The organism is Acetobacter fabarum (genome assembly GCF_029069195.1).
GTDB classification, from domain to species: domain Bacteria; phylum Pseudomonadota; class Alphaproteobacteria; order Acetobacterales; family Acetobacteraceae; genus Acetobacter; species Acetobacter fabarum_A.
Window position 1 is genome coordinate 57,672 of sequence record NZ_JARDYK010000010.1, and the last position, 48,066, is coordinate 105,737.

Sequence of the window (48,066 nt, forward strand, 5' to 3'; positions counted from 1 at the left end):
GTCGCATGGGGGGGGGCACATCTGGTTAATGGAGATGGTGTCAACCAGTATACAAACGATGCCTATGTTACAGCCGATTTTACAACCGTAGCCCCCAAGGTTGCTGGTCGTATAGACCGCGTGATCGCTCAGGATAACGAACGCGTGCGAGCCGGTGAGGAACTTGCGCATATAGAAGATGATGATTACCGAGCAGCTCTGGACATTGCCAAAGGCAATGTGCTGGCGGCAGAAGGAGATATTGCAAACCTGAGTGCGGAACTGAACCGGCAGGATGCGCTGATAGCACAGGCCCGCGCGGCGGTTCTGGCGGATCAGGCTGATCTGGTGTTCGCCCGCCAGAACACCACGCGCTACCGCAATCTTTCATCTGGTGGGGCAGGCACCATTGAGCAAAAGCAGTCTTCCGAAGCACATGAAAAAGAAGCACAGGCAGCCATAACCCGCGATCAGGCGGGGGTAGATGCCGCGATCCGGCAGGTCGCGGTGCTTCAGGCGCAGCTCGAACATGCCAAAGGCGTTCTGCTGCATGCGCAAGGGGCGGTCAGGCAGGCCGGGCTCAACCTGTCCTACTGTTCCGTTCCTGCACCGGTGGACGGTGTGGTTGGGGAGCGTGGTGTGCGTGTTGGGGCTTACGTGCATCCGGGCACGGGTCTTCTGGCTGTAGTACCCACGCAGGCGGCTTATGTGCTTGCCAATTTCCAGGAAACGCAACTTACCGATGTTCAGGCAGGCCAGCAGGCAACTGTCTGGGTGGATACATTCCCTGGCCAACCGCTCAAGGCCCACGTGGATTCACTGGCTCCCGCTACCGGGGTGGCTTTTGCCCCCATTCAGCCAGATAACGCCACCGGTAACTTCACCAAGGTTGTCCAGCGTATTCCAGTCAAGCTGACGTTTGACCCCGGACAGCCCATGGCGGCCAAGGTCAGGGTTGGCATGTCGGTGGAAGTGAATATTGACACAGCCTCCAAACCTGAAGGGTCGCATGCCCATGATGCACGCTATATCTGGCAGTAACGGCATGAAGCACCTGCTTCTGGCTGGCCTTTCATTCCTTGCCCTTGCAGGCTGTACTGTAGGGCCGGATTACCATAAACCTCAAGCCAGAGCGCCATCTGCGTGGCGGATGACGCAACCTCCCGCGCAAAGCCGGATCAGCACGGCCTCGACCGATCCGGCCTGGTGGACTCTCTTCCATGACCCGGTGCTGTCACGGCTGGAGCGGGAGGTTGCAGCATCCAATCTGGACCTGCAGGCTGCCAGTCTGCGGTTGATGCAAAGCCGGGCAGAACGGCGCATTGCCAGCGCTGCCCAGCTCCCCCACATGGAAGCCAATGCTTCCTACGCACGGGAGCGGGCGAGCAGCAATGGTATTCTGGGGCTGATGGGAAGCATGGAGCAGGCTGGAGCAGGCAGCATTGCCAGTGGTGCTCAGGGTTTTGGCCCGGCTGCATTACCGGGAAGTGTTGGCAATCCTTCTTTTAATCTTCCACAATACGGAATGAACGCTTCATGGGAGGTGGATCTGTGGGGGCATGTACGCAGGCAGGTAGAGGCGGCAACTGCTGCCGTGCACGCCACGGAAGAGTTCCGGCGTGACATACTGGTCTCGCTTATGGCCGAAACAGCCCAGACCTACATAGACCTGCGTGCCACACAGGCGCAGATTGGTATTCTGGATCATAATATCGCCATTGCCCGCCACAGTGTGCAGTTAACCACCATGCGGCTGGAGCAGGGCGCTGCAACCCGGCTGGATGTGGCGCAGGCTACGGGACAGTTGCACATGTTTGAATCCCGTGCAGCGCCCCTGCAAGCGCAGGCTACACATTTGCTGAATAGCCTGAGTTTTTTGGTCGCGCGCGAACCTGGCGCTCTTGATACCGTATTGGGGCGGCCTGCGGCCGTGCCGCCTGTGCCCGATTTTGTGCCTGTAGGCCTGCCATCGGAGTTAGCACAGCGGCGGCCTGATATTCGGATGGCGGCAGACCGGCTGCATGCGGCCACAGCCAGTATTGGCGTAGCTGTGGCCGATTTTTTCCCGCGGATTACGCTGTCTGGCAGTCTGGACGTGCAGGCTCTCCAGTTTAGCGGGCTTGGGTCATGGGCGTCCCGCCAGTATGGGTTTGGCCCTACCGCCACATTGCCAATTTTTGAAGGCGGACGGCTGACGGGACAACTCCACCTGCGTAAGGCACAGCAACAGGAAGCTTCCGTTTTATTCCAGCGCACAGTATTGAAAGCATGGCAGGAAATTGATGATGCCATGGCTGATTTTACCGCTGCCCAGAAAAGGCGGGATGAGCTGGCACTGGCCGTGCAGCAGAATGAGGTCGCCCTTGGTGTTGCCAAGGCGCAGTATGTGCAGGGTTCATCCGATTTTTTGAATGTGCTGACCGCACAGAACGCCCTGCTGGCTTCGCAAAGTGCACTGGTCGAGGCTACCGCGCATGTGGCCGGCTCTGTTACAAATCTTTACCGTGCCATCGGAGGCGGCTGGGAAACACTATACCCTGACGCCGGAGAAACCCCCAGACATGCATGACAATACACCATGATCACTATTCGTCGGGCGGATAGTCTGGGCCTGGCCCATTCCGGTACACTCATCCTGCGGTGCCATTTTGCTTTTGCGGATTATCAGGCGCCGCAGAATGAGCATGAAGGGCGGTTAAAGGCGATCAATCTTGGTACCATCCCGCCGCAAAGCCGCTATCAACTGGGGCCAGAATCCAGTGTGGATATTATAACATGGCTGTGTTCGGGGGCATTGCAGACACATGTGGAGGGTTTTCCTGTAGAATCCATACACTCTGGCGGTCTGCACCTGCTCAGCACCGGAATTGGTGTTCGCAGCATGGCGTGGCAGACCGGCGCGGAGGAGGCATCATTTATCCAGTTCTGGATTCTGGCTGATACGGAAGGAGACTGGCCCGCGCAGGAAGTAAGAGCTGCGTTTCCAAAGCTGGAAGATGGCGGCTTTCGGATTATTGCCTCCGGTTTTCCCGAAGATGACCCGGATATGGCGGAGGTCATAGAGGACGGTTCTCCCGTAACACTTAGGGCGCGCAGCAGGCTCTTGCATGCCGATATTCCCGCAGGAGAAGGGGCCGCCTACCAGACCATGCCGGGCCGGGACCTGCATGTACTGGTGGTCCGTGGAACAATTACCTTGTGTGGCATGTCTCTGGCCGAGGGAGACGGTGCAATGCTGACCCGGACTGAGCGTGTGGTTGTCATGGCCATACAGGAAGCCGTTGTTATTTTGACCGACATTGCATCCTGAACATAACGCATCAAGCCGTATTCAACCCGTATAAATAAGCGGGTTGCACATTTTTGGGCCGTCCGTGTAGTGCAGATGTCTTGGCAGGGCGCGGGCGCTGCCCGAAAGTGCAGTTTCTTCCAGATCAAGGTCATGGGTTAAAAGGCGTTCTATTTCATCACTTACCTGTCCTTCCTGCCGCATTCGCGCCAGAGCTTTACGCTCCGTTCGGAGCAGATGGAGGCGTAGGGCGGCTTCAAACCGTCGTCTTGCCAAGGCCGTATCCCGGTGCAGACTGTCAGTGTTCTGGCATTCCTCGGTTTTGAGTCTGTCTTCGGGTGCGTCTTCTAAAAGCCGTAACCTGAAGCGGTATTCAGCGATCAAAGCGGCGGTTACTTCTGCGCGTTGCTGCGCCGTATTTTCATCCAGTTGTTTGGTGACAAGGGCGGACTGGCGTTCCATTTCTGCAATGGCATCCAGTGCGAGCAGGCGCCGGGCTTCGTCTGCTTCCCTGTTAACCGGGTCTCCACCATCATGGCGAAGACGGCGGCTTAGAGAAGGCAATACAAGTGCGGCGATCAGGAGAGATGTCATAATGACGCCAGCGGCAAAAGTTACCAACAGATCCCGCATGGGAAATGCAGGCAAACCGTTTTCCGCAATGGGAAGGGAGAGGATACCTGCCAATGTGACCGCGCCACGAACACCACCTATGGTCATGGCCGCTGTTTCCGTAACAGAAACCCTGCCAGCTTTATGTCCACGCGTTTTTGCAATCAGGTAACGTGTGCTGCTTATGAAAAATATCCAGACCAGACGGAGCAGAAGCAACATGCCGGTCAGCAGGACAATTGTGCCCACCAAAGACCATGTGCTATCCCCCGCCCGGTTGGCAAGGCTAATACCTTGTGTCGCAATATCTGGCAGTTGCAATCCAAGCAGCAGAAAAACCAGACCATTAAAAACAAAGGTAATCATTTCCCATACCGCACTTCCGCGCAGGCGGGTGGCGGTTTGGGCTGAGCCAAATACCCTGCTCTGGTTAAGGCTTAATCCCGCGCTGACTGCTGCGAGTATGCCCGATGCCTCCAGATGCTCAGCCAGCAGATAAGCGGCAAAAGGCAGCAGGGTCATGAGTGTGATCTGTGTTGTGGGTTCGTCAAAGCCATGGCGGGACAGAATGCGGTTGATAAAATTAAAGCCAAACGTCAACGCCATACCAATTAAAATACCCCCCACGGCCACAAGCATAAATCCGAAAGACGCATCCACGACAGAAAAAGTGCCGGTCAGGCTGGCGGCCACGGCAAACTTGAAACAGACAAGGCCGGATGCATCATTCAGCAGGGCTTCTCCTTGCAGGATATGCAAAAATCGTCTGGGAACGCGTTCTTCATCAATCATGCCACCCACGGCTACTGCATCGGTGGGAGAGAGAATGGCTGCCAGGGCAAATGCTGCGGCCAAGGGTACCACAGGAAGCAGCCAGTGAATAAAATATCCGCCCATGATGGTGCTAAAAATAACCAGTCCTACGGCCAGTAACAGAATAGGCCAGCGCAACTCTCGAAAATTGTGCAGTGGCATGAGATATGCGTCTGAAAAAAGCAGGGGAGGAATAAAGAGGAGTAAAAATGTGTCGGGTTCAAAATTAATATGCAACCCGATAAGTGACGCTACAATACCGCAGGTTATCAGTAAAAGTGGTAGCGGAAGGCGCAGAAGTCGGGCGGCAGGTCCGGCTACCGCCGTGATCAGCAAAAGTAGAAGCACAACAGATGTCATGTGCATTATGGGAACCCGAACCGCCTGAATAGTATTGTAGGATTGATGTTCATGGTGGAACTCTTACCTGTTCATAAAGCCTGACCAGTCATAGGGTTGCGTGGCAAATATCCAGAAAACTGTTAAATAACAGGTTCTGAGGCTGGCATTGGTGCATCAGCTATTGTCAAATTTCCGTCAATCCTATTCTGCCTGTTATGCGCTATTCTAATATTGTTGCGGGAACCCGCTGGGGAAGAGTGCGTTTTTGTAAGGATTTCCACACAATCACGTCGGGCGGTAGCATGTCCGATACAGACAGGAATGTTTTACCTCTCCGATCGGGCGTGGTGGATTGCCGCACGATGTTCTAAGGTTTTCTGGCAAACACGGACCAAACTCCCGTGATCAGTATTTTATGATACGCCAAGGGGAGCGAATCTCCTTGATTTTTGACTGAAAGGGCATGCGCCATGGTTATGACTCATTCAAAGCACTTGGTTCTTCTGGCCTGCACAATGGCTCTGCTGCCATCTCTGGCCCGTGCGGCCGATACGGCTTCTGGCACTCTGGTGGGTGCAGATGGCGCGGGGCACGGCACTGTCGCCATTACCGACGTTCCCAGAGGCGTTATAGTACGGGTGGAAGCAAAAGGGCTGACACCAGGTTGGCATGGAATGCACTTTCACGACAAGGGCGTGTGTGAAGCGCCTAAATTTACAACGGCCGGGCCACATGTGCATGCAGCTTCTCCGGTGGTGCATGGTCTGCTGAACCCTAATGCGAATGATGCAGGCGATCTGCCAAACGTGTTTGTCGGAGCCGATGGCACCGCTACGGTAGAACTTTTCTCTCCTCTGGTGGCGCTTAAAGCGGGCAAGGGTCGACCTGCTCTACTGGATGCAGATGGCTCTTCACTGGTTATTCATGCTCACCCCGATGATTACCAGAGTCAGCCAATTGGTGGTGCAGGGGACCGTGTAGCCTGCGCGGTTATCAAATCACAGTAATTCTCGGGCGTACGCGAGTTTACGCCCCGTGCGCCATCCCACAGGTCAGAGGGATGGCGCATAATGGGGTTTAGGAGCAAAACCGGCTTTCATACCCGGGCATAAGCCGGGAAAAACCGGATTATGTTCATATATCCTGCTGAAGCCAGTTGTCTGACACCAGAGCGTGCGGCATGAGGAGACTTATGAAAATTTATCCTCAGTTTGCAGCAGGTCATCATCATGTCTGAACATACTCCCATTGGTCTCGGTCATGAGGCAACCATCACAACAGCACTGACCCATTCGGGCAATTTCCATGTTGATGAAACACTCGGGTATGTCGTGCTTCATTATGCGCTGGCCCCAATGGGGGATCTGCGCGCCCGTATTCTGGGCGAAGGCCCCGATGACTGCCTGAAGTTCTTTCGCTCGCGTGACCCCGAACGCATTCAGGCCGCAGATATCGTGTTCGATGTCGGGGGGATTTATGACCCTGCCAAAGGCCGTTATGACCACCACATGAAGGACAAGCCCCTGCGTGAAGATGGCACTCCATACAGTGCTGCCGGACTGCTGTGGAAAGACTACGGCAAAGCTGCGGTAAGCAATCTCGTGCGTACCAATGTAGATGACGCCACGATTACGGCAATCTGGCAAAGTATTGACAAATCACTGGTCGTGCCGATTGATCAGGATGATAACGGCGTAGCCAAAATGGGCAAACTGTCGTTGGCTGATATTGTTTCTGCCTGCAGCCCACCGTGGGATACTGCTGAACTTCACGGCCCTGAAGAAGCCAGAAGGCGCGAAACCCTTGGCTTTGCCAATGCGGCAACGGCAGTTGCGTCCCATCTGGTCAACACGGTCGATCGTGTTCGTGCCAGCCTGAAAGCAACGGAGCGTGTTTTGTCTGCATATAAAAATGCGCAGGACAAGCGTATTCTGCTCATGGAAACAGGCATGCCAACTGAAAAAGTTATTTTTGAGCATGATCTACCTGTTATTTACGTGGTTTCTCCCACGGGTGGCGGGCAATGGAATGTTAAGGCCGTTCCGCCAGAACGCGGCGCTTTTGGCCAGCGGATATCCCTGCCAGAAGCATGGGGTGGCCTGAATGGACCGGAGCTGGCTGCTGTTTGTGGTGTTGCCGATGCTGTATTTGCTCACCCTGCCCGTTTTATTTGTGGTGCAGCAAGTCGGGAAGGGGCTTTGGCCATGGCTCAGCAGGCATTGAAAACTGATGCATATCTGAAACAGCAGCAAAGCTAGGCACCAAGCCGCATGAACACCTCCAGCATTACGCATGGTGCGTTTGAATTATTGGGCGCACCATGTTTTGCATTGTTGGAGGGAAAGGGGACAATGCATGGTGTTTCTTACGCGCAATAAATACTATGCAGGTCCCAGAACAGACCATTTTGATGGAACCCGGTTTTTCAATCCTGGGCAACCATCCACAGACCGCTCATTGCGCGATATGTGGCGCTGGAGGCGCACATCACATCGTACGCCATGGCCAGATTCTGTTCCCATAACAACAACAGTACCAGAAAAAAATGTGGATGCCCTGCGTATTACCATAGTTGGCCATGCCACCGTGCTTATTCAGGGAGCGGGGCTGAATATCCTGACCGATCCGGTGTGGTCCGAGCGGGCAAGCCCGTTACGCTGGGTGGGTCCAAAACGGGTCAGTGCTCCGGGTATAGCATTTGAAAATCTGCCACCGATTGATGTGCTGCTTATCAGCCATAATCATTATGATCATCTTGATCTGGCTACGCTTAAACGGTTGCAGGTCGCGCATAATCCTTTGATGGTCATGCCATTAGGGAATGATCACATTATTCAAAAAGCCATTCCACAAGCCCGTATTTTTGCAGGAGACTGGTACGACCAGCAGATTATTGCTCCAGCACTCAATATAATGCTGACTCCAGCACACCACTGGTCCGCACGGGGTATTTTGGACCGGCGGATGGCATTGTGGGCGGGGTTCTGGCTGAACATACGCGGTCAAAAGCTCTGGTTTGCTGGAGATACAGCCTATGGCGATGGAGTCTTGTTCCGCGCTCTGCATGCCCGATATGGTGCACCGGATGTGGCACTCATTCCAATTGGTGCATACGAACCACGATGGTTTATGACGGGACAGCATGTTAATCCACATGAAGCCGTGCGTATTTACAAGGACATACAGGCAAAACAGGCCATAGGAATTCATTGGGGCACTTTCCAGCTTACGGACGAAGGTTTTATGGCCCCGGAAGAAGCTCTGCATGTTGCTCTTCTGGCAGAAAATTGCAGCATAGAACGGTTTAAGGCCGCTAGTCCCGGACAGGTTTATCAGTTCTGTGAAACCGGAGAGAAATGGCTCGTAAAATAACGTATATTTTAGTGATATAAAAAAACTACTAATTTTAAAATTATATAATTGACTCTATCTCAGGTATGGGTAGAAATAAAATCATATGCTGATTACGCAGCATATAGAGGAGTGCTTACAAGGTGCAAAACCCGAGAGGTCGAATGTGTCGGCGTGGCCGATGTTGCGACGTTAAAATATCCAACGCCTGACCTGTAGGTTTTATTGCCTTCCGGGTCAGTTTTTACCTGGAAGGGAAAAATCATGTTTGAATCACGTATTATTGAAATCAATGGTACCTTTGTCGGTGCCATTATTATTGAGGAAGGCAACCAGCCCCGCCGCTTTTATGCAGTACATGAAAGTGTACAGAGTTTGCATAACAAGCGCTACCCGAACGGGCAGGATTTGCAGATATCTGTTCTTCGCAAATTCAAAACTCTTTTTTTACAGCATAACATAGGCATGGCTTAACCAATCCGGCAGGATAGCTGCAAAAATTGGTATGATGTTAGTGAATATCTTGAATATTCCCGCAACTCATATTGGTTATGCAGGAACTTAACCTGAAAAATGTGAATGTGTTGTGTTTGTTATGTTTTGAAATAAAAACATAATAGTATCAACCTTTTATATTATGCCTAACATCATGTTCAAATGAGAATTTTAAATTGGAGGGCTTATGGCTGTGTCTATTCGGGCAAATATTCTGTTATCAACAACAATTTCAGGTCTTTTATTTCCATATGTAACGATGGCAGCAACCTCGGATGCAGAAAATGCAGCATTACGGCGTGAGATTGCTGCAATGCACCAGGAAATGATTAGAGAAATACATCGCCTTCAAACACGGGTGGACAAGTATGAGCATGTCGCTAATTTACATAATCGCAAAATAGAGCATACCTCCCGCACGTTAACGGCAGCAGGTCCAGATGATGCACAGCCCCGGTTCCGGGAAGACCCGGCTCCGGTCGAGCGTGGCCCGCGTAGCCCCGGTGATAGCCGTATTGCTCTGCCAGGAGGACCAGCGCAATCATGGAGTTCATTCAAGGCGGCATCTGCCAAGGATGAAAGCGTTGATATTGGCGGCATTAAAATCGGTTTTCCCAAAGGTAGGCCAACCATTGCGTCGGATGATAAGGCTTATGCATTTTCTATAGGTCTTCTGGCGCAGGAAGATTTTGGGGGCTTTATGGGGGTTGGTCAGAGGGGAAAGGAAAGTGCTGGTAATTTCAATAAATTTACAGAAAATGCGCGGCGTATGCGTATTTATATGTCCTGGCGGTACAAAGATTGGGTAGTTAATGTCACGCCAGACTTTGGTAGCAATAACAGCGATGGCACTGTCGGGCTATTTGAAGCCAACCTGAATTATACCGGTCTGCACAACACAACGCTGACCATTGGGTATTTTCAGCCCCGTATAGAAGAAGAAAATGCAGAGCGTTCGGGAGCATTCGAATTTCTGGAGCGCCCGACCATTGTTGATCTGGTTCGTAATATTGCTGGCGGTGTGGCGCGCTTTAGCATTGGTGGAGAGCATTACGAAAAACGTTGGCTTGTTTCCGGATATTTTACAGGGCAGAAGTTTGGTGATCGTACATCTGACAAAACCATAACAGACAGCCAGACCGGTGCTGTCTTCCGTGCGGCTGGTCGCCCTTATGTTTCCAAAAATATTGATGTGCATATCGGAATTGGGGCAACAGTTGCATTTAAAGTTAATCAGTCAGGCAATGGAAGAACTACAGCCTTCAAGGATAATGTTGAGGTTTCTTTGGGTGAAACTCAGTTGCTCACATCTGCTGCGCTAACAAATATTTCCCAGATGTGGGCGGCTGGACCACAGTTTGGTTTTCGTTACAAAAAATTTCTGCTCAAGGGCGAATATTATCATATTGGTGTACAGCACGATAACCTAGCCGCCAGTATAAACCCGCCATCTATTGGTTTTGACGGCTGGTACGTTGCGGCAAACTATACGCTGTTTGGACATGGACGTGGCTATAACGAAAAAATTGCTGCGTTCACGGCCCCCGGAGTTGAATATGATTTTGACCCGGCAAAAGGGCATTGGGGAGCACTGGAAATCAGCGGGCGGTGGAGTGTAACTGACCTGCGGACGTCAGGTACAACTAAAATGGCAGGCACTGTTATTAATACCAATGGAGAAACAGGCAATCAACAGACTGTATGGCACGGTGGGCTGAACTGGTACCCCAATCAGCACATCAAGGTCATGCTGGATTACACACACTTTAGTGTTTCCCGCTACAATGGCGCAAAATCAACGGATGCCAATTTCTCGGGCCGCAGTGGCAACGCTGTTGTTGGCCGTGTGCAGGCAGCATTTTGATCTGATATGATGATGAAGGAACAGGTTTATGAAGCAGAAAAACTTTTTTAACGTTCGTCGTGCCGTTCTCAGGGTAACGGCGGTATTGAGCGTTTCTTTTCTAGCTGGCTTGCAGGCAACGGCAAGCTACGCGGAATCATATCACCTGCTGAATGTTTCCTACGATCCAACACGTGAGCTTTATGCCGATGTGAATAAAGCATTTTCTGTACAGTGGCACAAAAGCCATCCCGAAGACACGGTGAATGTCAAATCGGCGCATGGCGGTTCCGGGGCTCAGGCGCGCTCAGTGCTGGAAGGGGCTCCGGCAGATGTGGTGACGCTCGGCCTGGCTTATGACATTGATCTCCTGGCTCAGCACGGCTTGATTGCTGCTGACTGGCAAAGCAGGCTGCCCCATAATGCGACCCCGTATACCAGCACGATTGTATTTCTGGTTCGTAAAGGGAATCCCAAAAATATTCATGACTGGCCGGACCTGATTCGTGATGGCGTACAGGTTGTTACCCCCAACCCCAAAACATCTGGCGGTGCGCGCTGGAACTATCTGGCAGCATGGGGTTGGGCTCTGCATCAAAAAGGTGGCACGCCGGACACAGCTAAAGCTTACCTGAAAAACCTGTTCAAACATGTGCCGGTGCTTGATACGGGCGCACGTGGAGCCACAAACAGTTTTGTGCAGCGTAATCTGGGCGATGTCCTGCTTGCGTGGGAAGATGAAGCACTTCTGGCTACGCGTGATATTGGGCCTGATCAGTTTGAAATTGTTGTGCCGTCACAGACGATCCTAGCCGAACCTCCAGCATCCCTTGTTGATAAAAACGTCAAGGCACATGGGACCGAAGCCGTAGCCAAAGCGTATCTGGATTTTCTGTTTACACCTGAAGGTCAGAAAATCGGTGTCAAACACTATTTCCGTCCTGTTGACCCTGCAATTCTGGAAGAAAGCAAAGGACTTTTCCCTAAAGTAGACACCTTTGATGTACAAAGCCTTGGTGGCTGGACCAAGTTGCAGAAAGAACATTTCTCTGACGGTGGCGTTTTTGATAGTCTTTATAAATAAAGATATGAGACGCGTTGCATTTTAAAATGCAACGCGTCTTTATTGTAGTCAAACGGAATCAATAACAGTAAATGCAAAAGATGTCGGTGTTCCAATAGGTACAAAGTGCCAGGTAAAATCGAGAGCACCTGTTTCTGTATTGACACGCAGGGATGTAATACAATCACTTCGTTGATTGGCAACGAACACAAATTTTCCAGACGGGTCAAAACTTAAAGCTCGCCCGTAATCAGCATGTACCCAGACTTCATCAAACAGGGTGATTGAACCATCATCATGCACTCTAAAGCAGGCAATGGCGTTACCTAGCCTATTGGTAACGTAGAGAAATTTTCCCGTCGGATGTAAAATAATTTCGGCGGCAAGCGTACTCCCCCTAAACTGAGCAGTTACAGTCGAAGCTGTTTGTTTGACCTGCATGCTCCCTGTTCTGGTATCATAATCAGCCACAACCACACGGGAATCCTGCTCTCCCAGAATATAAATAATTTTCCCGTCGTGGCTAAAGCAGAAATGGCGAGGCGCAGAGCCCGGCTCCATGCTCAACCATGGTTTTTCGGCTGGTTTTAAAGTGCCGCTTTCCACATCAAACAGCCACACATAAACCCTGTCCAGTCCAGCATCACAGGCCAGAACAAACTTGCCGTTCACATCGGCCTGAATCATATGCACATGAGAACCGGAGTGATCACTGACTGCATAATTGCCTGGAGGGTTATCCGCAGCCCGTTCTGGCATTTTAGGTCCGCTATTGTGTACAAGATCGGTTAATAATCCCAGACTGCCATCGGGTTGAATGCGCATAACAGCGGCACTGCCGCCAGTATAATTGGCAATAAACAGATATTGACCTGATGGGTGTACACTTAAATGCGCAGGATCTGCCCCACCGCTACTCATAACATTTAACTTGGTGAGCACTCCAGTGTGACGATCTACCTGAAAAGCCGTGACCGACCCTGTGTGTCCGCCCTCAAAATCACTGACTTCATTAACGGTGTACAAGTTTTTCTGGCTGGGAGAGAACGCCAGAAAAGATGGATTATCCGCAGGGATGACGTGGCCCAGTTGAGTTAATATCCCGCTCTCCGGGTTCATTTCAAACAAGGTTATACCAGTTGCGTTACTCTCGGCTGGCCCTGATCGTGTATAGCCGCCAACATAACATAAAATCCGTGGCCCAGTTTTTTTTGCCGCTTTTTCCGGGCTGGCTTTTGGTAACGCGGCTTTAGGAATAGGGGCGGGAGGAGGAGCATTCTCCCCGAAAGCTTTTCCAAAATGAGAGGTAAGCCCTAACCCCATGATGGAAAAACCAAAGGCTCTGCGGCCCATGATATGATATTTGTGGCTCATACCTGATGTTATCATGAGCTATGCAGGAAAGAGAAAATAAATTTTAAATTCTGGCGTAGTGTAAGCTGCGTAGTTTATTTTTGTCTCTTGTCTTCGTGCCATTTTTTCAAGGCATCAAGGGTCTCCGTAACGTGCTGTTCTGGGTTGTTGCTAGTAAAGCTCAGTAAAATATTTCCATCTGGCGCAATAACGTAAGATGTGCGTTGTGAGAGTAAAGTCTGGTGAGCCGTGCTGACGGAGTGGTACAGAATAGCGGTTAAGGCTCCCGGGTCTGCCAGAACCGCAAATTTATCCCGGCATTCCACTTTCGAAAACTCAGCAACCCTATCCGTATTTCCCGCAGTTATGCCAACAAGTATGGCCCCGACGGCATGGAACTGTTCTGCGGCCTCGGCAAAATCATGCGCTTCCTGCGTGCAGCCTGTAGTAAAAGCTGCGGGAAAAAAATAGATGACAACCGGCCCCTGTGCGAGGGCCGATCTGAGTGAAAATGTAAAAGGCTTACCTGCCAGAGCACCCTGGAGTGTAAAATCTGGTGCACTCGTTCCCTGAGATAAGGCGGCATGTGCCGTTCCAGAGCCTAGACACACACCAGTTACAACAGAGAGCGTGAGCAAAAAGCCTGATACGGCGTTGAAAAATGCTGGCTTCCTGATCACTCTAAATATCCCATATGCTTTTCACTCCAGCAGGAGAGTGTTGAAGACTATGCTTATGAATTTACACTTAATTCTGCTCTTGTTCAGCCATTTTTATTGACGTAGCTTCCTGTGATGTAATTACAGGCCAGAATGTTACGGCTATGGCGTTTTGTAAATCCCGCAGCTGTGTCTGGACCCAGTTCATATAGTCATGCAAACCACGGATAATCATTTCCTCTGCTGTCTGGTCTTGCAGGCTGGCCCGCAGTTCGGCCACACATTCCAGCAGAGGTGAGCAGAGCTGACGCAGATTGTCATGACTTGCCAAAAGCGTGAGTGTTTCATCCATCTGGCGTAGGTTCGTGCTCAAAGAGCGTGGGAAACCATCATTTTTAAGCAGGAATCCAACAATATTGGCAGGTGTCAGGGTTACGGGTCGCAGACGCCGGAAGGCATGGTACGCGGCAGCCGAGCGTAATACAGATGTCCATTGCGTCAGGTCAATATCAGACCCCGGTGCTTCGGACCGAGGAAGCAGCATATGGTAGCGGATGTCAATCAGACGGGTAATCTGGTCGCTCCGCTCCAGAGCTTTGCCAAGCCGGTAGAACAGCCATGCCGGATCACGGTATAATGTGCCTTCAGCAATTCCAAAATGGGTTTGGCAGTCCTGCCTTACGCGGGTGCAGAGTTCGGCCAGATTATGGTCCGCCATATCTCCGTTTTTGAGATTAAGCAGGTTCCGGGAAAACACATTAAGCTGTGTCCATAACTCAATAGAGACAAGAGGCCGGACTGCGCGTGCATTTTCGCGCACTTCCTGCGCAAGTGAGACCAGTGAGGAAGGATTACGGGTTTCTGTCACATAAAATGGCACGATTTCCGTATGTCGTGTGGTGTTGTATATCTGCTGGAACAGAGCTTCGTCCGAATTAATGGCCAGAATGGAATCCCAGGCCGTTTGTCCCTCGGCATTACGGACAAAGGTCTCCGTAACTTCCAGAAGGCGGGAGAGATTTTCCATACGCTCCATGTAGCGTGCAAGCCACATCATGCACTCCGCATAGCGCGACAGAAGAGGTGTGGGGGAAACAATTATCATGATGCCATGACCCATGTATCTTTTGAACCGCCGCCTTGGGATGAGTTGACAACCAGTGAGCCTTTGCGCAGGGCAACACGGGATAATCCTCCGGGTAACACCCAGACAGAACGGCCTGTAATTGCAAACGGTCTCAGGTCAACATGGCGGGCTTCCACCGTATCCCCGCAAAGTGTGGGGGTAACAGACAGGCCAATTGTAGGCTGGCTTATGTAATTCGCCGGGTTATGACGTAATTTCTGGCTGAAATCGTCCAGTTCCGCCTGCGTAGCCTGTGGACCGATCAGCAACCCGTACCCGCCAGATTCACCAACGGGTTTGACAACAAGCCTGTCAAGATTAGCCAAAGTGTACGCCAGCCCTTCCGGTTCTGCACATATATGCGTTTCCACACTGTCCAGAATGGGGTCTTCATCCAGATAATAACGGATAATGCGCGGCATATAGGCATAGACGGCCTTGTCATCTGCAACCCCTGTGCCCAGCGCATTAGCCAGTGTTACATTGCCGCGCCTGTAAGCTTCCACCAGACCGGGCACACCCAGAAGACTATCGGGATTAAATACAAGCGGGTCGAGGAATTCATCATTAAGGCGACGATAAATGGAGTGAACAGGCCTCGGCCCCGTAACGGTACGCATGAAAACCTTATGGTCTTCTACAAACAGGTCTCGGCCTTCAACCAGCGGAACACCCATTTCGCGCGACAAGAACACATGCTCGAAGTAAGCAGAGTTATAAATGCCGGGGGAGAGCAGAACAACCTGAGGGTCATCGACACCTTCGGGGGCGACCTCACACAAGGCATTATGCAGGCGTGAGCCGTATTCCTCCACCGAGCGTATGGGCAGGCCAGATGCCAGATCCGGCATGAGTCTGAGCATCATGTGGCGATTTTCTATAACGTAGGATACGCCAGAGGGCGTGCGTGCATTATCTTCCAGAACCAGAAAGCGGCCCTGCTGATCGCGGATAAGGTCCGTTCCATTGATATGGACATAAACCCCACCGGGTACTGGCAAACCAACCATCGCCTGACAGTAATTGACGTTTTGCAGCACGAGTCCGGCTGGCACCACGCCATCCTTCAGAATATGCTGCTCATGGTAAATATCGTTTAAAAACAGGTTGATGGCCTGAATACGCTGTTGCACTCCGCGTTCAATACGCAGCCATTCTTCTGCGGTAATAATTCGTGGAATGGCATCAAAGGGTAAAATACGGTCAATGGCTTCCCGGTCCGTGTAAACGGTAAAGGTAATTCCCATTCTGTAGAGCTGTGCTTCAGCCGAGGCTGTTCTGTTCTGGAGTTCCTGTATCTGCAATGCGGACAGACGTTTTTTTACGCAATCTATGATAGGCGGAGCAGGGGCTTTGCGGTTCATTAATTCGCAAAAAAAATCAGGAATGGCGTAATTGTCCAGAAGTCCGCGTGTTAGGGGAGGGGCAAGGTGTAGGGCGTTTGTCATAAAAGCCTCCCTTTTGGCATGCTGGACTGCAAAACTGGTCCTGCCCGCCAAAACGTTTCGAATACGCACTAACGGAGCAGGATTTCCGGCATTTGCCAAGCACAAAATACGCACTCACATTTTGTTTGCACAAACCCGCATGGATCCCTTGCATGGGTTGTGCGGAGTGGTATGATTTTGCACTGAATTATTGTTCTGATACCAAACAGATATCAGCAGTCCACGGCGTTGGGCAGCAACACAAGCAGGGCCGTATTTCTGATGAGTTCACAGGTAACGCTTTTGCACCGGACCTGCTACCGTTACGACCGCCCAGTGACCATGGGGACTCAGACGATACGGCTACGCCCGATGGAAACCTGCCGCACGCCTATCGAATCATACGGCATGCATATTCGCCCAGAAGGTTTCAACCTGAAATGGGAGCGTGATTCGTGTGGAAATGACGTAGCCTGTGTTGGTTTTTGGGACCGGTTGACGCATTTTGACATTGAGGTGTCGCTGGTCGCAGATATGACTGCTTACGATCCGCTCCTGCAAACCCTCTCTCCAGATGATCGGAGCGACATGCCGTTGGAGGAACATTCGGCACCGTCTGAGTGTGGGGAGGAAGTCAGGAAATTTCTTTCTCTTTATCCTGCTGGAATAGGGGGGGACACGCTGGGAGACATGATGGCCATGAACCGCTGCATTGCCAGAACGCTGGACTATCAGCGCAGGCTGGAGCCTGGCGTATGGTCTCCGGAGGAAACTCTTCGCCGCAGGGTAGGTTCCTGTCGTGACAGTGCATGGCTTTTGGTCAATATAGCCCGGCATCTGGGGCATGCGGCCCGGTTTGTCTCGGGCTATCTTATTCAAAGTGCAGGTATGGCAGACGGAGCGGAAGTTCTGAGCGGGGAATTGCATGCATGGGCACAGATTTTTATTCCCCAACGTGGCTGGTTGGGGTTTGATACCACATCCGGCCTCCTCGCCGGACAGGGTCATATTCCTCTGGCTGTTGCTGCCAGACCGGAAGACACAGCCCCTGTTTCGGGGTTGCTGGACCGGTGTGAGGCAACTTTCAATGTCTGCATGAAGGTGGAGCGCTTGTTTACCTGACGACGGGCGCAGCAAAGCATTTTTGGGTCGCTCGATGTAAAGGGAGAGTGCAGGATGAAGCGTTTTACCTGCCAGTCCTGTGGGCAATTGATTTTTTTTGAAAATATCCGTTGCAACCAGTGTCATGTTCCTTTGGGCTATATGCCCGAAATGACCAGCCTTGCGGCTCTTATTCCTGTAGGGGAAGGGTTTTATCACCCACTCGGGCTGGATGAAGGGGGCGGAACACGCACTTTTTGCGTCAATCATGCATATGATGTGTGCAACTGGCTGACACCTGCTTTACAGGGTAACAATTCGTTCTGCTTTGCCTGCCAGTTTAACCGGGTTATTCCCAACCTGAAAATTCCCGGCAATATGGAACGCTGGCGTAAGCTGGAAATCGCCAAACACCGCCTGTTTTATACTATCCTCAGGTTGAAGCTCCCGGTCAAAAACCGCCAGCAAGATCCACGGGAAGGGCTGGCGTTCGATTTTTTAGATGATCCTCCCCAAGGGTGGCCACCGATCATGACGGGTCACAGCAGTGGCGTCATTACCATAGCCGCCAAAGAAGCTGATGATGCTTACAGGGAGCATATGCGAGTGGAAATGGGAGAGTACTACCGTACTCTTTTGGGACATTTCCGCCACGAAATTGGCCATTACTACTGGAATGTCCTTATCCGTGATGGGGGACGTCTTGAACAGTGCCGGGCCGTATTTGGTGATGACCGGGCAGATTACCAGAGCGCATTGCAAAAACATTACGCACACCCGCCACCAAATAACTGGCGGGAGCACTACGTCAGTCACTATGCGATGTCGCACCCATGGGAAGATTTTGCTGAAACATGGGCGCATTATTTTCATATAGTTTCCACACTGGAAACGGCATTATCCTACGACATGACTATTGGGCCTATGGTCGACGGCAAATCTGTTCTAACCCACAAGAATGACCCTTACCTGCACATGCCGTTTGATGACATCATAGAGGCATGGCTACCGTTGACATATGCAGTCAACAGTTTGAACAGGTCCATGGGACTGGCCGATTTTTATCCCTTTGTGCTCACAGCAGGTGTGCGTGCAAAACTGCGCTTTATTCATGATATTGTCCGTCATGTACAGCAGAGGGCTGATCAGTCATCTGATTTATTGTAAATGGATTTGTGAAAAAAGAATTTCATCGTTCAAAGTAATAATTACGTTTTGGGCACGGCGGGAAAGCAGAAGTACCCTCCGGGTCTGCGAGAGTGGTACAAAAGGTGCCTGCGCCATGATCTCCCGGTCAACTTCGGACCAGACGTGATTGCTTGCCACCCTGTTTGTTAGGGCGAGCATGGCGGCCTCTTGCATTTTTTGGTCAATACCTGGGTCACAAAATCCTGAATAATTCGGAGAGTTGTCCGAATTGGGGTGAAAGGTTTCGCAGGAAAACAGGGTTTGCAAAAAACTGGAGGCGGAAGGGTAGTCAGCATTCCAGCCAGCCAGAGCAATCTGAAAATGGTTCTGTGTATTCTGGATGTAAGCAAACGCTATGGCAGGGCTTATGTTACGGACTGTGGCCTTGAAGCCGAGCATATCCAGTGTATTGCGTATATCGTCTGCCGTTGTGCTGCCGTGTTGTTCGGAAGGCGCGATAATGGTCACTTTCTGCCCGGCCATGCCACTTTCCCGCACGAGTTGACGGGCTACATCCATATCCGGCTTGACCCAGTTTTTTGCCGGGCGTGTCGGTGAGGCGCCCTGAGTATAAAAACAGAAGGGTTCATAACCCGGAGTGCCATCCGGCAGTATCTGACATAAAGGAGAGGCTACCGCCGGGCCACCCCGGTAAATAATCATGGCATGCCTGTTGACTGCGTAATTCAGAGCCTGCCGAACCTTGAGAGACGTAAATGGTGGCTCATGCACATTGAGCATGGCAAAGTATGACAGGAGCGGGGCATAAAGATATACCTGACTGGCGTAACGACTCCCGACTTCCCCTAAGCGGTCTAGCGGAACATTTTCGTACATCCAGTCAGCCTGACCATTTTCCACGGCGGTAACGGCGGCCTCTCCGTCCAGACCGAAGGACACCAGAACCTCATCCGGATAGGCAGCAGGCTGTGCCTGATGTGACCATTCACGAAAAAAAGGATTACGCTCCAAACGCAACAGAGTGATCGGGTCATACTCCGCAATACGGTAGGGGCCAGTTCCGGGTATGGGGGTGTTGCCCATGTCATGCGCAGGGGTGTCCGCTGGCAAAACAGCGGCATGCATCCATGCCAGTCGGTCCAGAAACTCCGGGTCTGGTGCATTTAAATGGAAAACTATCTGCCGTGTTCGGCTATCTGTTTCCACGCCGCCGTCCAGTGTGCATGTCGCGGGGTTTTCCAGACAGGCCCGGGCACCAATAATAGTTCCGTAATATGGTCCTGCAGTGGGGCTTCCCACCTTGAAAAGACGACGGAAAGATGCCGCCACATCTTTTACTGTAACGGGTTTGCCGTTAGAAAAATATAATCCGTCCCGCAAGGTCAGGCGATAGGTGCGTCCATTATCTTCGGGGAGTGGCACTGCCTCGACCAGATTGGCAATGACCGGGTGGGCACTAGGCCCAGACAGTTTGGGGTAGGTCAGCAGTGTGTCATACACTGGTGTTTCAAGCACTTTGGTCAGGGCAAGGTAAGATATCTGCGGGTCGAGTGTGCCTGCATCACTTTGGGCAAGAATACGCAGCGTACCTCCCCTATGTGCATCCAGTTGCCCATTTGTGGCCCATGCGGGGAGCAAGGTGCGGGCAATCAGGCCAAAAGCCACCATGCAAGAGAGTAAAAAAGGCATCCGTTGGGTCATGCCTAAAGTATGCCGTGCTTTGCGCTCCCGTTCAAATTGGAAATGGGCTGGATATCCATCATTACCCATCGTCCGGTGCTGTTGCTTGCAGGTTGCATCCGCTCAATGGCTTTGTAAAAAACGGTCTGTCAGGGTATTGTTATTGTGATTACTCCTTAACCCGCACGCAGCTTGCCAGAGCGTTACTGACAAAAGCATGCATTCTTTGCTCTTTCACAAAACAGTCATGCTCAAACTGATTTTTTTGCGTGTAGTGTTCCGTTACAGCAGAGGGGGAAGCGAATATGCATATTCATCAGGTTGTGCAGACAACGCAGGCGAAAACCTCGGATCGTTGGCGTGAAGCCGTTCGCGAACGCTGGCGTATTACGCTGCTGAGCGCATGGGAACGGGATGCTCTGGTTGAGGAAGGCGGGGTACGGACCTGCACTCCGCAGGTTGCGTTTCTGCGTCAGAAACCCCGCATGCTTCGCAATACCGCAACCTGCAAATAATTTTTCCTGATCCTGTTCATATGTCAGGTTGCTCTGGCAGGTTTGCGCCTGCCAGTTGTGCTGCCTTAGCTACAGCGTGAAAGACGATTTTTTAAAAAACATGATGAATAATGGCTTTGAGCGCTTGCGTTCACCCAGCCAAGGTCATAAGAGGAAGCGCCAAGGGTCGGGTGACCTGCGGCAATGATTTTTGCTACAGGGTTAGCCCGCCACGTTGTAATTCAGCAAGGGTGCCCGCTGCATGACTTCTTCTCCATACAGCCGTGTTACTGAAGCTCTGGCGTTTGACGATGTTCTTGTCGTCCCGGCTGCTTCCGATGTTGTGCCAGGTCAGACCATGGTGCGTACGCATCTGACGCGCTCCATCGAGCTTAACATTCCTCTTATCTCTTCCGCCATGGATACGGTAACGGAAGAGCGTATGGCCATTGCCATGGCGCAGCAGGGTGGCCTTGGCGTTATTCATAAAAACCTCAAGCCCGAAGAGCAGGCCGAGCATGTGCGCCGGGTCAAAAGGTTTGAATCGGGCATGGTGGTCAATCCGGTGACGGTTGGCCCGGACCAGACACTGGCAGACGTGCGCGAAATCATGCAGCGGCATGGGATTAGTGGTTTGCCGGTTGTGCAGCCCGGCACCCAGAAGCTGGTTGGTATTCTTACCAACCGCGATGCCCGCTTTGCAGTTGATCCCACCCAGCGTGTTTCCGAACTCATGACCAAAGACCGTCTGGTTACGGTTAAAAATGGCATTGACCCGGATACGGCCCGCCAGCTTTTGCACAAGCACCGGATTGAAAAGCTGCTGGTGGTGGACGATGCTGACCGTTGCGTTGGAATTATTACCGTCAAGGATATGGATAAAGCGGTAGCCCATCCTCTGGCAATAAAGGATAGCATGGGGCGCCTGCGTTGCGCCGCAGCAACCGGAGTGGGGGAGGATGGTTTTAGCCGCGCCAAACTCCTGATTGATGCCGGGGTAGATGTTCTGGTGGTGGATACCGCGCACGGCCATTCCGCCGGTGTGCTGGCGGCAGTCGAGCGCCTGAAAGCACTTGATGATGATATTCAGGTTATTGCCGGTAACGTCGCAACACCAGAGGCGGCACGCGCACTGGTTACCGCCGGGGCAGATTGCGTTAAAATTGGCATTGGTCCGGGCTCCATCTGCACCACACGCATCGTAGCCGGAGTGGGTGTGCCGCAGTTTTCTGCTATTTTGGAAACGTCTCTGGCCTGTAAGGAAATGGACGTTCCCTGCATTGCAGATGGTGGTATCCGCACATCGGGTGACATTGTAAAGGCCATCGGTGCCGGAGCCGATGTGGTCATGATCGGCTCCCTGCTGGCAGGCACGGAAGAAGCGCCGGGTGAAGTTTTCCTGTATCAGGGACGTTCCTACAAATCCTACCGGGGTATGGGCAGCCTTGGCGCTATGGCGCGCGGTTCGGCAGACCGGTACTTCCAGCAGGAAGTCAAGGACACGCTCAAGCTTGTGCCAGAAGGAATTGAAGGCCGCGTGCCCTATAAGGGCAGCATGTCAGCCGTTATTCATCAACTGGTTGGCGGGTTGAAGGCTGGCATGGGCTATACTGGCTCGCGCGAGATCAGTGATTTGCAGGTGCGTGCCAAGTTCCGCCGTATTACTGGGGCAGGCCTGCGCGAAAGCCATGTGCATGACGTGTCCATCACGCGTGAAGCCCCCAACTATCGTCAGGACTGATCTGCCTTTATGACACCTACAGCCAGACTTGCCGCCAGCATTGACCTGCTTGCGGCTATGGAGGCGGCACCACGCAAACCAGCGGATGCCGTTGCCAACAGCTTTTTCAGAGAAAGACGCTATATTGGCGGCGGCGACCGGCGTGCCATTTCCGGCCTGGTGTGGGACATCATGCGCAACTGGCGCAAGCTGGGCTGGTGGCTTGAGCAGAACGGGGGCGTAGCCAGCCCCCGTATGCTGGCGGGTGCTCAACTGGTGTTTGACCGCACCCCCATGGAAAAGCTGGCATCCATGTATGGTGGGGGCCGCTTTGCGGCCGGGCCGCTGAGCGAGGCCGAACAGGCTGTGCTGAACGCCCTGACCGGCAAGGAGCCTGAGTGCGCTGACATGCCACGGGCCGTTCGGCTTGAGGTGCCGGACTGGCTCCTCCCCAGACTGGAAGAAACCTTCGGGGCTGACCTTGAGACAGAAGTAAAGGCCATGGCGGAGCCTGCCTCCCTTGACCTGCGCATTAATATATTGCGTACAACCCGCTCAGAGGCCATGCACGCTCTGGCGCGGGAAGGGCTGCATGCGGAGGAAACCAGGCTTTCCCCCTGGGGACTGCGGCTGGAAGGTCGCCAGCCTGTCACTGCCAGCAAACCTTTCCGTGATGGTCTGGTTGAAATTCAGGACGAAGGCAGCCAGCTTGTTGCTGCTATGGCGGGCGTTGATCCCGGCATGCGGGTACTGGATTACTGTGCAGGCGCAGGCGGCAAAACATTGGCCCTCGCCATGATGATGGAAAACAAAGGCCATATTGTCGCATGCGATGTTTCTGTCGTACGGCTGGAAGGCGCTGTTAAAAGACTGCGCCGTGCAGGAGTGCATAATGTAGAGCGTCACCTGCTGACCGAAGGGGACAAATGGGCCAAAAGACGCGCGGCCTCATTTGACCGCGTTCTGGTGGATGCGCCTTGCAGTGGCACGGGCACATGGCGCCGTAACCCGGATGCGCGCTTTCGTACCACGCAGGTTGACCTTGATGAACTGCTGGTCAAGCAGGCGGCCATTATGGACCGGGCGGCGGCACTGGTTAAACCCGGCGGGCGCATGATTTATGCAACCTGTTCCCTCCTGATGGCTGAAAATGCCGGACAGGTTGAGCAGTTTGTGGCCCGCAATCCGGACTTCCGTCTTGTCGCGTCCGGTTCCCCGGCGCTCCCCGAGCGCTTGCGTGAGATGTCCATGATCAGCCTGACCCCCGCACGGGATGAGACGGATGGTTTTTTTGCAGCTGTGCTGGAACGACAGGGGCAGGAAGGCTGACTGTTTTTTACAAAAGGCCCTTCTCCTGCTGCTTTTGCAGGCCGTCTTGCCAGTTTGGTGTATAACGTCCATGCCTTTATGCTTTAAGCACAAAAGAGCATGGATCACATCTGACCCCGAGATAGACCCGCATGACCGATAGTTTAATCATTTTCGTCTTTTTTGTGTTGGGTGGCAGTATGCTCGCGCAATGGACGGCATGGCGCTTCCGGCTGCCCGCTATTGTGTTGCTGTTCTCGCTCGGGTTGCTTTACGGGCCTGTTCTGCAGGTCATGCACCCATCGGAGATGATCGGCTCGGCTTTTCATCCCCTTGTGTCGCTTGCTGTGGCCCTGATTGTTTTCGAAGGCGGCCTGGCTCTTGATTTTCGTCAGTTGAAAGAGGCCGGGGAAGGGGTTTTACGCCTGACACTGGTGGCCCTTCCCATTAATTTTTTACTGGGCAGTCTGGCTGCGCATTCTATTGGCGGTATGGGGTGGGGACCTGCATTCCTGTTTGGCTCGATTGTGGTCGTAACCGGTCCTACCGTTGTGCTGCCACTGTTGCGGCATGCCAAGCTTAAACCCCGTATTGCGGCATTTTTGCGCTGGGAAGCCATTCTAAACGATCCGGTAGGAGCCATTCTGGCAACATTGGTGCTTGAAGTGCTGCTCATGCGCCCTGACGAGGGATCGGGAACAGTGTTCATGGCCATTGTCCCACATATGCTGGCCAGTGCCGCCTTGATGATCGGGCTGGGCATAGGAACGGCATGGTGCATAAAATGGCTGTGCGTGCGGGATATGCTGCCCGACGTCATGAAGCTGCCGCTGTTCATTACATTGGCGCTCATGCTCTATGTTGTCGGGACTTTGAGCATGGATGGTGCGGGGCTGATCGCATCTACGGTTTTTGGCATGGGGCTTGCCAACCTGCGCATTCCGGGGATGAGTGAACTCCAGCGGATGAAAGAAGCGCTGGTTGTTCTTATTGTCTCCGTACTGTTTGTACTTCTGGCGGCAGATTTGCAACGCAACGAACTGACCAGCCTTTCATGGTCTATTGGTGGGTTAACACTGGCAGTTCTGTTTCTGGTTCGCCCGTTAGGTATATGGTTGGCAACCATCGGTACCAGCCTGAGCTGGGCAGAACGATTTTTTGTTGGCTGGATTGCGCCGCGTGGCATTGTTGCTGCCGCAGTAGCGGGTATTGCCGGTGTCCGGTTGCAAGATGCTGGCTACCCTGGTGCCGGGCTGGTTATGCCCGCAGTGTTTGCTATTATTGCCTCGACCATGATTTTACATGGTTTTTCGCTTATTCCGCTTGGACGTAAACTGAATCTGACCCTCTCCAACCAGCCCGCGCTGGCCATTGTGGGGGCAAGTGAGTGGTCCACACAACTGGCACAGGTTGTGCACGAAGTCGGCACACCGGTGCTTTTGGTAGACAGCTCCGAAAGAGACCTCGCTCCTGCTCAACAGGCGGGCGTACCGGTACTGTGCGCAGAAGTTCTGTCGGAAGAAGGAGCTGAAAGTCTGGAAGAACGCCCGGCAGATTACCTGATCACAGCAACGCCTGACGCCATTTACAATGGGCTGGTCTGCGCGCATCTGGCTCCTCATTTCGGCCATCAGCGGGTGTATCAGGTCAGTCCCGGCATTGCTCGTCTGGACCAGTATCGAGGCCTCAGCCGTGAGGCGAGGGGAAAAGTGCTTGGGCAGCCAGGATGGAATTTTACCTTGCTGGAAACTCTGGTCACACAAGGCTGGCGCTTTGTTGCCAAAAATATTACGGAAGAGAACAAAGAGCGTCTTCTTAAGGAAAACAGCGATTTCCTGATTTTTCTGATGATCCAGAAAGGGGCTGCCATTACCGTTGTCTCTTTGGAAGACGATGCCTCCCCTCCCTTCTGGGTAGGGATGGTGGCCATTGGGCTTATGCCTCCACCCCAATCGGTGGAGGCAGCTTAGGCCATTCAGCCGGTAAAATCCTCTTCTCCGTGAATGACAATTGCCGTGGCGCCGGATTCCAAAACGGTGCGCAGGTCCTGCTCCGTTAAAGCTATACAGCCTTCTGTTGGCGTACGGTCCGGACGTTGCAGATGCATGAATATTGCTGACCCGTAGCCCGATAGGGCTGGAGAATCATTGTAGCCTACAACAACCACAAGGTTATAAAGATCGTCCTTTCTCCACAGCACCTCATGTCTGGCGGTATTGGGGAGGTTGATGTGCTGGTTATATACCCCAGATGTGGGGTCGTCGCACCAGCCATCATCGGGTTTTAGTGCTTCCACGGGCAAAACAGAGTGGGGCCGGGAGGTCCGGTCTGCACGATAATACACTTTTCTGAGAGTAAACTGACCAGTTGGCGTTGCCATATCCCCTTCACGTTTATGGGGAGTAATGCCATTTTTGCCGATCACTGCGTCCATTATTATGTGCCCGCAATGCAGTTTTGCGTAGCTACGGCTGTCAGTCATGGGCCACACGTGTATTATCATCCCAAGATCCTGCCTCTGTTCATGGCCTGCCATGTGGATCACGTATCATGTCGCTGCTTACGTTGCGTGAAGATTCGTGGCACGATAGCAAAAGAATAGGTCAGGCAGCCATTTGTAGAAGGCTGACACAAGGAGATGGAACCACATGACGGGTGCACGCCCCATTTTGGTTGTTGACGACGATCAGGTTATCCGCCGCGCTTTGACGGAACAGCTACAGGTTGATGGTGAGTTTCTGGTTCAGGAAGCTGCCACGCTGGCAGAAGCACGAGAAAAAATGAAAGGTCCGGATGCCAGGTGTGATGCCATCCTGCTTGATGTCACATTACCGGACGGCGATGGCAGGGACTTCTGTGCGGAACTTCGCAAGGAAGGGCTGCGCATGCCGGTGATCATGCTGACCGGGTCGGATGATGAGGCCGACATTGTGCGTGGTCTGGATGCAGGGGCCAATGATTACGTGGCGAAGCCCTTCCGTATTGCCGAACTTCTGGCCCGGCTGCGCGCGCAATTGCGGTTATTTGAAAATAGCGAAGATGCCGTATTTTCAATCGGTCCGTACACTTTTCGCCCATCTGCCAAGCTGTTGCTGGAAGCGGTTAAAAACCGCCGGATCAGGCTGACGGAAAAAGAAACCGCCATTCTGAAATTTCTTTACCGTGCAGGCACACGCCCGGTACCCCGTCAGGTTTTGCTGAATGAGGTCTGGGGTTATAATGCCGCAGTAACCACGCATACGTTGGAAACCCATATTTACCGCCTGAGGCAGAAAATTGAGCCTGATCCTGCCCATGCATCCCTGTTGGTAACGGAAGGTGGCGGTTACCGCTTAAACCCGGAAGTGCTGGGTTAAAACCCCAATTTCTGTCTACTTGGCCGGCCACGTCTGCTGCGTGGCCGCCAGACGGGCCGGGTATGGCAGGGATGATCATATCCGTTTTTTTGCAAAAACAGTGACGGTATTTGCGACCATACCGGGCAAAACGCATGACACCAGCAGAGCAGCAGTAACGAACAAAAAATACGTGGGCCAAGCATGATACACAAAAGCCCCGATCACACCTCCTCCGACAAAGCAGCAGATAATCTGCAAATGCAGCCATAGCTGCTGCCAAATAGTGTATCGGTGTTCTGGGCCAACCCTGTGCCACCAGGCATCCAGCCAGTCGGCAATTTCCATTCCCAGGTCTGTCAGCATGCCAGTAATGTGCGTTGTTCGTACAACTGAACCCGAGATGCGGGTGACAGTTGCATTCTGCAAACCCATGAGAAAACAGAGCATGGAAGCAGACATCACGCTGTGTGGGCCAAACAGCATAAAAACATTGGCCAGTCCCAGCAGGGCCAGCATAGCGGACTCCAGTAAAATACTAAACGCATAAGCTGCGTACCAGTGCCGCCTGCGCCCCCGGTTGACCAGAAATGTGCAGACAATGGCCCCCAGAACAAAGCTTCCGCCTAATTCCATGGCACGAAAACCTTCCTGTAGCTTCCCATTCTGTAGATTGAGGGCCATTGCAGAGGCATTACCGGTCATATTGGCGCAGTAATATCCAAAATCCATAAAACCGGCGACATTGATGGCTCCGGCAATCATGGCCAGAGAACTACCCAACCGCCGGTTGGTGACAAAATTCCGTTTTTCCTGCTCTTGGAAGAGCATGGTTTCTCCTTATTCGTTCCTGCAGTGAAGAGTGGTCTCAAAATATTTGATTTTTTTGACTTTAATGGCAAATCACCTCTTGCCAAACCCTTCGTGATAGATGTATTTACCCCATCACAAACCGGGTGCGTAGCTCAGCGGTAGAGCATCGCCTTCACACGGCGGGGGTCACAGGTTCAATCCCTGTCGCACCCACCACGGTTTGCCCTAGTTTTCTGCGGGTTACAGAGAACAATCCACAAAATAATAAGCGCACTATCGGTTTATATCGGTCCATATTGGACCATATCGACCCATATTAAACCACATCAATCCGTGCAAAATCCGTGCACCTGTTCGATTAACTTTACGTGCCGTATTCCTCTTATGTTCTTTTCGGGAGGAAAGTAGATGAATGCATGCTACGCAGAAGATCGCACGAACGGTTTTGTCAGTTCTGCGCCCGATGCCGTAGAGGGACTGATTGATCTTTCCCATACTCTGGATCTGAAAAATCCCGGTCGTTACCGGGCGCACGTACTCAGCTAACGTTTTCCGTAATAAGTCTGAAAAATATGTCAGCATGTCTTTTCAGCTAACAAGATGATCTATATAATTAATGTGTTGTCGTTCTCTTGGATATCCGGGGAAACGCCTGCAATATCGTGCGCTGGTAGCTCAGTTGGTTAGAGCGGGCCGCTCATAACGGCTTGGTCGCGGGTTCAAGTCCTGCCCGGCGCACCATATTCTCATTCGATTTTTCAACGTATGTCGGCGGCATGTGTCCATGCTCCCTTTGCCGGGTTGGCACTCTGGGCCAATGCGCTGGAGCCATGCGGTTGGTTTTGTCCCAAAATACTGATGGTTTCTCTCATCTGTCTCATATCTGAAACAGGTTGGGTTTTTTGCTACAAACATCTGTGATTACGCTCATATCAACTGTGGCAATTTCTGGGCGCTTCCTGTTCATCAAACGAAATTGGCTATGGACAGGGGCAGTGTAGCAGCCTGCCTCCATGTTTCGGGCTGACTGAACACATTCAGAGAGAAACACAACATGCGAGAGAGTAATAAGGGGTTATTTTCAATTATAACCTCAGCCTTGCTGGCTCTGATCGGGCTTTTCCTGTTTTTTGGTGGGGCTGAACTGCTCTTCCTTGGCGGGTCCTGGTTTTATATTCTGGCAGGCGGCGTTATGCTGGCGGCAGCTTTCAGTGGTTTCAAAAAACCCAGACTGGCAAACCGCCTGTATGCCGCCCTGCTACTGGCCGCAACGGTCTGGTCGCTGATTGAAGTTGGCTTCAATATCTGGGGGCTGGAAGTACGGCTGTTCACACTCATCGGTCTTGGAGCATGGCTCCTGCTGCCGTGGGTCTGGCGCACCGGCGCAGACTGGCTGACCGACAAGCGTGAAGTATTGGGGGCTATTGCTGTTTCCACTCTTGTGGTTGTGGCGAGCTGCTTTTCTTCCTACTCCATTAACGGTACGGTACCGGCTGATCGCATGGCAGCACAGGGGCAGGCTGATCTTGCATCCAATGGTGTGGCAGATGCGGACTGGACGGCTTATGGCCGCACAGTTGGAGGAGACCGCTACTCTCCTATCGGGCAGATTACACCGGCTAATATCAGCCATCTCAAACGCGCATGGATGACCCGTACGGGTGACGTGCAGCAGACGGGTGAAGACGCTGCTGCCGGGCCGGATCAGGGGCATGAGTTCAATCTGGAACTGACCCCCATCAAAGTGGGTGACACGCTTTACATGTGCACCCCTCATAGCTGGGTCATGGCTGTGGATGCCCTGACCGGGAAGGTCAAATGGAAGTTTGACCCCAAGCCAGCAACGGCCGATCTTGATAAAAACGTGTATCTGGCCTGCCGTGGTGTGTCTTACTACCATGTTCCGGACGAAATTCAGACTAGCTGCCGTAACCGCATCTACTCCCCTGTGGCGGACGTGCGCATGGTTGCAGTCAATGCCGAAACCGGCCAGCCGTGTGATGATTTCGGCGACCATGGCTTTATTTCCCTGCGAGACTACCTTGGGCACGTGCCACACGGTTTCCACTTTGTAACCTCGCCCCCCATGGTGGCCAAAAACCGTCTGATTACCGGCGGCTGGATTTTTGATAATCAGGCCAATTTTGAACCTTCTGGTGCCATTCGCGCATTCAACGCCACCACAGGCGCCATTGAATGGGCATGGGACGTTGGCCATAACCCTGAAACGTGGAAGCCAGGTCCGAACGATGTTCTGACACGTGACACCCCGAATGCCTGGGGCGTTTACACGGCTGACCTTGATCTGGGACTGGTTTACATTCCTACCGGCAATGCTCCGCCAGACAACTGGGGTGGCTCACGCCGTTCGTTTGATGACGCTTCTTCCAGCGCGACGGTTGCTCTGGATATTGAAACAGGTGAACGCCGCTGGATTTACCAGACCGTCCATCACGATCTGTGGGATATGGATATTCCTTCCGGCCCATCCATGGTGGACCTGCCCGGCCCGAATGGGGAAAATATTCCTGCTCTGGTCCAGAGCACCAAACGCGGCGAATTTTTTGTGCTTGACCGCCGTACGGGCCAACCTGTTCCGGGTTATCCGGTTGTAGAAAAACCCGTCCCCACGGCTGGGCATGTACCGGATGATCACGTATCGCCCACCCAGCCATACCCAGCGGCCATGCCTTCCCTTACGCCACCGGACCTGAAAGAGTCTGACATGTGGGGTGCAACCTTGCTGGACCAGATGATCTGTCGCATCCAGTACCGTAAGTCTGCTTATGACGGGCAGTTTACACCGCCACATCTGGGGCAGACGACCATTGTCTACCCCGCATTCTATGGCGTTATGGACTGGCAGGGTATTACCATTGATCCGCAGCGCAAACTTCTGCTGGCCAATGCAAGCTATCTACCGTTCCGCATCCGTCTGGAAAAACGCCAGACACTGGAAGGCCCCGGCACTCTGCCGAAATGGGATGGGAAAGGCGAGGAGCCTGCCGCCAAAGGTGACGCACTGTCTGTTTCGCCAGATTACGGCACACCGTACATCGCCTACACCAACCCATGGCTGAATCCGTTGCAGATCCCCTGCAAAGGACCGGTTTGGGGCACGCTGACCGCGATTGACCTTGTAACCAAGAAGATCGTCTGGCAGCACCCGGTTGGCACCACGCGCGATACAGGACCTTTCCGCACCCACAACAACCTGCCCCTGCCTACTGGCATGTATAACATTGGCGGGAGTATTGTGACCAAAGGCGGCGTGGTGTTCATGGGCGCTACAGCGGACGATTACCTGCGTGGCTTTGACCTTTCTACAGGTCAGGTTATCTGGCGGGACCGTCTGCCCGCTGGCGGTCAGGCAACACCGATGTCTTACGAGGCAGGTGGCAAGCAGTATGTTGTGATTGCCGCAGGTGGCCATGGGGGCCTTGGCACCCGTAGTGGTGATTACATCATCGCTTACACGATAGATGGCGCGCAGGGCACCAAAGCCCAGTAACGCGCCTGCCATGCGGGGCTCCTGATTTTTTCTGGAGCCCCGTTTCTTTTTGAATACGGAAATCCTTCTGATGCGTCTGACAGAAAAGCCAGAGCGGTTGCGCTCTTTGCTTCGCCTCGTCATACCCGGTGTGGTTCTGGCTTATGCGTCTCCCGCGCATGCTGCGGATGTGACGCTCGGCATTATTGGCCCGCACGAATATGATCTGCCGGTTGATTTCAAGCCCTTTAACGTGCTGGTACAGTATGGGGATGGAAACGCTGCGGGCAGCACGTATAACAGCCGAGGCCAGCGGCAGACCCATGGTGGCAGTCATACATGGGCAGGTATGACCAAATATGTGCATTTTCGCAGTTTTGAAGCTATTCCCCATGTGGGTTTTGCCTTTGAGCTTATCCAGTCCGAAAGTTATTCTCTTGCCAATGGCACGGATTATGGGGGGCTCGGTCCGACTATTGTGGGACCGGCTGCGTGGTTCAAGCCAAATGCACATAGCACCTTTGGCATACAAACATTTATGCAGACGCCAGAAGGCACCCGTGATGCAATATCACCCCATTACTGGTCCAATATTTCCAGTTTTATTTTTGACTATGAGTGGAAACACTTCAGTTTTGACGGGGATGCAGGTACAGTTGTCGGCTCAACAAAACATGTAAAAAATGCCCATAGTTATTCACCTGGCGTAGTGTTTTACACCAACTTACGTTTCAGCTGGAAAGCAACGCAAAAACTGGAACCTTTTGTTGCGTTTGACTGGCAGAATGTAAGCGGAACATACGATAATTCAGCCAAGCGTTACCTTGATGATTCCAATAGTAGGGAAACAACTTTGGGCTTGGGGCTGATGTATAATATTTCGGGGCATTTTTCGGTTACTGGCCGCTATTCACACTCTCTCGAAGCCCGGAATGTGCCCGAAACCAACGCATACTATGTGAAGTTCGTCTATCTTTGGTAAAAAAGTGCATAAAAAGCCTCTCATTCTTTCACGTTGCAGTAAAATTTTCTTTAAATTTTGTTGCAATCTGCAGTATCATACCTGCTCGGTTCAGCTCAGGTTTCACATCCCTGTCGCAAACGCAAAGGATAGTACAGGTTAACTGGTGAAAGACGGCATGAGTGGTAACCAGAGCAGGGCAGGAATAGCGGAAGACGAGATTCTGCCACATCCGGCATACGAAAAAACCCCAGTAACAAGCGATACCTTTATCCAGCAGTCATGGGAGCGGTGCGCTTCCGCCTATAATCTGGACCCATCGCAGGGTTGGATAGCCGATGTGTTATCCGGAGCTGAATTCCGGCAGGTCAGTGGGCGTTCATCCCAATTGCTCAAATCCGCCATGGGGGAAATGCGGCGTCTGTTCGAGCTGGTGCAGGGCATGGGTCTTATGGTGCTTCTGGCCGACCCGGATGCAACCATTCTGGCCCGCTGCGTGGATGAAACCCATTTGGCTGTCTGTCGCAGGCTCCATTTGCGTAAAGGAGCAATCTGGCACGAATCAGCAGCAGGCACGAATGGTGTTGGCACATGTGTAGAGGAAAAATGTCCTGTATTTCTGGGGCAGGGCGAACACTGGCGGTTCTGTTTTTCACTTCTTGCAAGCTACGCCGTACCGGTTTTTGGTGCTCAGGGGCATGTGGCGGGAGCTTTGAATCTGGCCGCATCCAGTGGGAACAGCACAAGACCATACGCGGCATTGGTGATGGAAACCCTGCTGCAATCAGGCCGTCGCATAGAAGAATATCTTTTTCGTGAGCACTATGCGGGCCAAAAAATTCTGACCCTTGGACCAGCCGAAGGATGTTCTTCTCTGCTTGTTGCCTTGAATGCCGATGGAGATGTGACCGGAGCAACACATGCTGCCCGCCTGATGATGGGATGGACGGATGACATGATCAAGAGCCATCCCAACCTGTTGACCGAACTGGAATCAGGCCCCGAAATAAGCCTGCAAAAGGCAGAAGAAAGCGTTGTAAGGTCCGCATTGGCGGCCAGCCATGGCAATGTGGCAGCGACAGCCCGCAGTCTGGGTATTAGCCGGGCAACCCTGTACCGCAAAATGAAGGGACTACACATTCAGTAGCCCCTCCAGAATTCCGCGTTGCACGTAGGATGAGTGCCGCCAGAAGTGTCATCAAAGAGACGAATGTCGCATAAAGGCCAAAACACATCAGGCTGGTTTTAAATCTCATGCGGCACACATAGTCATTATAAAAAACGCAGTCAGGGAGCCGGATTGGAGTGAATCTGATGAATGGCGTTTATTTTTGATTCCAGTTCAGGCGTTATCACCAGATCAACGGAGCCCAGAATGGTCTCAAGCTGCCGTATGCTGGTTGCACCAATAATATTGGACGTAACAAACGGTCGGCTTGTAACAAAGGCTATGGCCAGTTGAACCGGGTCCAGTCCTTCCTGTCGAGCAAGTTCAAGATATGCGTGGATTGCAACATCCACTCCGGGTTTTTCGTAACGCTGTGCACGGTTGAAAAGGGTCGTACGTGCACCGAGCGGGCGAGCGCCATCCAAGTATTTACCGGTCAGGTAACCTTGGGCAAGGGGGGAATAGGCCAGAAGACCCACACGTTCACGTAAGGCCATTTCAGCCAGCCCGATCTCGAACGTACGATTGATCAGGTTGTACGCATTTTGAATGGATGCAACACGTGGCAGACCAGTTTTGGAAGCCGCCAGAAAACTGGCAACGCCCCATGCGGTCTCGTTGGAAAGACCGACATGACGGATTTTCCCTTCTGCCACAAGGTCGCCCAGTACGCTCAGTGTTTCCTCTACTGGCACGGCATCATCTTGCGGGATGTCTCTGAATGTGGTTCCGCCTTCTCCGAACAAGCCAATGGAGCGGTCGGGCCAATGCAATTGGTACAGATCAATATAATCTGTACCAAGGCGGCGCAAAGAACCTTCCAGAGCATAACGGATCTGGCGGGATGTCAGACGGGCCTGCTCTCCACCCGGCCGATACCACGGGGATGATGAGCGCCCCACAACCTTGCTGGCAATAACCAGCTTGTCACGTCCACCTCGGATTTTAAGCCAGTTCCCGATAATGGTTTCCGTTGCGCCATATGTCTCGGCCCGCGGTGGAATGGCATAAAGTTCGGCTGTGTCGATAAAATTGATACCCCGCTCCTGCGCCAGATCAAGCTGGGCATGCCCTTCGGCCTGTGTATTCTGTTGGCCAAATGTCATTGTACCGAGGCAGAGTTCACTCACCATAATGCCGGTACGGCCAAGTTCGCGTTTGTTCATGTTATGCCTATTGGGTTGAGGGTAAAATGATGGTGGTATCATGGAAGATAACATGCGCCAGAACAAGGGCAGGGATCATAATGCAAAGAAATATTATAAAATACGCAATGAGTAATAATATGATTATGATAACTCGATATGCGTATTGAAATTTAATATTTCACAAATTAAGGTTGCATGCTTAATTATAAATACATTGGAGGAACGCATGCTCACTCTCAAATATCTTGGAAATGTGAAGCCTCCTGTGCATTTACCAAACTACAACCCTTTGGATATTAAGGCAGGTATTGTTCATTTTGGTGTTGGTAATTTTTTCAGGGCGCATGAAGCATTTTATATTGATAAAATCCTCAAGGCAGAACCAGACTGGGGTATTATCGGTGTCGGCCTGACAAAAGGCGAGCATTCCAGCAAAAAAGCCACGTTATTCCAAGGACAGGATTGCCTGTACTCCCTGACCGAATGTGCCCCAACGGGTGATCGTTCCGTGCGGATCATCGCAGCGTTACGGGATTACCTGCTTGCCCCCCAAAGCCCGCAGAAAGTGCTGGAGCATTTGGTTAACCCCGATATTCGTATTGTGTCCATGACCATAACGGAAGGTGGTTATAATATTAACGAAACCACCGGCATGTTCGACCTGAGCAATCCAAGCGTACAAAGCGACCTCCGGACCCCCAAAAACCCGGAAACCGTTTTTGGTTATGTTGTAGAAGGCCTGCGCCGCCGACGCGATGCAGGAATAAAAGCATTTACCATTATGTCCTGTGATAATCTGCGGCATAATGGTGATGTGGCCCGCAAGGCCTTTCTGGGTTTTGCTCAGGCGCGTGACCCCGAACTGGCCGATTGGATCGCGCACAATGCCACGTTCCCCAATGCCATGGTGGATCGTATCACCTCAACCGTTACGGCAGATATTGCCAAAGCCTTAAATACTGCAAATGGGCTGGAAGATGATCTGCCTGTGGTGGCGGAGGATTTCCACCAATGGGTGCTGGAAGATAATTTTGCGAATGGTCGGCCAGACCTTGCCCGTGCCGGAGCGCAGTTTGTCACGGATGTTACGGATTATGAGCACGTCAAGATCCGTATGCTCAACGCGTCTCATATCATGCTCAGTTTCCCGGCAATTCTGTTAGGCTATGCACATGTGGATCAGGCGGTAAAAGACCCTGCTCTGAAGAAAAATGTGGAAAAATTCTTAACCCGTGATGTCATTCCAACACTCAAGGCTCCTCCGGGTGTGAGCTTGCAACACTATATGCAAAGTCTTCTAAGCCGGTTTTCCAACCCTGCCATGGCGGACCAGACCTTGCGTATCGCCAGTGATGGCTGTGCAAAAATTCAGGTTTTCTGGACGCAGACAGTGCGCGACCTGCTCCTTGGCAACAAGGACTGCTCCCGCATTGCCTTCGGCATGGCCGCTTATCTGGAAATGCTGCGAGGCGTCAATGCACAGGGGCAGGAGTATGCAACGTCTGAACCAGCCTATACGGCAGAACAGCAAGCCCTTGCACATTCTGATGATTATGCTGCAGGCTTAAAATTGCCTGCGTTCGATGCGTGGAGAGATCTGGATAGTTCTGCCTTGGATCAGCAGGTCATTGCGTTGCGTATAATAATACGCACTCAGGGTGTTCTGGCAGCTCTTGGAGCCTTGCCAGCGTAATGCACGCATGGGCAAAGCCTGTTTATGCGTTTCATCGGGGCCACCTCGTACTACTTGCAAACAGGGAAAATTTTTCCAGAAAATATATTTCCTGTTTGCATCAGGGCACGCAGATAGACTGATGCAAATGCCCCCCACATTCACGTTATGCAGCGGAACCGCCTGATTTACAGATCGTTGGGATAGCATGTGTCAAATGCCCCTATATGCCAACAGAAGCCAGACCCAATGCGTTCCACCTACCCGACATATAAGGCAGACCTTCCGACGAGCGATAAAACCTGTTTACTGCGCTTGCGTGACGCCACGTGACATATGGCTGGCGGTACGCGTCAGAAACACTGAGAACATACCACCCAAAGAGACAGTTTGCCTGAAACGTTACAGTGGGAGTGGCAGAACATGACAGCACCATACACGCTACGGGACGTAGGTATTGGCATAGACGCAACCGGCATGCGGCAGGAAAGTGATTCCATGGGCGCTATTGATGTGCCCGCCCACCACTACTGGGGAGCACAGACACAGCGTAGTCTGGTACATTTTTCCATTGGGCGGGACCGGATGCCCATAGAGCTTTGTCGTGCTTATGGCCTTGTTAAAAAGGCCGCAGCGCAGGTCAATCTGGCAGACAATCGCCTACCCAACTGGAAGGCGGCTGCAATTATTCAGGCGGCGGACGAGGTGAGCACTGGCCAGATGGATGCGGAGTTTCCGCTCTATATCTGGCAGACTGGGTCAGGCACCCAGACGAATATGAATGTGAATGAGGTGATTGCCAACAGAGCCATCCAACTCCTTGGCGGGCAGATTGGCTCCAAAACGCCCGTGCATCCCAATGATGATGTGAATATGGGGCAATCGAGCAATGATTCATTCCCGACAGTCATGCATGTTGTGACATTGCTTGAAATAGAAAATACCCTTGTCCCGCAGGTAGAGGCCCTTATTGCCAGCATTCGGGCCAAAGCGGATATGTGGAGTGTCGTAGTCAAGATGGGTAGAACCCACTTGCAGGACGCCGTGCCCTTGACGGTTGGGCAGGAATGGTCCGGCTGGGCACAACAGCTTGAAGACACTCTTGACACTCTGCGTGCAGCCCGAGCGGATCTGGCTGAATTGGCTGCCGGTGGCACGGCTGTTGGTACGGGCCTGAACGCACCCAAGGGCTTTGGTAAGGCAATCGCTGAACATATTGCCGTTCTGACCGGCAAGCCGTTTATAACGGCGCCCAATAAATTTTCCGCTTTGGGTGGGCTGGACGCTATGGTACGCGCGTCCGCCGGGTTGCGTGGCCTTGGCGTAGCATTGATGAAAGTTGCCAATGACATGCGGTGGCTCAGCTCCGGCCCACGGTGCGGGCTGGCAGAACTTAACCTACCCGAAAACGAACCGGGCTCTTCCATCATGCCCGGCAAGGTTAATCCTACACAATGTGAAGCCCTGATCATGATTGCGACACAGGTGATGGGAAACGACACAACGGTTGCATTTGCGGGCGCTCAAGGCAATTTTGAGTTGAATGTCATGCGTCCGGTCATTGCGTCAAATGTGTTGCATGCAATCCGTATTCTTGCCGATGGCTGCAAAAATTTCCGGACATTTTCCGTTGAAGGTACAACGCTGAACGAACGCAAAATCAAACATTACGTGGAAGTCTCAGTCATGCTGGTCACCGCATTAAGCCCTGTTATCGGGTATGACAAAGCATCCGCCATTGCCCATCGCGCCATGGCACGGGATGAAACGCTCAAAGAAGCAGCCTTGGCCTCAGGCGTAAGCGAAACTGTTTTTGACCAGTGCATTAACCCGGGCAGCATGGTTGGGAATGGTCTGGCTGGCGCGTAAATCCGCCTGTAATGCCTCAGCCAAATCAGCCTGCCCCCTAAATCACCCGAACTTGATGCATATCATTGCAGTGTGATCGCACAGAAGAGCAACCTCGGTCTTGTTGAAAAACAAAACTTCTTGGCGGAAGTGGGAAAGGGAGGTGCGGAGCCTCCCTTTCTTTTTTGTGTCTTATGCTCTTTTCACCGGCACTTACGCCGTTTGCCGGGTGCCGTGGAAATCGGCCAATCTGGACTGTTTTTTCTTTTTCTCCAGCATTTCGGTGTGTCGGTGTGCTTCGGGTGAAATACGCAGACACAATGTCAGAACCCCGGCAAAAAGATAAAGACCCGCAAAGCTCCAGATCACACCCTCCATATCCATTCCGAACCAGGATTCACAGACGCTGACCACTGCTGGCCCCACCCAGGTGCTCGCACCAGCGCCCAGGCCCAGAATGGACAGAGCCGCAGCTTTTTCTTTTGGGCAGATCAGAGGCATCAGGCCAGACATGGGTACGAATGCAGCAACAGTGCCCCCATAAACAAAACCCGTAATCGCTGCCAGCATGAAGTTCCCAGGGTACCACAATGGCACATAATAAAAGAGAGGAATGGTTACACAGCAACCAATGCACCCACCAATGGCAATAACAAACCGGTGGCCAAGCTTGTCAGCCAACATCCCGGCGGCAAGATTGAACAGAATGTTACCAAGAAAGATCAGTGAAAGCAGATCCAGCCACTGAGACTGGGAGAAGTGTAGCTGATCGACAAAAAAAGCAGGCATAATTGCCAGAAAAGCATATTCGGATGATGTGTTAATGGTCCGGATAATGCCAGAAACCAGCGTTTTTGGCTCACGCCACATAATGCTGACAGAGCCAAAGAAGACCTGCTTTTTATCTGCATTGGCGGCAACAAGTGGTTTAGAGCCAATGGGTTCATTCACCAGCAGCAGGGCAATCAGGCCGCCAAAAATGACCAGACCCAAAGAGCACCAGAAAGTAGCCAGTTCTCCTATGTAAGGAATGGTATAGCGCGCAAACTGTGATCCCAGTGTTGGCAACCCGGCGGAAAAGGAAAACCAGAACCAGCCAGCGGCAGAACCAAGCATCCGCGAAGGTGTGACCGCAGCGATCCAGACCAGAAAACTATAGGCAAATAGAGGATAGGCGAACCCACGCAGCGTATAGAACAGCAAGGTCATGGACGGGTTATCCGGTCCCAGCCCCAAAGACAGAAAGCCCACTTCCAGCAAAGCCCAGAGCAGCAGGCCTGCCCACATGGTACGCCGCGGTCCAAACAGATCGGATAATGGTCCCGCCAGCCATGCGGAGAGCATGACGGTGACACCATATGTTGTGAACATAAGATTCACATCGCCCTGACTATGCCCATGATGGAGCATGTAAGTATCTAGGTATCCGGCCTCAACGCCATCGCCGACCATAAACAGGAGCAGGCCGACAAAACCAAAAAAAAGCGGTTCTGGTACGCCCAGAAAGGTGGCAAGGCCACGTGATTGCATGGATGACTGAGGGGTTGTCTCTGGCAAGACGCTCTCTCCTTATATAATTTTTAGCAACCTGCTGAAGTTGAACTACGCCCTAAGGAGCAAGGGAAGCAGGCATGCGTGATGCTGGCCCGGAATATAATTCGACGGGCTATGAAGATACGGGCACAAAAACAAGAACACGCATCACGAGAAAAAAGAACATATGAGTTCTGTTGCAGAAATTTATAACAACGACATATCATCAATTCAAGATATTTTTTATAAATACACATTCAAATAAAGAATTTTATTTTCAATTATAAAAAATTATACAAATTATAACTTCATAAACAACAAGTATGTGGAGTAATTTTTATTTATTAATATAAGAAAAAACTTTTGAAGACTGAATTTATTTTTTTGAATGGTGCCAAAAACACAAAGCACAGGATAATCTTGGTCGGCAATTTATGACCCTAAACAACATGCAGTGTAAAATATTGATTTATATTTTAAAATTCAAAATCATATATTTGAAGGTAAATTACTTTGCTTTGCGGCGCTCTTTTTCTATCTTCATCAAATCAAAAACCATTTTATGGATTGGAGTGGACCAATCAAATGGCTCAGGCTGCTGATAAATGCGAAGATTACTATACCACGGAGAATCTGTTCGACCAGAGAGCCAACGCCAGCACTGGTCAAAACGTGACAGCATCCAGACGGGTTTGCCTAACCCTGCCGCCAGATGCACAACCGATGTATCAACAGAGATCACCATATCCAGATTAGCGATCAGCGCTGCTGTATCATCAAAATTGTGCAGAAGACTGGCATGATTAACCAGCTTCATTCCCGCAGGCGGCGCTTTGGCCTGAATGTTCTTCTCTCCAACCTGTAAACTGTAAAACAGGATATTGGGCACTTGTGCCAATGGCGCCATGTTCTGCAGGTTTATGGACCTGCGCTGATCCACAAACTCGACATATCTGACCTCCCGATGGGGTGAGCCGGCCCATACCAGACCAATCCGGAGTGTGGGTGATGCAGACATGAAGAAGAGATCTTTGTCCAGACGCGCCTTCCAACTGGCGACCTTGACGGGATCAGGAGCAAGATAACCACAGGCTTGCGGAATAGTCTCCAGCGTTGTGCCAAGCAGATATGGTAAACTCCCGACCGAACATTCCAGATCGTGAGGTGGAGCTACGTCATCCACCGTAATAAACAACTGCTCAGGAAATGAGCGTTGCAGGAGAGTTAATAATTCTTTGCGAACTTTTACAATAATGTTGCCGCCACGCTCGGCAGCGTAGGGAATAAAGCGCACAAAGTGCAGCATGTCCCCAAACCCGCCTTCCGTGTGTACAAGTAAAATCTTACCGACAAAAGACTCTCCATTCCACACCGGGCCTTGCAGGTTATGCTTGCCGATGATGTTACTGTTCCATCGCCATTCATACGCTTTAAACCCCTCCAGATAATCTCCATGCGCCAGAAGGGAGAGTGCATGATTGGTGCGGTTTTGCCCATTCTCTGGTTCTATCTGGATTGCGGCTTTATGGAAATTCAGAGCCAGAGCGTGCCGCCCCTGACAGTCCAGCACGACCCCCAGATTACTCAGGGCCAGTGCGTGCTGGGGTTGCAGCATCAGGCAGTGTTTATAAGCGTCAATCGCACCGCTGTAATCTTGCAATTCAAACAGAACATTCCCAAAATTTGACCATGCATCAGGCATATCCGGCTTAATACGTACAGCACGGGCGAGGAGGGGTTTTGCAGTTTGGAACTCCCCTAATGCACACAAAAGCCCACCATAATTACTGAGGGTATAAGCATTATCGGGGTCTTGCTCCAAATCAGCTTTATATGCGGCAACAGCATCGTGCATACGATTGGCACGTTGCAGCGCCACAGCATCCATGACTTGAGAATCTGATAGATTGGATGGCTCAGCAAAAGAACGCTCTGACATGCTCATCTCACCCAGTTTCAGTTAAATCCGACACAAACCCTCATGCGCAGAGCACCACGTCATCACAAAAGCGCACAAAACATCTTTTGTAACTTGCTCTTGGCAAACATATGACGGGAGAGAGCGGTCATGGCAGTTTTACAAATCCGACCAGTTTTTCAGCTTCGGCAACAATTGGCTCAGCAATAGCTTGTGCACGCTGCGCACCACTATGCAGCATTTGCACCAGATGGGTTTCGTCTTGCAAAAGCTGGCTGGTCTTTAGCGCAATCGGGGCAATTTCGTTTACTACTACCTCGGTCAGGGCAACCTTGAACGGACCAAACCCCTGTCCCTGATGCAAATCCAGAACCTGCTGCATATTCATGCCAGATAAAGCCGCATAAATGGAAACCAGATTTCGGGCTTCCGGGCGGTCAGCCAGACCGGATGGGTCTTCGGGCAACACTCCAGTATCCGTTTTGGCGCGTCTGATTTTTAATGCAATGGTATCAGCGTCATCGGTCAGTTCAATCCGGCTTTGGGCCGATGGATCCGATTTGGACATTTTTTTTGTCCCATCACGCAGGCTCATGACACGCGCCGCCTCCGGGGGAATAAGCGCTTCAACCTGTGGAAAGAAATCGACGCCATAATCATGATTGAATTTCTGGGCAATATCATTGGTCAGTTCCAGATGCTGCTTCTGGTCCTCTCCTACGGGTACCCGTGTTGCCTTGTAAGCCAGTATGTCGGCAGCCATCAGATTAGGGTAGACATAAAGACCGGCAGAATGATTTTCTCTGTCTTTGCCCGCTTTATCCTTGAACTGTGTCATACGGTTCAGCCAGCCAAGCCGGGCTACACAGTTAAAAATCCATGCCAGCCGCGCATGTGCCGAAACCGCAGACTGGTTGAACAGAATATGGCGTTGGGCATCAATGCCGGATGCCAGCAGAATAGCCGCCTGAGTAAGCGTATGTTCGCGTAGTTTGGCAGGTTCCTGCCAAACTGTAATGGCATGCATATCCACAAGACAGAACACGCAGTCATGATCCGCCTGCAGGTTAACCCAGTTACGAATTGCACCCAGATAATTGCCAAGCTGAGGAACACCCGAAGGCTGAATGCCAGAAAAAATACGTTGCATGCGGATTTATCGCTACTGTCTGTAAGGGAAAGAAAAATCAGGCGGGGCGCTACGTTTTTGTAAAATGCAGGGCAAATATCCCTAAAGCAGATTATTCCAGAAAACGGTTTATGCGCTTGTAATTTATGACAAAAACACAGTGCCCGGACCAGAAATCCGCAGCATTCCCTCATTTTACAGACGGAATGACACGGATGATCCAGTTGCCATAGCAGGCGAAGAGGGAAGGGAGCTTTTAAGCCACATAGTGTGAAAGCTCACGTCTCTCCACCCCGGAATAAGATCCTGCTCGCATGACGCAAATTATGCAAAATGCGTCATGCGAGAGGAAAAATATTCCTTAAACCCACACCATGTACACCACACGATCATGGCGTATTGTGCGTGTGCTCGACCCCAAGCAACTGAATACGGAAGACCAGAGGGCTATCTGAGGGAATGACACCCATGGACCGATGGCCATAGCCCAGTTCGGGCGGTACATACAGCATCCAGGTGTCGCCCACATGCATCAGTGGCAGGGCTTCCATCCAGCCTTGCACCAGACCATCCAACGGCATCTGCATATAGGCCCCGTTGCCGTGCTGGTCAGACCCATCAAAAATGGAACCATCTGGCAGGCGACCTTCGTAAATCAGCATCATGACATCCCCTTTGCGGGGCTGCTCACCATCCTTGGGGCCGGATTCCAGAACTTTATAAGCCAAGCCGTCCTTCAGCACCGTAACGCCCGGTTGCGAACGCAGTTTGGCCATCTGCTGCGCTGGTGTCAGTTCTGCTTCTTCCGCCTTATGGCCACCGCAGGCGGCGAGCGAAAAGGCCAGGCTGGCCACAAGTATGCTTGGAACAAGAGAAAATCGACGGGACATGGTGCTTGTGCGCTCCCTTACAAAATTCAGAAAAAGTGGCGCTTAGAGCGCGCCACCTTTACGACCGATCTGCGCCCCCAATCGCAGGCGCAATGCATTCAGTTTGATAAAGCCTTGTGCATCTTCCTGATTATAGGCGCCTTCATCGTCTTCAAATGTCACAACACGGGTATCATAAAGGCTATTGGGGCTCTCCCGACCCACACAGATCACATTGCCTTTATACAGTTTCAGCCTGACCCGCCCGGTTACAGAATGTTGGGAGGCGTCAATCAGAGCCTGCAGCATGCGACGTTCGGGGGAGAACCACAGGCCATTATACAGAATGGAAGCATAACGCGGCATCAGGCTATCTTTAAGATGCATGGCTTCACGGTCCAGAGTGATGGACTCAATGCTCCGATGCGCCGTAAGCAGAATTGTGCCGCCAGGTGTTTCGTATACACCGCGGGACTTCATGCCCACAAAGCGGTTTTCCACCAGGTCCAGACGGCCAATCCCATTGGCTTTGCCCAGCTCATTCAAACGCGCCAGCAATGTTGCGGGGGATAGCGTCTCGCCATTAATGGCAACGGGGTCACCGCTTACAAAGTCGATGGTAATTTCAGTTGCCCGGTCAGGTGCGGCCTCTGGCGCGATTGTCCGCTGAAAAACAATTTCCTCTGGTGCAACAGCCGGATCTTCCAGCATTTTACCTTCGGATGAAGAATGCAGCAGATTGGCATCAACCGAGAATGGAGCCTCGCCACGCTTGTCCTTGGCAATGGGAATCTGGTTTTCTTCCGCAAAGGACAAAAGACGGGTACGAGAGGTCAGGTCCCACTCACGCCAGGGGGCAATAACCGTAATGTCGGGTTTAAGGGCATAATACGCCAGTTCAAACCGGACCTGGTCATTCCCTTTACCCGTAGCTCCGTGGGCAACAGCATCTGCACCAACAGCTTCAGCAATTTCAATCTGCCGCTGTGCAATAAGGGGGCGGGCAATGGATGTGCCCAACAGATACTGGCCTTCGTACAGGGTATTGGCGCGGAACATCGGGAAGACAAAATCCTTCACGAATGTTTCGCGCAGGTCTTCCACAAAAATTTCCTTGACCCCGAACATCTCGGCTTTTCTGCGTGCGGGCTCCAGTTCCTCGCCCTGCCCAAGATCGGCCGTAAAGGTTACGACTTCGCAGCCATAGGTCTTTTGCAGCCATCTCAGGATAACGGATGTATCAAGCCCGCCCGAGTAAGCCAGAACAACCTTTTTAACGTCTTTTTTGGCGGAAGTCGCGCCCATGCACCAATCTCCTGATCACTCTGAATAACAGGTTTGCCTCTCTCCTATCACCGAGAAAGCCCCGGAGCCAGAGCGCTTTCCCGATCGCACCATGTTCTGGCCGGAAAAAAGTATGTTTTTACGAAGATGGTGTGTTTCTTGCGCGTTCACTTGCTGTTTTCAATTGCCCGCAAGCGGCCAGAATATCGCGACCACGAGGCGTTCGGATGGGAGAAGCAAAGCCTGCACCCATCACAATTTCTGCAAACCTGTTCTGCTGTTCGCGTGTGGAGGGGCGGTAGTCGCTCCCAGGCCAGGGGTTAAATGGGATCAGGTTCACCTTGGCGGGAATATCAGCAATCAGCCGGACCAGTTCGCGCGCATCTGCTTCGCTGTCGTTTACACCACGCAGCATGATGTATTCAAAGGTAATACGGCGCGCATTACTCGCAGCCGGGTAACGACGACATGCGGCCAGAACCTCTTCAATCGGATATTTGCGGTTGAGGGGAACAATTTCGTCGCGCAGGTCATTCCGCACGGCATGCAAGGACACGGCAAGGTTAACCCCCAGTTCGTCCCCGCAACGATCCATAAGCGGCACCACACCAGATGTGGAGAGCGTGATGCGCCTGCGGGACAGGCCGATCCCTTCACCATCCATGATAATGCGCATGGCTTTGGCAATGTTTTCATAGTTGTACAGGGGCTCACCCATACCCATCAGAACAATGGTTGAGAGCAGGCGGGGAGTGTCCCCCTTGGGGCTTGGCCATTCCCCATAGGAATCCCGTGCGGCCATGAACTGGCCCACGATTTCAGCCGCACCAAGGTTGCGCACCAGCTTCTGGGTGCCGGTATGACAGAAGGTGCATGACAATGTGCACCCGACCTGAGATGAAATGCACACCGCGCCACGGTCTTCCCGCCGGTCAGGAATGTAAACGGTTTCCGCCTCCTGCCCATCACGAAAGCGGAAGAGGAACTTGCGTGTCTCATCCTGAGATGTCTGCACGGTTGTAGGTTCTGGGCGCGCAATGATGAATTTTTCAGCCAGTTTTTGCTGGAGCGGTCTGGCAATACTGCTCATGAGTGAAAAATCAGTTACACCCTGATGATAAATCCAGTGCCATAACTGCTTCGTTCGAAAAGGTTTTTCACCAATCTCGACCAGAATTTCCGTCAGTTCCTCGCGTGAAAGGCCAACAATATCCCGCCGCCCATCCGCCGTAACCGCAGAAGGAGGACTGAACAGGGCGGCTTTTGCCAGAATGCGCGTACGCTCTTCGGCGTTCAGCGCGGTGACCGCAGCAGCATCAGCAGGGATTGAAGCAGGAGAAACTGGAGACGACATGAGAGTATGCACTGTTTCATAAAATGAGGAGAGAAGGGTTCATAACAAAAAAAGAGGCTGACAGATACCAGCCTCTTTTACCCGCCCTTATCCGGTCAGAATATGATGATCTTCCCCGCTCCTTAGCGGGCAGCAGACTGATTCTGGCCTTTAAGGGCATTCTGGAGCCACGTGGCCATTGTCATTTTGGATGTATCCATATTGTCCAAGATCATGCCAATGGTTTGCGCGGAATACGCATCAGGTTTCGTATCAGCAGAAATGGGAAAGGAAGGACGTGCGATTTCAATTGTCAGCGCTGGCGCTGCGCGTTTGTCGTCCCCCACATTCATGCTGGCCGGAGCAGGCACCTCTTCCTGTATATCAGCAACCACTGAGAGCTTGGTAGCCTCCGGATTTTGTCCAAAATAAAGGTAGGCGTATGTAGCTGCAGCAGAAAGTACGTCCTTGACGGTCTGGCGATACAGCCCTGCCGTACCCTCATGACCATCCCCCCGCAGGGTTGCCGGATCAGCTTTAATGGTCAGCACACCAGCCTGCATATCATCCTGCAAGCGCAGCCCATCCTGCTCATACCCACGCAGCAGAACACTAGCGGTTTCCATTGCCGGATAAGATGCCGAAGAAGGGTGATAAGCCGGAGCAGCCCAGACAGATGAACTGGAGGCCAAAAGGAAGGCGGCGCCAAACAATGTCGCTATCTTGCGCATGATTCTGTGTTGCTTCCCTCAAAATGGTGAACTGATTTTTGTATTCTTCAGAGAATTGTGGCAAAAAAATCGATCATCTGCCATGCAAAAATCAGGAAGCAACCTGAAAATTTAGTTTAAGATTTATGTAAAACTACTGCCTTTTATGCTTTCCGCTGTGCCGCGATCAGGAATTCCTTGTTACCTTCCGGGCCTGTGATGGGGCTTATCTCAATACCCAGTACCTCCCAGCCCGGCAAAGCAGACCACCATTCCTGAATGGTGGCGCACACGCTTTCATGCACAAGAGGGTCACGCACAACGCCTTTTGCGCCAATCTGCTCCCGCCCGGCTTCAAACTGGGGTTTAATTAATGCAACGGCCCAGGCATTATCTGCGGCAAGGTGAAGGGCTGCGGGCAGAACAGTCCGCAGGCCAATAAAACTGGCATCACACACAATGACTTCCGGTGCGACCGGGATAAATGTTGTGTCCAGATAACGGGCATTGCACTTTTCAAGCACACTTACCCTTGGGTCAGACCGCAGTTTCCATGCCAGTTGTCCATGTCCGACATCCACCGCATAAACATGTTCGGCGCCGTGCGTAAGCAGCACATCCGTAAAACCACCGGTGGAGGCACCTACGTCAAGGCACTGCCGTCCGGCTGGAGAGAGCCCGAAATGCTCCAGAGCATGCGCGAGCTTGCACCCCCCGCGTGAGACCCACGGATGCTCCTGCCCCTTGAGTTCCAGCGGCGCATCTTCCGCCAGTTGGTCTCCTGCTTTGGCGACGCGCTTAGAGCCGCTAAAAACAAGCCCAGCCATAATCAAGGCCTGTGCTTTTGTACGGCTTTCGACCAACCCGCGATCGAGCAGAATCTGATCAGCGCGACGCCGGGCCATGCCTTTAGGCCGTCCGTTCTTCCGTGAGGTTAACCCCCAGTGCGTTAAGAGCGGTTGCGACGATGTGTGGTGCGGAGAGCCCGGCCTCGTCATACTGCGCATCCTGCGTATTGTGGTCGATAAAACGGTCGGGCAGGGCCATGGGG

Annotated in this window: 39 protein-coding genes and 2 tRNA genes (1 of these 41 cut by a window edge); 24 read left to right on the forward strand and 17 right to left on the reverse strand. The window is 52.2% G+C overall.

Annotated elements, in window-relative coordinates; all coding sequences use genetic code 11:
- The 3 genes in view from PY793_RS11345 to PY793_RS11355 are tightly spaced (at most 9 nt apart) and all read left to right on the forward strand, a layout consistent with a single transcriptional unit that may run on beyond the window.
- Positions 1-1,020 carry the 3' portion of an HlyD family secretion protein gene (locus PY793_RS11345; RefSeq protein WP_275178126.1) on the forward strand. 57 nt of this gene lie to the left of the window's left edge, so the window shows 1,020 of its 1,077 coding nt (coding positions 58-1,077); its start codon lies off the left edge, out of view; it ends in the stop codon at positions 1,018-1,020.
- Positions 1,021-1,024: 4 nt separating this feature from the next.
- Positions 1,025-2,548 carry an efflux transporter outer membrane subunit gene (locus PY793_RS11350; protein WP_275178165.1) on the forward strand — a complete coding sequence of 508 codons (1,524 nt, stop codon included), beginning with the start codon at positions 1,025-1,027 and terminating at the stop codon, positions 2,546-2,548.
- A gap of 9 nt (positions 2,549-2,557) precedes the next feature.
- Positions 2,558-3,289, forward strand: coding sequence for a pirin family protein (locus tag PY793_RS11355; RefSeq protein ID WP_275178127.1), 732 nt, complete (start codon positions 2,558-2,560; stop codon positions 3,287-3,289).
- 21 nt (positions 3,290-3,310) lie between these two features.
- On the opposite strand, the gene PY793_RS11360 is transcribed toward PY793_RS11355, so the two are convergent.
- Entirely contained in the window at positions 3,311-5,059 is a 1,749-nt protein-coding gene (locus PY793_RS11360) for a Na+/H+ antiporter (RefSeq protein ID WP_275178128.1), read from the reverse strand.
- A 452-nt stretch (positions 5,060-5,511) separates the two neighbouring features.
- On the opposite strand from PY793_RS11360, the gene sodC reads away from it, so the two are divergent.
- The 6 genes from sodC to PY793_RS11390 all read left to right on the forward strand — a co-directional run bounded on the left by sodC (position 5,512) and on the right by PY793_RS11390 (position 11,808).
- On the forward strand, positions 5,512-6,042 hold the full coding sequence (gene sodC, locus PY793_RS11365; RefSeq protein ID WP_408744704.1) for a superoxide dismutase[Cu-Zn]: 531 nt from the start codon (positions 5,512-5,514) through the stop codon (positions 6,040-6,042).
- 222 nt (positions 6,043-6,264) lie between these two features.
- Positions 6,265-7,293 carry an MYG1 family protein gene (locus PY793_RS11370; protein WP_275178130.1) on the forward strand — a complete coding sequence of 343 codons (1,029 nt, stop codon included), beginning with the start codon at positions 6,265-6,267 and terminating at the stop codon, positions 7,291-7,293.
- A gap of 97 nt (positions 7,294-7,390) precedes the next feature.
- Positions 7,391-8,407: an MBL fold metallo-hydrolase gene (locus tag PY793_RS11375; protein WP_275178131.1), complete on the forward strand. Its 1,017-nt coding sequence runs from the start codon at positions 7,391-7,393 to the stop codon at positions 8,405-8,407.
- Between the two features lie 243 nt (positions 8,408-8,650).
- Complete coding sequence (locus PY793_RS11380; protein WP_275178132.1) at positions 8,651-8,860, forward strand: hypothetical protein; 210 nt, start codon at positions 8,651-8,653, stop codon at positions 8,858-8,860.
- A gap of 208 nt (positions 8,861-9,068) precedes the next feature.
- Entirely contained in the window at positions 9,069-10,745 is a 1,677-nt protein-coding gene (locus PY793_RS11385; RefSeq protein WP_275178133.1) for an OprO/OprP family phosphate-selective porin, read from the forward strand.
- A 28-nt stretch (positions 10,746-10,773) separates the two neighbouring features.
- Positions 10,774-11,808, forward strand: a complete 1,035-nt coding sequence (locus tag PY793_RS11390) for a sulfate ABC transporter substrate-binding protein (RefSeq protein ID WP_275178134.1) — start codon at positions 10,774-10,776, stop codon at positions 11,806-11,808.
- Between the two features lie 48 nt (positions 11,809-11,856).
- On the opposite strand, the gene PY793_RS11395 is transcribed toward PY793_RS11390, so the two are convergent.
- From PY793_RS11395 to PY793_RS11410, 4 genes are all read right to left on the reverse strand, one after another.
- Entirely contained in the window at positions 11,857-13,161 is a 1,305-nt protein-coding gene (locus PY793_RS11395) for a lactonase family protein (protein WP_275178135.1), read from the reverse strand.
- Positions 13,162-13,235: 74 nt separating this feature from the next.
- On the reverse strand, positions 13,236-13,820 hold the full coding sequence (locus tag PY793_RS11400; protein WP_275178136.1) for a peroxiredoxin: 585 nt from the start codon (positions 13,818-13,820) through the stop codon (positions 13,236-13,238).
- 67 nt (positions 13,821-13,887) lie between these two features.
- Entirely contained in the window at positions 13,888-14,919 is a 1,032-nt protein-coding gene (locus PY793_RS11405) for an alpha-E domain-containing protein (RefSeq protein WP_275178137.1), read from the reverse strand.
- The gene (locus PY793_RS11410) at positions 14,901-16,373 is read right to left on the reverse strand and encodes a circularly permuted type 2 ATP-grasp protein (protein WP_275178138.1); all 1,473 of its coding nucleotides are present in this window, start codon (positions 16,371-16,373) and stop codon (positions 14,901-14,903) included. Before PY793_RS11410 ends, PY793_RS11405 begins: the two co-directional genes overlap by 19 nt.
- Before the next feature lie 261 nt (positions 16,374-16,634).
- Here PY793_RS11410 and PY793_RS11415 point away from each other — a divergent pair, with 261 nt between their 5' ends.
- Positions 16,635-17,474 carry a transglutaminase family protein gene (locus tag PY793_RS11415; protein WP_275178139.1) on the forward strand — a complete coding sequence of 280 codons (840 nt, stop codon included), beginning with the start codon at positions 16,635-16,637 and terminating at the stop codon, positions 17,472-17,474.
- 54 nt (positions 17,475-17,528) lie between these two features.
- On the forward strand, positions 17,529-18,620 hold the full coding sequence (locus tag PY793_RS11420; RefSeq protein WP_275178140.1) for a zinc-binding metallopeptidase family protein: 1,092 nt from the start codon (positions 17,529-17,531) through the stop codon (positions 18,618-18,620).
- Here the strand turns inward: PY793_RS11420 and PY793_RS11425 are convergent.
- Positions 18,612-20,303, reverse strand: coding sequence for an ABC transporter substrate-binding protein (locus PY793_RS11425; RefSeq protein WP_275178141.1), 1,692 nt, complete (start codon positions 20,301-20,303; stop codon positions 18,612-18,614). The two genes, PY793_RS11420 and PY793_RS11425, sit on opposite strands and share 9 nt — an antisense overlap.
- Before the next feature lie 284 nt (positions 20,304-20,587).
- On the opposite strand from PY793_RS11425, the gene PY793_RS11430 reads away from it, so the two are divergent.
- From PY793_RS11430 to PY793_RS11445, 4 genes are all read left to right on the forward strand, one after another.
- Positions 20,588-20,797, forward strand: a complete 210-nt coding sequence (locus PY793_RS11430; protein WP_275178142.1) for a hypothetical protein — start codon at positions 20,588-20,590, stop codon at positions 20,795-20,797.
- A gap of 241 nt (positions 20,798-21,038) precedes the next feature.
- Complete coding sequence (gene guaB / locus PY793_RS11435; protein WP_275178143.1) at positions 21,039-22,517, forward strand: IMP dehydrogenase; 1,479 nt, start codon at positions 21,039-21,041, stop codon at positions 22,515-22,517.
- A gap of 9 nt (positions 22,518-22,526) precedes the next feature.
- The gene (locus tag PY793_RS11440) at positions 22,527-23,825 is read left to right on the forward strand and encodes an RsmB/NOP family class I SAM-dependent RNA methyltransferase (protein ID WP_275178144.1); all 1,299 of its coding nucleotides are present in this window, start codon (positions 22,527-22,529) and stop codon (positions 23,823-23,825) included.
- 131 nt (positions 23,826-23,956) lie between these two features.
- Positions 23,957-25,774 carry a cation:proton antiporter gene (locus PY793_RS11445; RefSeq protein WP_275178145.1) on the forward strand — a complete coding sequence of 606 codons (1,818 nt, stop codon included), beginning with the start codon at positions 23,957-23,959 and terminating at the stop codon, positions 25,772-25,774.
- Between the two features lie 5 nt (positions 25,775-25,779).
- Here PY793_RS11445 and PY793_RS11450 read toward each other — a convergent pair whose 3' ends face one another.
- Positions 25,780-26,307 (reverse strand): L,D-transpeptidase family protein, encoded by a 528-nt coding sequence (locus PY793_RS11450; RefSeq protein WP_275178146.1) that lies wholly within the window; start codon positions 26,305-26,307, stop codon positions 25,780-25,782.
- Between the two features lie 145 nt (positions 26,308-26,452).
- Here PY793_RS11450 and PY793_RS11455 point away from each other — a divergent pair, with 145 nt between their 5' ends.
- Positions 26,453-27,160, forward strand: a complete 708-nt coding sequence (locus PY793_RS11455) for a response regulator transcription factor (protein ID WP_275178147.1) — start codon at positions 26,453-26,455, stop codon at positions 27,158-27,160.
- Positions 27,161-27,235: 75 nt separating this feature from the next.
- Here PY793_RS11455 and PY793_RS11460 read toward each other — a convergent pair whose 3' ends face one another.
- On the reverse strand, positions 27,236-27,970 hold the full coding sequence (locus PY793_RS11460) for a YoaK family protein (protein WP_275178148.1): 735 nt from the start codon (positions 27,968-27,970) through the stop codon (positions 27,236-27,238).
- 123 nt (positions 27,971-28,093) lie between these two features.
- Between PY793_RS11460 and PY793_RS11465 the strand changes: the two genes are divergently transcribed.
- From PY793_RS11465 to PY793_RS11490, 6 genes are all read left to right on the forward strand, one after another.
- Positions 28,094-28,168, forward strand: a tRNA-Val gene (locus tag PY793_RS11465).
- A 192-nt stretch (positions 28,169-28,360) separates the two neighbouring features.
- Entirely contained in the window at positions 28,361-28,498 is a 138-nt protein-coding gene (locus PY793_RS11470; RefSeq protein WP_275178149.1) for a hypothetical protein, read from the forward strand.
- A gap of 118 nt (positions 28,499-28,616) precedes the next feature.
- Positions 28,617-28,693, forward strand: a tRNA-Ile gene (locus tag PY793_RS11475).
- A 313-nt stretch (positions 28,694-29,006) separates the two neighbouring features.
- On the forward strand, positions 29,007-31,463 hold the full coding sequence (locus PY793_RS11480; RefSeq protein WP_275178150.1) for a membrane-bound PQQ-dependent dehydrogenase, glucose/quinate/shikimate family: 2,457 nt from the start codon (positions 29,007-29,009) through the stop codon (positions 31,461-31,463).
- A gap of 70 nt (positions 31,464-31,533) precedes the next feature.
- On the forward strand, positions 31,534-32,424 hold the full coding sequence (locus tag PY793_RS11485; protein ID WP_275178151.1) for a transporter: 891 nt from the start codon (positions 31,534-31,536) through the stop codon (positions 32,422-32,424).
- A 157-nt stretch (positions 32,425-32,581) separates the two neighbouring features.
- Positions 32,582-33,550, forward strand: a complete 969-nt coding sequence (locus PY793_RS11490) for a helix-turn-helix domain-containing protein (protein ID WP_275178152.1) — start codon at positions 32,582-32,584, stop codon at positions 33,548-33,550.
- A 140-nt stretch (positions 33,551-33,690) separates the two neighbouring features.
- On the opposite strand, the gene PY793_RS11495 is transcribed toward PY793_RS11490, so the two are convergent.
- The gene (locus PY793_RS11495) at positions 33,691-34,737 is read right to left on the reverse strand and encodes an aldo/keto reductase (protein ID WP_275178153.1); all 1,047 of its coding nucleotides are present in this window, start codon (positions 34,735-34,737) and stop codon (positions 33,691-33,693) included.
- A gap of 208 nt (positions 34,738-34,945) precedes the next feature.
- On the opposite strand from PY793_RS11495, the gene PY793_RS11500 reads away from it, so the two are divergent.
- The gene (locus PY793_RS11500; protein ID WP_275178154.1) at positions 34,946-36,412 is read left to right on the forward strand and encodes a mannitol dehydrogenase family protein; all 1,467 of its coding nucleotides are present in this window, start codon (positions 34,946-34,948) and stop codon (positions 36,410-36,412) included.
- Between the two features lie 402 nt (positions 36,413-36,814).
- Positions 36,815-38,260: a class II fumarate hydratase gene (gene fumC / locus PY793_RS11505; RefSeq protein WP_275178155.1), complete on the forward strand. Its 1,446-nt coding sequence runs from the start codon at positions 36,815-36,817 to the stop codon at positions 38,258-38,260.
- A 192-nt stretch (positions 38,261-38,452) separates the two neighbouring features.
- On the opposite strand, the gene PY793_RS11510 is transcribed toward fumC, so the two are convergent.
- The 8 genes from PY793_RS11510 to PY793_RS11545 all read right to left on the reverse strand — a co-directional run bounded on the left by PY793_RS11510 (position 38,453) and on the right by PY793_RS11545 (position 47,920).
- Positions 38,453-39,769 (reverse strand): MFS transporter, encoded by a 1,317-nt coding sequence (locus PY793_RS11510; RefSeq protein ID WP_275178166.1) that lies wholly within the window; start codon positions 39,767-39,769, stop codon positions 38,453-38,455.
- Positions 39,770-40,280: 511 nt separating this feature from the next.
- Positions 40,281-41,711 carry a tetratricopeptide repeat protein gene (locus tag PY793_RS11515; RefSeq protein ID WP_275178156.1) on the reverse strand — a complete coding sequence of 477 codons (1,431 nt, stop codon included), beginning with the start codon at positions 41,709-41,711 and terminating at the stop codon, positions 40,281-40,283.
- Positions 41,712-41,838: 127 nt separating this feature from the next.
- On the reverse strand, positions 41,839-42,840 hold the full coding sequence (trpS, locus tag PY793_RS11520) for a tryptophan--tRNA ligase (protein ID WP_275178157.1): 1,002 nt from the start codon (positions 42,838-42,840) through the stop codon (positions 41,839-41,841).
- 368 nt (positions 42,841-43,208) lie between these two features.
- Positions 43,209-43,709, reverse strand: a complete 501-nt coding sequence (locus PY793_RS11525) for an FKBP-type peptidyl-prolyl cis-trans isomerase (RefSeq protein ID WP_275178158.1) — start codon at positions 43,707-43,709, stop codon at positions 43,209-43,211.
- A gap of 42 nt (positions 43,710-43,751) precedes the next feature.
- Positions 43,752-44,993 (reverse strand): argininosuccinate synthase, encoded by a 1,242-nt coding sequence (locus PY793_RS11530; RefSeq protein ID WP_275178159.1) that lies wholly within the window; start codon positions 44,991-44,993, stop codon positions 43,752-43,754.
- Between the two features lie 118 nt (positions 44,994-45,111).
- Complete coding sequence (gene rlmN / locus PY793_RS11535; protein WP_275178160.1) at positions 45,112-46,326, reverse strand: dual-specificity RNA methyltransferase RlmN; 1,215 nt, start codon at positions 46,324-46,326, stop codon at positions 45,112-45,114.
- 122 nt (positions 46,327-46,448) lie between these two features.
- Positions 46,449-47,036 (reverse strand): hypothetical protein, encoded by a 588-nt coding sequence (locus PY793_RS11540; protein WP_275178161.1) that lies wholly within the window; start codon positions 47,034-47,036, stop codon positions 46,449-46,451.
- Between the two features lie 143 nt (positions 47,037-47,179).
- Positions 47,180-47,920: a TlyA family RNA methyltransferase gene (locus PY793_RS11545; protein ID WP_275178162.1), complete on the reverse strand. Its 741-nt coding sequence runs from the start codon at positions 47,918-47,920 to the stop codon at positions 47,180-47,182.
- Positions 47,921-48,066: the final 146 nt, after the last annotated feature.

Bases quoted from the DNA above. Each gene is read 5' to 3' on its own strand.
- PY793_RS11350 (WP_275178165.1), top strand. From the start codon at position 1,025: ATGAAGCACCTGCTTCTGGCTGGCCTTTCATTCCTTGCCCTTGCAGGC.
- PY793_RS11355 (WP_275178127.1), top strand. From the start codon at position 2,558: ATGATCACTATTCGTCGGGCGGATAGTCTGGGCCTGGCCCATTCCGGT.
- PY793_RS11360 (WP_275178128.1), bottom strand. From the start codon at position 5,059: ATGCACATGACATCTGTTGTGCTTCTACTTTTGCTGATCACGGCGGTA.
- sodC (WP_408744704.1), top strand. From the start codon at position 5,512: ATGACTCATTCAAAGCACTTGGTTCTTCTGGCCTGCACAATGGCTCTG.
- PY793_RS11370 (WP_275178130.1), top strand. From the start codon at position 6,265: ATGTCTGAACATACTCCCATTGGTCTCGGTCATGAGGCAACCATCACA.
- PY793_RS11375 (WP_275178131.1), top strand. From the start codon at position 7,391: ATGGTGTTTCTTACGCGCAATAAATACTATGCAGGTCCCAGAACAGAC.
- PY793_RS11380 (WP_275178132.1), top strand. From the start codon at position 8,651: ATGTTTGAATCACGTATTATTGAAATCAATGGTACCTTTGTCGGTGCC.
- PY793_RS11385 (WP_275178133.1), top strand. From the start codon at position 9,069: ATGGCTGTGTCTATTCGGGCAAATATTCTGTTATCAACAACAATTTCA.
- PY793_RS11390 (WP_275178134.1), top strand. From the start codon at position 10,774: ATGAAGCAGAAAAACTTTTTTAACGTTCGTCGTGCCGTTCTCAGGGTA.
- PY793_RS11395 (WP_275178135.1), bottom strand. From the start codon at position 13,161: ATGAGCCACAAATATCATATCATGGGCCGCAGAGCCTTTGGTTTTTCC.
- PY793_RS11405 (WP_275178137.1), bottom strand. From the start codon at position 14,919: ATGGGTCATGGCATCATGATAATTGTTTCCCCCACACCTCTTCTGTCG.
- PY793_RS11410 (WP_275178138.1), bottom strand. From the start codon at position 16,373: ATGACAAACGCCCTACACCTTGCCCCTCCCCTAACACGCGGACTTCTG.
- PY793_RS11415 (WP_275178139.1), top strand. From the start codon at position 16,635: ATGAGTTCACAGGTAACGCTTTTGCACCGGACCTGCTACCGTTACGAC.
- PY793_RS11420 (WP_275178140.1), top strand. From the start codon at position 17,529: ATGAAGCGTTTTACCTGCCAGTCCTGTGGGCAATTGATTTTTTTTGAA.
- PY793_RS11425 (WP_275178141.1), bottom strand. From the start codon at position 20,303: ATGACCCAACGGATGCCTTTTTTACTCTCTTGCATGGTGGCTTTTGGC.
- PY793_RS11430 (WP_275178142.1), top strand. From the start codon at position 20,588: ATGCATATTCATCAGGTTGTGCAGACAACGCAGGCGAAAACCTCGGAT.
- guaB (WP_275178143.1), top strand. From the start codon at position 21,039: ATGACTTCTTCTCCATACAGCCGTGTTACTGAAGCTCTGGCGTTTGAC.
- PY793_RS11440 (WP_275178144.1), top strand. From the start codon at position 22,527: ATGACACCTACAGCCAGACTTGCCGCCAGCATTGACCTGCTTGCGGCT.
- PY793_RS11445 (WP_275178145.1), top strand. From the start codon at position 23,957: ATGACCGATAGTTTAATCATTTTCGTCTTTTTTGTGTTGGGTGGCAGT.
- PY793_RS11450 (WP_275178146.1), bottom strand. From the start codon at position 26,307: ATGATAATACACGTGTGGCCCATGACTGACAGCCGTAGCTACGCAAAA.
- PY793_RS11455 (WP_275178147.1), top strand. From the start codon at position 26,453: ATGACGGGTGCACGCCCCATTTTGGTTGTTGACGACGATCAGGTTATC.
- PY793_RS11460 (WP_275178148.1), bottom strand. From the start codon at position 27,970: ATGCTCTTCCAAGAGCAGGAAAAACGGAATTTTGTCACCAACCGGCGG.
- PY793_RS11470 (WP_275178149.1), top strand. From the start codon at position 28,361: ATGAATGCATGCTACGCAGAAGATCGCACGAACGGTTTTGTCAGTTCT.
- PY793_RS11480 (WP_275178150.1), top strand. From the start codon at position 29,007: ATGCGAGAGAGTAATAAGGGGTTATTTTCAATTATAACCTCAGCCTTG.
- PY793_RS11485 (WP_275178151.1), top strand. From the start codon at position 31,534: ATGCGTCTGACAGAAAAGCCAGAGCGGTTGCGCTCTTTGCTTCGCCTC.
- PY793_RS11490 (WP_275178152.1), top strand. From the start codon at position 32,582: ATGAGTGGTAACCAGAGCAGGGCAGGAATAGCGGAAGACGAGATTCTG.
- PY793_RS11495 (WP_275178153.1), bottom strand. From the start codon at position 34,737: ATGAACAAACGCGAACTTGGCCGTACCGGCATTATGGTGAGTGAACTC.
- PY793_RS11500 (WP_275178154.1), top strand. From the start codon at position 34,946: ATGCTCACTCTCAAATATCTTGGAAATGTGAAGCCTCCTGTGCATTTA.
- fumC (WP_275178155.1), top strand. From the start codon at position 36,815: ATGACAGCACCATACACGCTACGGGACGTAGGTATTGGCATAGACGCA.
- PY793_RS11510 (WP_275178166.1), bottom strand. From the start codon at position 39,769: ATGCAATCACGTGGCCTTGCCACCTTTCTGGGCGTACCAGAACCGCTT.
- PY793_RS11515 (WP_275178156.1), bottom strand. From the start codon at position 41,711: ATGTCAGAGCGTTCTTTTGCTGAGCCATCCAATCTATCAGATTCTCAA.
- trpS (WP_275178157.1), bottom strand. From the start codon at position 42,840: ATGCAACGTATTTTTTCTGGCATTCAGCCTTCGGGTGTTCCTCAGCTT.
- PY793_RS11525 (WP_275178158.1), bottom strand. From the start codon at position 43,709: ATGTCCCGTCGATTTTCTCTTGTTCCAAGCATACTTGTGGCCAGCCTG.
- PY793_RS11530 (WP_275178159.1), bottom strand. From the start codon at position 44,993: ATGGGCGCGACTTCCGCCAAAAAAGACGTTAAAAAGGTTGTTCTGGCT.
- rlmN (WP_275178160.1), bottom strand. From the start codon at position 46,326: ATGTCGTCTCCAGTTTCTCCTGCTTCAATCCCTGCTGATGCTGCTGCG.
- PY793_RS11540 (WP_275178161.1), bottom strand. From the start codon at position 47,036: ATGCGCAAGATAGCGACATTGTTTGGCGCCGCCTTCCTTTTGGCCTCC.
- PY793_RS11545 (WP_275178162.1), bottom strand. From the start codon at position 47,920: ATGGCCCGGCGTCGCGCTGATCAGATTCTGCTCGATCGCGGGTTGGTC.